This is a genomic window from Vibrio sp. LB10LO1 (assembly GCF_010092875.1).
Classification (GTDB): domain Bacteria; phylum Pseudomonadota; class Gammaproteobacteria; order Enterobacterales; family Vibrionaceae; genus Vibrio; species Vibrio campbellii.
The window spans coordinates 1-52,739 of the sequence record NZ_JAADJW010000038.1; the positions used below are offsets into that span (position 1 = coordinate 1).

Below are 52,739 nucleotides of genomic sequence, written 5' to 3' on the forward strand. Positions count from 1 at the left end.
ATTATCATCAACGAGTGCCCACACAGATTGATAGGTCTATATTGTTAAAGAGCTTGCTTCGTAAGCTTTGCTATCGAAGCGGAGGCGTATTCTAAGGAATTAATTCTTAGTGTCAAACACTTTTTTAAATTAATTTTTAGAAGCTTTTCTTTCGCCTCATTGCCAACCGCTTTTGCGTTTCCGCTTTGCCCTGACAACGGAGGCGCATTATAGGGAGATGATTTTTCTTGGCAACCCTTTTTTAGAAAAAAACTTAAAAAAAAGCGTCGAGTGATGAAATCTCACTCAAACGCTTATTTTTAGCACTTAGTTGTTAACTTCAAGTAGCAAATAGGCAATCAATATGTGTCTATCCAAGACTCTTCAAAGCGCGTGATATCCAGATCCAGTGATTGCGCCGCTTCTATTTGTTCAATTGCCTCTAATTCTTTATTTACACTGCTCATCGTCAATGTGTTGTTATCTAACTCAAACACCTGACTTTGAGTCGTATAGTAGAACTTAAGTATCGTCAGCGCTTTTACATCGTGCTCAGCTGAAGCGGCTTTAATGCTTTTAAGTTTGCGAAAGATCTTGTTGTGAAGCTGCTTGAGTTTCCAGACATACAACACTTCTTCCATATAAGGGCGTGTTTTGAATTGGTTCAACAAAGACAGTGAAGTGGCCAAGGCGAGCACAACACCAATTAAGTTCCAGTGAAAATTCCCCGTCGACTGTTCAGGTACTACATCTGTATTACCGAACAAAACGATCAATAGCGTACTAAAAGCAAGAGAAGAGATAGCAAGCAAGGCAACAAAGCCACCAATCACTAGGTTGACCTTCTTTCTATAGACTTGTTTGTTTATTTTTTTGATTTCCATATACCGCTCCTAACAGGTTGCCTCTATTCTAACCAGCACACTCCGTACGACAATCGAAGCTTTGTAAGCAAGTTCACATTTGCTATTAAACTCGCATCCATTCCCTGCTTGGGTATATACTTCCGCGCATTCACTCTTCCTATATAGAGGCTAAATTCATGCGCTCTTTTGTTTTACGAGCTCGCGCGGCACCAACCACCAGCAAAGCACTGTTAGAAGGTGTTGGTAATGAAGCGCATACAGAAATTCTTGCTCATACCATGATGAACACTATGTTCGTTGCTCAATCGCACCGCGAAGATGTGGTTGTGCACTTGGTTTTAGAAAGCACAAAAGATTTCTCACGTACCATTACCATTCGCTCCAACGACATCACTAACATTGGCGGCTTCCATGAGTCAACCTTGATTGCTGCAGTGGCTCGCGCTTTAGACGCTTCGGTTGGTATGGGTAAAGAGCAGCTTCGTGAGGTCGAACCTGGTATCACCGTTCGTACCGTCAGCTTTGAACGCCTAGTGCAAGAACTGGCAGAAGATCACCAACTATATATGTTGGATAAAAAAGGCGAATTTGTTCGTGATGCTGAAATCGGTGGAAACCCATGTTTCTTGCTAACTGACCATATTCCGATGCCGAAGAAGTCTTATAACAGCTTGAAGCGCCTTGGCACAGAGAAGATCAGCTTAGGTCCTAAGATGCTTTTCGCTTCTCAGTGTGTGGTATTGATCCACAATGAGTTGGACATCCGCGAGTTTTAATTCTCGCGAGTTAATCACTCTATAAAAGAAAGAGGACTCCATTGAGTCCTCTTTTTTGTTTCTATAGGAATGCTGGGGTTATTTACCACCAATGCTCAAACGGGCAAAGCGTACGTCTGGAGCAAAGAAGGTGCGACTATCGCTAATAAGCTGAGTATCACCTACTGCCTCAACTTCTTGCAGCATCTTGTAGAAGTTACCCGCAACCGTAATACCACGTACTGGTTGAATGCGCTCACCATCACGGCACAAGAAGCCACTCGCACCAAATGAGAAATCACCACTCACTGCATCCGCACCAGAATGGACACCTTGGAGTTCGACTAACTCTAGGTACTCACCCGCTTTTACTTCTGACGCACTGCTGTGACCTGTCGCAATCACTTTGTGATTCGCTGATACGTCTAGGCTCGATTTTGCACCGCGAGCAGCACTTGCGGTAGATGCTGCGCCCAAGTAACTCGCCGTCTGGCTGTTGTGTAGCAAAGTTTTCAATTCACCATTAGCAATCATGACGTTGTCTTGAGTAGCAAAACCCTCACTATCAAAGCCCGAAATTGCCATACCATTTGGCATGTAAGCCGCGTCGGTAAAGGTAATCAAATCACTCGCAATACGTTGGCCAAGCTTGTCACCCAATGGTGTAATGCCTTTCATCGCACTTACGCCAGAGAAAGCACTGCCAAAAGCACCGAACAAACTTGCTAGCGCATTGATATGGAAGATTGCTGGGTAGTTACCCGTCGCAACCGGAGCGCCGTCAAGAAGATCGCGAGCAAGGTTGTAGCCACCTTCGATACAGTAAGTGGGGTTCAACTCATCAAAACGACGACCAAGTGACATTTGCCCTGCCATCGACTGTTTACCGTCTTTTTCAAACAAGGTGTACGCGTAACAAGTAAACGAGCGTTCGAAGTGTTGGCACAATGAGCCTTGTGTATTGGCGATGATTAATTGCGTTTCGCCATCACTATAACCATTGTAAGGTGCGCTAGAAGCGTGAGGTAGAGCGACTACGCCTTGCTCAAGAGCGAGAGACATTTCAATCTTTTCATCAACCGAAGTTATGTCTTCTTGAGCAATCTCAGCTACGTCAGTCGTAATTTGGCTGTTCACGCAACTAATGGTCTGGTGTTCGTCTTGCTTGGAAAAACGAGCGCTTTGCAGTGCATTAGTCAGCATCAAATCTAAGCTCGGTTGTTCTAACGATTCAGAGTAGCTCGTTGCGACACGCGCATCTTTCACAACACGAACACCCAGAACTTGGCTTGAGCTTACTTTGTACTCATCCAACTGCCCTTGGTTCGCTTTTAGAGAAAAGCTGCTGTTGCGGTTTACAATGACGTCCGCTTCTGCGCCTTGACGCTTTGCTTCTGATAGGACGTAATCAACCGCATTAAGAAGTTGTTTTTCTTGGCTCATTAGTTACCGCCTCCTACCAGAATGTTATCGACTTTCAGCGTTGGCTGACCGACTGTTGTTGGTACTGAACCACTCACGGAACCACACATGCCCGGCGCTAGCGCCATGTCTTTGCCGACCATACTAATTTCTTTCAGCACTTTTGGACCCGTGCTGATCAGCGTTGCTGTTTTCAGAGGCTTGGTGATTTTGCCATTTTCAATGAGGTAAGCTTCACGAACGGCAAAGTTGAACTCGCCCGTTCCCGGTTGAACCGAGCCGCCGCCCATCTTCTTCGCATAGATGCCGCGTTCAATACCTGCCAGCATGTCATCGAGTGAATGCTCGCCTTCTTCGATAAAGGTGTTACGCATGCGTGAGGTTGGTGCGAATTTGTAGTTTTGACGACGACCAGAACCCGTAGGTTCGTAACCTGTCTTCATGCCACCCATTTTATCGACCATAAAGCTGGTTAGCTTACCGTCTTTGATCAATTGAGTGCGCTGAGTCTTCATGCCTTCGTCATCAACGTGAATCGAGCCCCATTCGTTGGTCATGGTGCCATCATCGACAGCATTCACTGCGGTGTGAGCAATCATTTCGCCCATCTTGTCGTGGAATACGGACGCTTTCTTCGCAACCGAAGTAGTTTCTAGTAAGTGGCCACAAGCTTCGTGGAAGATTACGCCGCCAAAACCATTGCCAATTACCACCGGCATTTCACCCGATGGGCACGCATCCGCACCAAGTTTTACTAACGCTTGCTGCGCGATAGTTTGACCTAGCTCTTTCGCATCAAGTTGTTCACTGAACTCCCAACCAGCAAGAGCGCCTGGACCTTCCATACCAGAAGACTGCTCATTACCTTTTTGCGCGACAGTATTACCAGCAACTCGGATGTAGTGACGAGTATCGTCAACGTGTAGACCTTCAGAGTTGAAGATAGACACTTGTTGTTCGCGCTGAAGCACGCTGCCAATGAACTGGCTGATATGTTCACTCTCTGCGCGTGCGGCTTGGTCTACTTGCAATAGGAAAGCGATTTTAGAATCAAGGTTCGCGTCTTTGCCAAGTGGCATACGACAACCATGTTGAATTGGGTAGCGGTTCAGGTTGAGAGAACCTGCTGAGGCGATTTGCTCACGCTTGTCTTTTGCTGCAAGCAGTGAAGTTACGCGTTTTAGTTCGGCTTCATCTGTGCTGTTGGTGTAACCGTAAAGCACTTTATGACCGAAGAAGAGACGAATACCGATACCAAAATCGATACCCGAGTTAACCTTGTCCACCTCACCAGATGCGATCTGGACAGTGTTAGTTTGATGGTGTTCAACGAATAGCTCAGCGAAATCAGCCCCTAAAAAGAGGGCATGATCGATCACCGCTTTCGCTGTTACAGAATTAAGCATGAAATCTCCTTGCTCGTTGATCGTCCTAGCCTTCCCCATCTTTGAGTTAGACCCTGTTTATTAAAGTCATGTCATAAATTGAATGACCCAAAGACATATTGGCAACGCGTTAAATGTTAACACTTTTTTAACCTTGTTTTGTGCTAATCCTTGCTAAATCAAAGAACGATTCGTTACGTATTATGTCGATATCTGATTACTAGATAGTGTCTTGAACTGCCATTTTCAATGCAGCACGTTATTTACACTAAATTCGGTTCTCTCATTACTGCTCTCAAGTCTCATATTTAACCGATTGCTCTGTCTTGGTCGGAAAAAACACGTGCACCGTAACTGAGTGAACTGCTATTATCATGACGAAATAGTCGGGGGGCCCTTGCAGTTTATGCATCGGCTGAGATCGAAATTCGAGACCCGTTGAACCTGATTCAGTTAGCACTGACGTAGGGAACTATCATCACTTTGCCACTAGCCTGCTTGAGTTTTATTGTCGCAGCTAGCCTCAATGGATCCGATCACCGATCTTCCCTTGCGATGGCCAAGTCAGTTCCTATACGTCTGTAATAGGAGCGACCATGGCGCAGCAGTCAAGCCAAGAAAAACAATTACCCCAACCACACGCTACAACTTCAATAGACACACCGATTGTGTTGACGATTGCAGGTTCTGACAGCGGCGGCGGCGCAGGCATTCAAGCAGATATTAAAGCGATGTCCGCGACTGGCAGCTTTGCCTGTTCGGTGATTACCGCTATCACCTCGCAAAATACCCAAGGCGTTTCTGCGATTTTCCCCATTCCTCTCGACCATGTAGAGAGCCAACTTGATGCGGTATTTACCGACCTCAACATCGTTGCAGTCAAAGTAGGCATGCTGGCCGACTCCAACATCATCAAAGTCGTTGCCAACAAAATTAAACAATACCAACCAAAACACCTCGTGATTGACCCTGTAATGGTGGCCACCAGCGGTGATCTATTACTGGAACAATCGGCAATCAGCACTTTAAAAGAAGAATTGATTCCGCTCGCAGACATCATTACCCCTAACCTACCAGAAGGCGCAGCCTTGACGGGTAAGCCAGTCCCTCAGTCAGAATCTGAAATGAACGATATGATTGCTGATTTACGCGCGCTCGGTGCAAAAGCGGTGCTGTTAAAAGGCGGCCACTTAGAAAAAGACGAAAACAGCAACGATCTGCTGATCATGCAAGACAGCGCCGAGTTAATCAGCGCTAAACGCTTTCCAACCAAAAACACCCATGGCACTGGCTGCACGCTGTCTTCTGCTATCGCGTCTTACCTTGGCCAAGGCAACAACCTGCACAAAGCAGTGCACCTTGGTAAGCAGTACATTAGCCAAGCTATCGCGCACGCAGACGAATTGGATGTCGGTAAAGGTCACGGCCCTGTGAACCACTTTTTTGCAGGTCCTAATTTTGGGAAAAGTAAAGATGTGCGCTAATGCACTCGGCATTCAGCTTACCGAAGCAAGTCTGCAATACAAAGACAGCCAAACACCAACATTATCAGGGTTGAGTATGACCATCCCTGCCAATCAATGGACTGTGTTACTTGGTCGTAGTGGTTGCGGAAAAACGACGATCCTTCGTTATCTAGCGGGTTTGTTAGACGACAAAGTCGAATGGCATGGTGAATTAACCACCACGGATGGCATCGCTCTGCACGAACGTATCGCCTACATGGCACAACAAGACTTGTTGTTGCCGTGGTTAAATGTGTTAGACAACGTCTGCCTAAGTTCTCGATTTTCTCAAGACCAATCACCAGAGCAAAATAAACAACGAGCACTGACTTTACTAAGCCAAGTGGGACTCGCCGATTACGCGGATGCTAAGCCAGCTCAGCTCTCTGGCGGCATGAGACAGCGTGTTGCCCTTGCTCGTACTCTGATGCAAGACAAACCTCTGGTTCTGATGGATGAGCCTTTCTCTGCACTGGACGCGGTTACTCGCCATAAGTTGCAAACCTTGTCTGCCGAATTATTGAAAGATAAGACGGTTGTTCTGATTACCCACGACCCACAAGAAGCGGTGCGATTAGCTCACCAACTCTATGTATTGCAAGGCACGCCTGCTCAAGCTCAGCACTTGGTTGTTCCGGATTCCAAGCCACCACGAGTTCTCGATGGAGAGTGCGCCGCGCTTCAACAAGCGATTTTGGATCAATTGGAGAAAGACTATGAGTGATATGACTCAGTACAACTCCGTTTCGGCACGTATTAATAAAAAAGAACGCGTGACCCATCCGGCTCTGCGCTTGATCATAAGCACTGCGGTGATCTTGGGATTGTGGCAGTTGGTTGTTGTGGTATTCGACATGCCAAGCTTCATCTTACCTTCACCAATTGAAGTACTGGATAGATTGGTCACTCGTTACGATGTCTTGCTCAAACATACTTGGGTTACCGCGCAAGAGATTTTACTTGGCTTGGCGCTTGGATTATCGATGGGTTTGCTGTTCGCATTGCAAATGCTGATGTTCGAGCCGCTGAGGCGTTGGTTACTGCCAATTCTGATTGCTAGCCAAGCGATCCCTGTGTTCGCCATCGCGCCAGTGCTCATGCTTTGGCTGGGTTACGGCATTGCATCGAAAGTCGTCATGGCGGCGATCATCATCTTTTTCCCCGTCACGACATGTTGCTATGACGGCTTACGCAATACACCAACAGGTTACCTCGACCTTGCCAAGACTATGGGCGCGTCTAAATGGCAGTTACTTCGTCATATTCAATTGCCAGCCGCCCTACCAACTTTAGCTTCAGGTATTCGTGTTGCCGTCGTTATTGCGCCAATTGGAGCAGTGGTCGGTGAGTGGGTAGGTTCAAGTGAAGGCTTGGGTTATCTGATGCTCCAAGCCAACGCTCGAATGATCATTGATGAGATGTTTGCAGCGCTGTTTATCCTCGCCGTGCTGTCTATCTCACTCTATTTCATCACCGATAAATTATTGAAAAAAGCCATCCCTTGGGAAAGCAAGTAATTACAGAAAATAACCAAAGAAAATTGGGAAAGAAAAGGAAGAACCCCGTGAATAAAAACAAACTTATGAGCGCTGCTGCTCTACTCGCTTCTGTGGTATCAACCAACGTGCTTGCAGTTGAAAAAGAGATGACACTGATGTTGGATTGGTTCGTCAATCCAAACCATGGTCCTATCGTTATTGCCAAAGAACGTGGTTACTTCAAAGAGCAAGGTTTGAAGGTCAACATTCAAGAGCCTGCAGATCCAAGTACACCACCTAAGTTGGTCGCTGCTGGCAAGGTCGACATGGCGATTTCATACCAACCGAGCCTAACTATCGATGTCGCAGCTGGTTTGCCACTAATCCGCTCTGCGACTTTGATTGCTACGCCACTCAACACTCTGATGGTGTTGGATAACGGTAAGAATGAAAACCTTGGCGACTTGAAAGGCAAGAAGATCGGTATTGCGATCGCAGGCAACGAAGAAGCAACAATCGGCACTATGTTAGCTCAAGAGAACGTGAAGTTTTCTGACGTACAAATCATCAACGTAGGTTGGGCGCTATCTTCGTCTCTTGCGTCTGGCAAGGTGGATGCGATTTGGGGCGGTCTACGTAACTTCGAAACCAACCAACTGGCACTAGAAGGTTATAAAGCTAAAGCCTTCTTCCCTGAAGAACACGGCGTGCCAGCGTATGACGAGTTAGTCTTCGTAGCCAATGCAAAAACCTACGACAAAGAAGCCATCAAGGCATTCAACAAAGCACTGGAGCAAGCAACCACTTACATCGTTAACCATCCAAAAGAGTCGTGGAAAGAGTTCGTGGCTTATTCACCAGACACCCTCAACAACGAGCTTAACCAGCGCGCTTGGAATGACACGCTAACTCGTTTCGCTCTTCGTCCATCTGCAGTAGATCTGAAACGCTACGATGATTATGCCGAATTCATGTATTCACAAAAAATCATCGAAACACTGCCAAAAGCGAAAGATTACGTACCGAGCTTTGACTAATTCTACTGACCTTAGGATCTAAGCCTAGGGTCTTTTGATAACGAGATACCCATAATGAAATACCAAGATTTGATCGACGCTTGCCGCCAAGATTGGCAAGAATACACTGAGCATGCTTTCGTGCAGCAATTGGCGCAAGGCACTCTTGCTCAGCCTTGTTTTCTGCATTACCTAAAGCAGGATTTTCTTTTCCTAAAACAGTACGCACGAGCTTACGCATTAGCGATCTACAAAGCACGTACTTTGGATGACATGCGCCGTGCCCTACCAAGCGTACATGCATTGCTAGATTCTGAAATCGCCCACCACGTGACTTACTGTGAGCAATGGGGACTTACGGAATCCGATCTAGAAAACGAGCCAGAAGATTTCGGCACTGTGGCTTACACCCGCTACGTATTGGATGCTGGCATGACGGGCGATCTTGTTGATCTATACGCGGCACTAGCGCCATGCTCTATCGGTTATGCCGTTATCGGTAAGATGCTGATTGAAGATGAAAAGACAGTAATCGAAGGCAATCCATACGCAAGTTGGATCAATCTCTACGGTGGTGAAGAGTTCCAATCTGGTGTCGCAAAAGGTGCAGAACACTTTAACCAGTTATTGGCGGAAATCGACATCAATAGCCAGCGTGGTCAAAACCTGATTCAGGTATTCAAAACCGCAACACGTATGGAAGTGGCATTCTGGCAACAAGGTCTGAACGCTCAGCAAGATTAATCGGAGAGTCTCATGTTAATTGAACAAATCACCCAAGCATTAACCGCAGTGCGCCAGCAAAAGCCATTAGTCGTCAACATCACTAACTACGTGGTGATGAACAACACGGCAAACGCCCTATTGGCCATCGGCGCTTCTCCAATCATGGCGCACTCCAAGCAGGAAATGGCAGAGATGATGTCGTTCGCTGGCGCATTGGTTATCAACATTGGAACCCTAGACAGCGTTTGGACACCGCGTATGAGCTATGCCGTAGAACAAGCCAATGCCAATGGTAAAATCGTTGTACTCGACCCTGTCGGTTGCGGAGCAAGCTCACTACGTACAGAGACATCACGTGAGATCGCACGCCTTGCAGACAAACTCATCATTCGTGGTAACGCCTCAGAAATCATTGCACTCGCTGGCGAGCAAGCACAAAGCAAAGGCGTCGATGCGTTAGACAGCAGCGACGCAGCACTTGGCGCAGCGAACTTCTTAGTCTCAGAGTATGGCGCGAGCGTTGTGATTTCTGGCGAGACTGATTACATCGTCACGAAAGAGCAAACTGTGCAGCTAAACAATGGTCACGAGATGATGCCATACGTAACCGGAATGGGCTGTACACTCACGGCACTAACAGGCGCTTTCGCTGCTGTTGGTGATGATACCGGCCTTGCTGCAGCGGCGGTACTCGGCGTTGTTGGCGAGATTGCAGCGGAACAAGCTCGCGGCCCAGGTAGCCTGCAAATGAACCTGTTGGATGAGCTTTACCAGTTGGATGAAGAAACGCTGGCCAAACGCCTAAAACTGCAAGTGAACTAAGCTTTTCTCTGTCAAATACCAGCCTCTCATCTAGATGAGAGGCCCAAAGGAAACAAAATGAACGCCTATCGTTTATATTTGGTCACCGATGACCAACAAGATTTAGCCACACTAAAGCGTGTTGTGAGAAAAGCCGTGGAAGGTGGCGTAACCATGGTACAAGTCCGCGAAAAACACGGTGATGTGCGTGCGTTTATCGAACGTGCTCAAGCTGTCAAAGACATCCTTAAAGATACCGATGTGCCTTTGATCGTCAATGACCGCGTAGATGTCGCACTGGCTGTCGATGCTGATGGGGTCCACCTTGGGCAATCAGACATGCCAGCAATCATTGCTCGTGAGTTGATTGGCCCAAACAAAATTCTCGGTTTATCTATCGAAAATGAAGAGCAGCTTGCAGAAGCCGACTCTCTGCCGATTGATTACATCGGTTTGAGCGCGATATTCGCGACGCCAACCAAAACCAACACAAAAAAACACTGGGGTATTGATGGTTTGAAGATGGCGTTAGAGACGACTTCACTGCCGATTGTTGCTATTGGCGGCATCAACGAAAGTAACATTCCTCAACTGAGCGCAACTGGTGTTCATGGCTTGGCTTTGGTTTCTGCAATTTGCCACGCGGAAGATCCCAAAGCAGCATCGGAGTATCTATTGGGGTTAATGAGCTAACCTCACTCACTCCAGAACAAAGCGCTTATGGATGAGCGCGTTCACTTCTCAAAACTTTCAACAGTCCCTCCTTTCACAACGAAGACCTGCAATGTCACTTTCAAGACCGAATTGACAGAGCGTTGATAAGTTTTTCACATCGATTGTCGTAAGATAGCCGCCTATTTTCGACTGCTGTATGACTTTTCATGAAAACTAAAAAATACGGTTTGATGATGCTCGCCTTGTTCATTCTTGGCATCATCCCACTTTCGCTGTTTGCCTCGTATCACGATCTTACTTCTCACGTTTCTGACGGCACAGGCATTCTCTTTACTCTGCTAACCGATTCTGCGGGCAGTAAAGGCTTTTTGATCACTCTAACGCTGTTGGTGTTATCACTTTACCGCTTCAAGCCAAGCCAGTCTGACTGGATGCAAAAACTCTCCATGCTGGGATTGTTACTGGTGATTGGTTTTGCCAGCAAAACAGGCTTAAAGCTGATGACAGAAAGCCCGCGTCCCTACACCGAATTGCTTGCCGCAGAGCAATTGATTGAGCATCCAGAAGCGTTTTATCAACTAGAAACCGCTCAGCAAGCGAATGTTATTGGGCAAATTTCTGAGAAAGTCAGCGAATGGCGTACTCGCCACTGGCAAGGTGAAAAAGATTACTCTTTCCCATCTGGTCATACGATTTTCGTTTCTATCTGTTTAGCCTTCTTTGGTGGGTTATTTTTGCAAAACAAGTGCTATTTCTCTGCCGCTACCTTATGGGTGTGGGCAATGGGCGTGGCGTACAGTCGCTTGTGGCTCGGCATGCACCGGATTGAGGACTTGATTGGTTCAGTGGTGTTTGTCGCTGTGGTATTTACCTTACTGCCTACATTTCAAATCACAAAAAAAGCGCCTTTCGTTGCCTTAGCAACCAAGTAAAAGTCTTAAAAAATAGATAAAAAGAAGCCAGCAACTTGCTGGCTTCGTTCATTTTAAACATTGGGCTCTAAACTAAGACTAAGCATTCTTAGGTGGTGTAAATGCCGTTAGCTCAAGGATTGGTCCTTCGTATTTCTCGATACGAACCAACGCAGAGTTTGCCGCACAACCGTTCGCAAGACGAGAAGTTGGAATATCGAGCGTTAGAACGTTACAACCACCGTTTTTACAGATGCCTGTTTTCGGATCTAGATCTGGCCAGCCACCTTCGTGGATACATACTGAGCCTTGTTTGATGCCATCAGTCACCAATGCACCAACCAGAACTTGACCACGGCCGTTGAAGGCACGAACAAGATCGCCAGCCTTAATACCACGCGCTTTCGCGTCTTCTGGGTGGATAGAAATCGGCTCACGGTCAGCAATCGCGTACTCTTCACGAATCTTCGCGTAGTTGAACTGGCTGTGCAGACGGTGTGCTGCGTGCGCTGTCATTAGCTGAAGTTCACCATCTGTTGCATTACCTGTGTACTCTGTTGGCTCCATCCATGTTGGGTGTGGAGGACAGTCTTCTAGCTGGTAGCCTTCAATCGTCTTAGAGAAGATCTCGAACTTACCACTTGGCGTACCTAGTGGGCTCATGATTGGGTTTTCACGGAATTCAGCGTAACGAACGAACTGCGCGTTCTTCTCGTTCCACTTCATTTCGATCAACTGGTTATCTTCCCAGAACTTGCTGAAGTTTGGCATTGCGATGCGTTGGCCACGACCGCCTTGCTGCGCTGCTTTGTAGAAGCCGTACAACCATTCCATTTCAGTCTTGCCTTCGGTGTAAACGTCACGTCCACCCGGAGCAAGTAGTTCTGCCATGTCCGCGAATACATCGAAGTCGTTACGAGCTTCACCTTGAGGCTCAACCACTTGCTTCATCGGCACTAGGTGTTGGTTACTGTAGTCACCTGTCATGGTCATATCGTTACGCTCGAACGATGTGGTGATAGGTAGAACAATATCCGCGTGCTTCGCTGCAGCTGTCCAGTATGGTTCAGAGATAACGATAAGCTCTGGCTTTTGCCACGCTTTGATCAGACGGTTAGTGTCTTGGTGGTGAGTAAAGTTCGCACCGCCTGCCCACCAAATCATCTTGATTTCAGGGAACGTTAACTCATGACCATTGTGGTGGTAGCTCATGCCTGGGTTTTCTAGTGCTTCAACAATACGTGCCACTGGGAACGCGTTAACCGAACCAGAAACCGCCCAGTCGTTACCTGCAGAAGAACCGCCGCCAAGAGACGCAGAAATAGCAGGAAGTACACCCGCATCACGTGAAGGGTTACCACCGTTTGAGTAGTGGTAAGAGAAACCAAAACCACCACCCGGTAGACCAACTTGACCCAGCATGGTTGCTAGCGTTACCAGCATCCAGTGACGTTGCTCACCGTATTGCTGACGCTGCATACCCCAGCCCGCCATTAGCATCGTGCGGTTTTTGCTGAAGATGTCTGCAAGCAGCTCAAGTTGCTTAACTGGTACGCCACAGATCTTAGATGCCCACTCAGCAGATTTCTCAACGCCGTCTTCTTTACCCATTAGGTAAGCTTCGAATACGTCGTAGCCTGTGGTGTATTTTGCTAGGAATTCTTTGTCGTGCTTACCTTGTTTCACAAGCGTATGCGCAATACCCATCATCATCGCCACGTCCGTCATAGGGTGCGGAGCAATCCACTGTGCGTTGTCACCAAAGAACTCGATGGTTTCTGAACGCATTGGGTCGATAGCGATAACCGTCTTACCTGACTTCTTCAGCTGATGGAAGAACTCTAGGCCCGCACAGTCTGTTGAGCTCCATGCGATTTTTAGGGTGTTGATTGGGTTAAGACCCCAAAGCACCACAACGTCACTGTGCTCAAGAACAACAGGGTAAGTCGTTTGCTGTTCGTAAACTTCAATAGAACCTACCACGTGCGGCATGATCACCTGCGCAGCACCTGTAGAGTAGTCACCAAGGTGACCTGAGTAACCGCCCGCCATGCTCATGTAACGTTGTAGAAGCGTTTGTGCTTTGTGCAACACACCACTTGAACGCCAACCGTAAGAACCAGCAAACACCGATTCAGCACCGTGCTCTTTACGAATACGCATGTGTTGTTCGTGAATCAGTTTGTAAACTTCATCCCAAGACACGCGAACGAATTCATCGCTACCACGCACGCCTTCTGGCGCAGATGGGTTTGCCAAGTAGCCTTTACGTACCATTGGGTACTTAACACGAGCTTTAGTATGAACTTGGTCAGGGCCCGTAGTTTGAAGACTGTTTGGTACCGTTTGTGGCAATGCGTTTGTGGTTGAAACCAGCTTACCGTCTTTTACTTCACACAACATTGGGCCCATACGACCCGCTGTAAGTACACCTGAACCACGCTTATCAGACGCTAGCGCGCTCATTGGTGTCAATGAAGTGAAAGCCAGAGCACCAGCAGTTAGACCAGTGCCTTTTAGAAATCCGCGACGAGTTAAATTAGTCATAATCTTATCCTTCTATTTCTCTATTAGTGACCAACCACATCTTTCGCGTGGTGCTGGAAGAACTTAGTCAAAATTTCTAGGTTTTCTGCTGAAATATCAGTGCGATCACCCATACTCTTCGCTACAGGACCCCATGCGTTCACAGTAAAGTGATTTGAAGGAATTTTCGCGTGACAAGTTGCACAGTAAACATTGTCCAACTCTTCTGCGTATGACCAAACCGGCTCTAGCGTATCAACCACTGGAGAATCGATCGTTGCCGTTAGAGAAACAGGACGCCACTCGTTGCCGTATACGTCTGCTTTGAACTCGCCAGCTTTAACTGCTTGTTGGCCTTGTTCAGATAGTGTTGCAACAATCGCGCGTTGACCTTCACCCATGTAAAGCACTTGCTCAGCACCTTTCATTTGGAATGCATTGATCTTAACGGTGCGGTTGTCACCGTCCGCTTTTACAACGTTCAGTTTGGTTGTTGGATTCACCGTACCAAAGTCACCCATGCTGATAGACGTCACTGGGTAAACCACTTTCGCATCGGTTGCTGTTTTGGTTGTGAAGCTCATCAGTGTTTCAAACGCTTTGCTATCAAGTTCCGCTTCTGGAGCGAAGTGCGCTACACCTTTGTGACAATCGATACACGTTTGGTCATTCGCTTTGCCGTATGCGTGCATCTTCGCCGCATCACGTGATTGCTCGAACTCTTCCATTGCATCGAAGTCATGACAAGAACGACAGGTTGCCGAATCGTTTTCACGGAACTGCTCCCAAACCATCTCAGCAAGTTCAGTACGGTGTGCTTCGTACTTCTCTGGCGTGTCGATCTTACCTGTTACAAACTCATGGTAGATGTCTTTTGAAGCGCGGATCTTAGTGACCAAGTAATCCATTGGCTCTTTCGGAATGTGACAGTCCGAACATTCTGCGCGAATACCTTTGGCGTTACTGAAGTGCACTGAGCCTTGGTACTCTTTGTAAGGGATTTCCATAGAGTGACAAGAGAGACAGAACTCAGTGTCAGATGTGTAATGCATCACTGCTGCGGTGCCACCTAAAGTTAGCCAGCCCACACCAATACCCACTGCCACCATTGCGGCGATATAACGTTTTTTAATTGACATAATTAGAAATAAATACTCACAAATTCACATGCTTTGTCGCATATTTACCTCTTTAGTAGTATCTGGTAATTGATCTGAGTCATACGTACACCCTAGGTGGTGACTTATTTTTCGTTATTGAGAGACTCCTTGGCATATTCCATTTTTTTGAAAAATCCTTCTTGACCGAACCTATTCGCCATAACGATAGATGTTGTTTATCAAAGCACTTTTGATATGTTTGTGTGAGATATGAAAACTCGATCACATGGAGGCGATTCAAACGTGTTATCTCTACCCATTTCTACCCCAAGAACTGAGCTTAAACCGCTAACAAAAAGTGATTGGGATCTGTATCGCCGCTTGAGTAGCGAACCACAAATCATCGCGCTTTGTTTTGACCCACCGACCGATGAGGAAATGCGCCAAAAGTTCGAATCGCGGTTACCTGCATGGACACCGCAAAGCGAGCATTGGTTATGTTTGGTGATTTATGAAAAACAAAGCGCACGACCAATCGGCATCACAGGCTTTGTATTGCAAGATAGCATTGCTGAAGTCGGGTATTTATTGCTGCCAGAATTTTATGGCCAACAGTTTGGTACGGAATCCCTTACCGGTGTGATTGAGTGGGCGTTTGAGCAGCACAAGATTTCTCAGTTTTCCGCCACGGTCACAGAGGGCAATATTGGCTCTGAGCGAGTGCTGGAAAAATGTGGCTTCAAACTCACCGAGACCATCCCCGAAGCCTATGAAATAGGTGGGAGAAAGTACGCAGATAAGCTCTATTCATTACAAAAATAATATTCACGACAAAAATAAGGACGTGTTTTGCAGAAAGTAGTCATCATCACAGGCGCAAGCCGAGGCATTGGAGCCGCAACCGCCAAATTACTCGCCAAACAAGGCTACGCCGTATGCGTTAACTATCGCGCGCAAGTCGAGGCTGCCGCGCAAGTTGTTCGTGAGATTGAGGAGATTGGCGGTAAAGCCATCGCCATCAAAGCGGATGTTTCCGATGAGCAGCAGGTACTCTCATTGTTTGAACAAACCGAACAAGCACTCGGTAAAGTCACTCACCTCGTCAACAACGTGGGCATCTTATTCACTCAATCTCGTCTTGCGGACATGAGCCTTGAGCGATTCCAAACTGTAATGAACGCTAATGTGACGAGCTGTTTTCTTTGTTGTAGAGAAGCAGCAAAACGATTTGAATCTGGCAATGCGATTGTTAATGTTTCTTCTGCCGCATCCCGCTCTGGTGCGCCATTTGAATACGTTGATTACGCTGCCTCTAAAGGCGCAATGGACTCGCTCACCAAAGGGTTATCTTTAGAGTTAGCTGAGCAAAACATCCGTGTAAACGGTGTTCGTCCCGGCTGCATTTATACCGATATCCATGCCGATGGCGGCGAACCGAATCGAGTCGACAGGCTCAGTGAAAAAATCCCTCTTAAGCGAGGAGGCACTGTGGACGAAGTTGCCAATGCCATTGCTTGGTTACTGAGTGACGAAGCCTCGTATGTCACCGGCTCCTTTATCGATCTTGCTGGCGGAAATTAAGGAGTAACAATGAAAATCAGACCAGCGACACCCGACGATCTCAATGCACTTTTTGATTTAAACAAGCAGATCAATGAGCTTCACCACCTTCATGCGCCACAGGCATTTGTTGCTCCATCAGAAGAAGACCGAACATTTTTGATTAATATGTTAGCTGATGAAGAACGATTGTTTCTCGTCGCAGAGGAAGGCCAACAAGTACTTGGTTTTATAACCGCAACCATCACACAAAATGAAACCATTAGCTTTTTAATCAAAGACCCGATTTGCCGCATTGGCACCATCGTTGTCGATGAAAATCAGAAATCAAAAGGCGTAGGCCGCGCCTTAATGGCAACAGTCGAGCAGTGGGCTCGTGAATCTGGTGCGATCCAAGTGCGATTGGAAGTGATGGAGTTTAACCGTGACGCACAGCAGTTTTATGACAGACTGGGCTTTATTCCCAACTCCCGCCTTATGATGAAATGTTTGTAACGATCACGACATTTAAGCGAATTTCAGCATTAAAGCTTACGTGAATCGCATTTATCTTTCACACTTTCCTTCCCTTTTCGAAAAGACGATATGATGTACGGATATACCCAAGTGACTTCAAGATGCAGGATTCAGAGCGTTGTCATTGATTCGAGGTCAAGGAAAACAACGCAGTGTAATAGCTAGCTCTTTCCAAGTTGTTTGAAGCAGAGATCGAGTCAATGACACGCTCCCAAAGGGCGAGTTGTCTTGGCTTGTATACTTTGTTGTCGATTCTTGATTTGGGCCCACCAAACCTTTAAATCGCCGCCGCGTCTACAAACCAAGTCATTCTCGCTGAACCAAGCATCTCGAGGTTACTTGGGTATAAAGGAGATTCGAACATGATTTATCTTTTCGATTGGGGAAACACCTTGATGGTCGATTTTCCTCACGCACAAGGAAAAATGTGCGATTGGGAACACGTTGAAACCGTTCCTCAAGCCAAAGAGACTCTGGCTCAACTCACACAAGATCACCAAGTGTTTATCGCGACCAGCGCATCAGATTCAGTGATGGAAGATGTGCAAAAAGCCTTTCAACGAGTTGGACTCGACCAATACCTCTCTGGCTACTTTTGCTTTGCAAACCTTGGTATTGCCAAGAATCAGCCTGATTTTTATCTTGCGGTCGCAGAGCAATTGAGTGCTGAACCAAGTCAACTCATCATGGTAGGTGACTTGCCTGAAAAAGACATTTACCCAGCAATGGACGCAGGCTTAAACGTCATTTGGTTCAACCCTAAAAACCTCCCTGCGCCAAGCAAACCAATCCCAAATCAAATACGTTGTTTGTCCGAGTTACTACGTACCTGACCAACATATAAACAAATACACTTAAGCCGCTAAACTTTATGCACCAATCAAGGAAGATAAATGCAGATAAGACCGATTACACTCAACGATATCGAACACTTTATTGCGCTTTGGAATAGCGTTTATGAGGAAGGCGAATACTTACGTTCTCCCGCGCCAAAAAAAGCGATGTTAAGCAAGGTAATTACTCGTGTAGAAAAAGAATCCATTCCCCAGTTTGTGGCCTTTGATGAAAAACGCTTAGTCGGCAGCATTGAAATTTTCCCAGCTGAAATGTGTGGCTACGAAGGTGGTGAATTTGTCAAAACTGGCTTCCTCGGCATTCATATAGACCAACAATATCGAAACCAAGGGCTAGGAAAGAAGCTACTTGAGACTGCTATTCAAAGCGGCTGGGAATATGGCTATGACACTATCGCGCTTCACGTTTATAAGAGCAATCGGCGAGCGATTACCTTGTATGAAAAATTTGGCTTCGAGCATTGCGGCGAGCTGGGTGAAGTGCTGCTGCCCAACGGCAAATATCTGATGAGTCAGAAAATGGTCTTAAAGCATCCGTAAGTTGATTCTAGTAGCAAGACCGCATTGCCTTTGCGATATACTGACCTGAACCCAATACTTACCGCGTGCTTGTGATGATTGAATATAAACCCTTATCGCCAAATCAAATCCCGATGGCTTTGCTATTGGAAGCCGATCCAGACCAAGACAATGTTAATCGCTATCTTGCTAATTCATTGAGCTTTGTTGCGGTAGAAGAGAGCCAGATCGTCAGAGCATGCGTGGTGCTGCCGCTTTCAGAAACACAGGCTGAAATCATGAACGTCTCAGTCTCACCTACGCATCAACAACGTGGTATTGGCTCAGATTTATTGCGATTTGCCATTGAACAGTTAAAAGGCCAATCTTTTCAAAAGTTGATATTAGGAACGGGGACGTTTGGTTATCAACTGGCTTACTATCAACGCTTGGGTTTCAGGGTAGAGAGCGTGGATAAAGATCACTTCTTACTCCACTACCCAGAACCAATTTGGGAGAACGGTATTCAGCACAAAGACATGCTGCGTCTGTATCTAGACCTTTAAACATAGAGGCTTAGCTAGCTTTTCATATCCAACTTCTTACCCAAGTATTCAATTTCAAAAGTCGCATAGCCAAGCTGTACCGCCTCAAAAGAGTACATCAGGTTTTGCGCCTGTTGGGCATCTTTCGCCAATACGGCGACGGAGTAAATCGGACGCTCAACGCCATTCTCCAACACTTGGGTATTGATGTAAGACGACGTGACTAAGCCGGAGTTGTTCAAGCTGATCACTCGCTGCAAATCGACTCCTAATACACGGTCCATTTCTAACGCCTCGATGCCCTCTTTCCAACGCAACGTCACACTGTAGTTATCATTTTCTGGCGTGTTGTCTAACCATTTGGCGCCCAGTGGTTGAATGCTCGCGATCTTCACCAAATCTTGCTGGTACATAGGTAAGCCCTGCAATTTAGTAGCAACTTCCGCCTCGTTATCAGCCGACAACACGAAACGCAGAATCTGTACTGGTTTACCATCAATACTGCTTGGTAAAACAAACATGTCTTTCACATCACCTTGTTCGATCAGTTGGCTAAAGGCCGCTTTCTGTTCTGGCAATGTTTTGAGAACCTGTTCGGAGTCATTGGTGTTCCAAGCTAGTTCCACGCCGTAATCAGCAGCAAAGCTAGAGAAAGAAGCCACAGTCAGCGTGCTTAATAGAATGAGTTTTTTCATAAGGTTACCTTTCACTTAACGATTTTCTTTTTTGCTTCGATATAAATTCAATGTTGTGGTTCGATTGATTACCAACGACTGCGGTATGCACGATGACAGCTTCGGCAAGTGCTCTGAGCTTGCTTAAGTCCTGCCTCAGCCGATGAAACTTGTTGGTTCTGCGCAGCTTGATACAACTGTGCAAACCCTTCATCCATTTGAAGCATCAAGCGATTGAAGTTATCTGGTTTGCTCCACACTTCTTTCTTCGCTTTGCTCTCAGCTTGGCTTCCCTCTGGAAACGCTTGTTGCAGTTGTGCGCTGTGGCGAGTGAGCTCAACACCAATCTGCTCTAGCGCGTGCCAATCGGTATTGCTGCCTTTCAATGTTTTATCGGCTTGTTTCGACAGGGACTCTATTTGCTCAAATGCATTCTGACGCGTTTCGATTTGAGCACGGAAGTCTTGGGCAAACACTGTTGTTGATACAAAGATGGTCGGTAAAAGTGCAATCAGTGCCAATGTCTTTTTCATTTCATTCTCCTGGTTTTTCGTTCTTGCTGTGTGGTTGCAAATAAATTTACACAACAATCATTGCGTGCGCAACTATTGTTGTGTAAATTACCGTAAAGAAGATCATCACACCGAGAAAAGATCGAGGTAATTATGAAAATTTGGGATTTAGCAACGCGACTTTATCACTGGGCTCAAGCCCTACTGTTTATAGCCTTGATGGCATCTGGATTGTCTGGCAATGGGCCTCATGTTCAGTTGGGGTTAGCGTTATTCACTTTGTTGTTATGGCGATTGACTTGGGGAGTTATCGGCAGCGAAACTAGTTTGTTTCGACAGTTTCTCCGCTCGCCTAAAGGTGTCATTACTTACTTAAAAGGTAAATCGGCGGCGACTGTGGGTCATAATCCTGCAGGCGGCTGGATGGTGGCGACATTACTGACGACATTGCTGCTTCAATGTATCTCGGGAATGGCGCTTGGCGGCTTATTCGATACGTGGCCGTATTCCGATGTTTGGCTTAACGACAACGTGTTTTCAGGGCTTGAGTGGTTACACCTGACCTTGGCCGATCTTTTGCCTTTACTGATCGCCTTACATGTTGGTGCGATCCTTTTCTATAAACTAAGAGGTAAACCTTTGGTGAAAGCGATGATCACGGGCAAGCAAGCTCAAATGAACAAGCAAGCGCTCATCACCGAACAGAAAATTGTCTATCTCGCGCCGCAAAGCCGTGCTTTAGGGGTGCTAGTTGCGGCAACATTGGTTACCATGGCAATCGTTGCTTTATCATAAGAGTAAGAAAATGAGCGAACAGTTTGACAGACAAGACAGCTTTGGCTGGATGATCAATGTCGTTGCACACGATGCAGCGAAACGATTTGAAGCCGAGCTCAAAAAGCACGGACTTACCGTTGCACTTTGGCCGACCATGATGTGTTTGTGGGAAGAAGAAGGCGTGACGCAGCGCGATATCGCAGCGAAATCTAAGGTAGAAAACTCAACCACGACTCGTACCTTAGACAAGTTGGAGAAGTTAGGTTTGGTAGAGCGCCATCCTGATCCAAACAGCCGCCGCTCGTTCCGTATTTATCTAACGGAAGAAGGACGAAGTCTCAAAGAAAGCTTGGTGCCAATCCCACTGGCTGTTAATAAAGAGCTGATGAGTCCGCTAGAGCCAGCAGAGCAAAAAGAGATGCTTCGCTTGCTAAAAAAGTTGGTCGCAGAGATTTAGCGCTTCGCTAAGTTCTTCCAACCTAAGAATAAACAAAGCCCCAAGTTCTGCACTCGGGGCTTTTTACTTTTCTGCTAGCGCCAGTTTGCTTGATGTCTAGCAACCTTCTGTAACATGCCCTCTAACCACCGAGCGCGTCGACGCTTGATTAACGTAATAGAAATAGCACGCTTCACGTTCCAAGGTGTACCCTTGCGGCCAAATATACACCACACGATCTAAGCCAGAACGATCAGCGAACTGATACTCAGGAATCGCAACAAAATAGGCACTGTTTGGGAATTGATTCCCCATAATGCAGAAGTCACTGCCTTTACATGGCTTATCAATGGGTGAGTTGCCTTTGGCAGGCAGACCAATCTCTAACAACGCTCGTATGCTATTTGCACTGGCTTCTGGCATCCCACTGAGCATGTTCACTTGATGATCAATATACGTCATTTGTCTGCGCTCCTGCGCATCATCAATCATCACTTTGGCGTGGAAGAACTTAAGAGACGTCCCCAAAGAAGACTGCGAACTGTGCAACATTGAAACGTAAGCTTGACGGTGAATATCGAGCAGAATTGGCAAGGCGGCGAGAGCGATGGAACCCAAGGTTGCTAAGACGATGGTGATTTCCATCAACGTAAATCCTTTTGTTTTCAATTTCGGCTCTCAGCGTATAGGCAAATGATAGGATTATCGCTCCCACATCCATGTGAGAACCGAACCAATATATCGCTGAAGTTACGCAGAGAAACGCGCAAATGATAAGAAAAAACGAGGGAATCAAGAACTTGAGAGTGACCGCCAAATTACATTGAAACAAGCAGTAGAAGCGGCGTAAAAATTCGACTGAATTCAAAGCCTTGACGTAGACCAAAGCCCTTTAAGCGACTGTTTCTAAAATAAGAATTGATATTAGTTAGTACTTTCGATGTATTTAAAAATATCGTTTACTTCACTTTTATTCCGATTGGATTAGGCGTTGAGCAGCGGCACGTTATTGCGGATTAAGCCTCGGCGTACGCTAGTGCACATTTTGCCGAATCGACGGATTTCATCAAACTGAGGCGTGATACCACGATCCATTGCAGATTCCCAATAGCTCAGTTCAGAATCTACCATTTCCAACAATTTTTTAGGGCAACCAATGCATTGTCCCTCTGGCCCGCAAACAAAGGTCTCGGGTTCATAAATCGGTAATTCTGCTTTGACTTGTTCAATGATATTGCGCATCGCGCTCATTCGATCTGGCTTGACGGTCATCATCCGACTCCACAAACATGTAAGGAGCCGGATTGTACTCTCTGGCACGCAAATGTCCCTACCTAATTTAGGTATATTTTACGTTTCTGCTTTGCAACCTTTGATTTAAACATTGGTAGCCCAGGCTTTTTCACCACTAAGTAGACCGCTGTCGCCGCTAATACAAAGCCAATAATGCCCATCCAATCAAACGACTCACCGAAGGCAAACCAAGCTTGAAGCGCCGTGGTCGGAGGCACAAGGTAGAACACAGAAGCAACACTCGATGCCGCACCATTCTTCACCATGTAAAGCAACAGCAGAATCGCCACACAGGACAGCACGACCACAAGCCAGATTAAGGTAAGAATGAACTCCGTCGTCCATTGCACCTGCATGGTTTCAAACTGCATCGCGATTGGCAGGAACATGGCCAATGCCGCCAAATACTGCACCGTCGCGCCACCTACCATATCCACTTGTTGGCAATATTTCTTTTGATACAGCGTGCCAACAGTAATACCAAAAAGCGAAGACAAACACACACCAATCGCTAAGGTTTTGTGCAAATCGGATTGCCACTCCATCTTGCCCATGAGCACCATTGCAATACCGACAAAACCCAAGGACAAGCCAATCCACTGTGATGGTTTGAACTGCTCAGAAGCGAACGCCACCAGCAAGACGGCCGTTAAAATAGGTTGTATCCCGACGAGTAACGAACTTAAGCCCGCCGGCATCCCCAAACTGATGGCAAAGTACGTCCCGCCTAGGTAAAAGCCGTGAATCAATATCCCGACAACGCAGCTGTGCCAAAAGTCTTTTCCCGTTGGAATGCGACGGCGCAGAAAAGCCACAATCACCAAAAACAACAGGACATTAAACGCCATGCGAATCGACAACAAGGTCGCAGGTTCGGCATACTGCAAACCAAATCGCGCACCAACAAATCCAGAAGCCCAAAGGATCACGAACACAAAAGGAATGGCTCTGACTAACATGATTTGCCCTCACTCTACTTACTTTTAAATCTTGAATGTTTTTAATCTCGAATGTTGCTAATGTAGTTAGGTACAGTGTTTTCAAAAAGTGACAGATGGAAGTGTTTTTATGGGTACAGATTTAGCAAGTTCACTTGATATCAATAAGTATTTGATCGTCGAGAAGCATCTCAAACAAGCGATCAGCAATGGGGTGTATCAGCCAGACGACAAGTTGCCTTCCATCCGTCAATTGAGCACTGAACTCAAGGTAAGCAAGAACACGGTGATCCGCGCTTATCAGGAACTAGAAGCACAAAGCATGGTTTACTCGGTGCCAAAATCCGGTTATCGAGTAAAGCCAACTGAGCGACATGAAGCCAAGATCGCTAAGCCTACGCGCGTGGATTTGCTCTCGGTGTGCAAACAAATCCTCACCTACCCCGAGTATCAAGAGCTGCTTCCGACTGGCTCAGCACACCCAAACATTGATGCGCCAGCCATCAAAAGCTTGTATGCCGAAATCGGCCGCCAGAGTCGACAACAGAGTCATATTTCCAGCCATTATCAACTGCCACCGGGTGATGACTTATTGGTCAAACAGCTGGCGAAGATCACCCAAGATCTGGGAACGCCGGCAAACGTGGATGATCTTTTGGTCACCCATGGTGCACAGCAAGCGATCAGTCTTGCCCTCAGAGCAACAACACAGACTGGAGATATTGTGGCAGTAGAATCGCCCTGCTATTTCGGCAACTTGTTGATGCTCGAATCTCTCGGTTTACAAGTGGTCGAGATCCCTAGTTGTCCTCGTGATGGTATGGATCCAGATGCGCTAGAAAAAGCCATGGCAACGTGGGAGATCAAAGTCATTATTGTCACACCAAACTTCACCAACCCAACAGGCTCAATGATGCCCCTTGAAAGACGTGAGCAACTGCTTAAGGTTTCTGGAGATATTCCAATCATTGAAGATGACGTGTTTGGTGCGTTGAGTTACGACAAACCCTTGCCAAGCTTACGCAAATTAGACGAGAAGCAACGAGTGATTTACGTCAACTCGTTATCGAAAACGCTCGATTCACGCCTTCGTATTGGTTGGATGCTAGCGGGACGTTATCGCGCTCAAGTCGAGCAATACCTGTTGTGTGAAAACATGGGCAGTTTGAACTTGATGCAATCGGCGGTGGGCACTTTTCTAACCTCAGGCAAATACCGCACTCACACTGCGCGTATGTGCCGCGTTTACCAAGCCAACGTGAGACGATATTTGCAGATGCTCAATCAATGTCTGGATGCACACTTTGAGCTAAAGAACCGTTACCAAATCAATGCAGTACAAGGTTCATTCTTGCTTTGGTTACGCTTGCCACCCAAGACTGACAGCTATGCGCTTTATCAAGCCTGTAACGAACACAAAATCAGTATTCTGCCCGGCTCGGTATTTGGCACTCAGGGACAGTATCAAAACTGCATTCGTCTCAGCGTAGCCAACTTTGGACCGGAGAAAAACTGGCTCCCTGCGATGGAAACGCTAACAACGCTGATTGCTCAACACGCTAAATAGTCGCTCCAGATATTTCGTTCCAAACATTCCGTTCCAAACATTCAGCCCCAGAAACAACAAAGCCTCCGCAATTTGGAGGCTTTGATATGAATTCTCTGAGCTAGCTGATCAACCAAACACGGAGTGTTAGCGAGGTAATTGCCACAATCTGGCTACATTTTCGGCCAAGTTCGTAAGGTTCACCTCCGCCTCTTCCAAAGCTTCTGGCAAGCTCATTGCGCGTGGTACACATACAAATACTGCGTCAATGCCACACTCGTAGACGGCTTGGAAGTTATCACCTGTGCAACCTGCTAAGGCAATGACAGGCAAACCATATTCTTTCGCCACTTTCGCCACACCCATTGGTGTCTTGCCATGCACAGTTTGGTGATCAATACGGCCTTCGCCAGTAAAGACAATATCAGCGTCAGCTACATGCTCTGCAAGCTTTACGGTTTCTAGCACAATCTCGATACCCGGCTTCAGTCGTGCTGGTAGGTAACCAAGCAACGCTGCGCCCATACCACCTGCGGCACCCGCGCCTTTTTGAGTCAGCACATGCTTGCCTGTCACCTGCTCTGTCAGTGCACCGTATTTGCTTAGAGCAGAATCTAACAACTCTACATCCGCCGGCGTCGCACCCTTCTGCGGACCAAAAATCGCTGACGCACCTTTCTCGCCACACAATGGGTTGTCCACATCGCATGCCACCAGCACTTCGCAGTCCGCTAAGCGAGCGTCAAACCCTGAGGCATCAATGCTTGCTAGCTCAACTAAACCGCCACCGTTGGGTGTGATTGGATGACCAGCACTGTCCAGAAACTTAACACCCAACGCCGCCAGCATACCTGTGCCACCATCATTAGTTGCGCTACCACCCAAGCCGATGATCAAGCGTTGAATACCACGATCAAGCGCATTCAAAATTAACTGGCCAGTACCAAAACTGCTGGTATTTTTCGGGTCTCGTTGCTCACTTGGCACAAGGTGCAAACCACTTGCCTCTGCCATCTCGATCACTGCGGTTTCGCCATCACCTAGAATGCCGTAAAACGCCTCAACATCATTGCCAAGTGGGCCTTTTACGGTCACGAACACCTGCTCACCCTCAGTCGCATCAATCAAAGATTGAACTGTCCCTTCACCGCCATCAGCAACAGGTACCGTGACAAATTCTGCATCTTGCCAAACTCGAGACAAACCCGTCTTGATCGCCTCACTCACCTGTTTGGCGGTCAAGCTCTCTTTAAACGAATCTGGGGCAATCACAACTTTCATTTCATTCTCCTGAAAACAGCACGCTGCGAGCGACAAGTCGCAGGTCATCAATGTGGCTATTCTCACTTAAAAACTTGGCATATTCTTTAGTCAAACATCCAAACAATACTAACTATGCTTGAATTATTTTGTGCATTTGCACAAATGGCTAATTTAGCTTTCTTAACTGGCTTGCGATATACAGCTCGGTCAATCCTGTAAAATCTTGCGTCGAGATGCCCGTCACTTCACTGATTCTATCCAGACGATATCTCAAGGTATTTCTATGAATATACAGAGCCTTAACACAATCATTGGCGTTACCATTGGCTTGAAAATACGCCTCTAAGGTTTTTATCAACTGTCCAGATTTGTCTGCCGAAACCAAAGTAGTCATCGCTTGAGCGAGTTGTTCACCTTGCCAAGAGTCGGCTAAAGGAGCGAGTAACACAGGTAAGCGATATTCAGAGAAGCTAAGCATGGTTTGTTCTGGATGAGAGCGACGACCAACAGCAAGCACCTGCTTGGCACTTTGGTAGGAAAGAGGAAGCTGTTGTGCGCCATCAAAACGTTGCCCAATCGCGAGACGGACATCATCAATTTGATTGGCCGTTAAGCGGCGCTGAATACTCTCCAGCACACTTTGGTCGCTATTCGAAGAGGAACGTAAAGGCTTTAGAACGACAATTTCATTCATCGACATGATCGCAACCAACGACTTATCATCAGAGCGATACAGCACGTCAACTAGGCCGCGTATGCTGTTCAAACTAACGGGAGCATTCTCAGCTTTAAGCTCGATCACGACAGCAACTCGGGGTGTTGCTAAATCGATGGAAAGACGCTGCGCCCAATCGTGCAACTCGGAATCGCCAAGCTGTTGGTTCAACCATGCTGAGACAAACTCTTCTTGATGGCGACGATCCCATTGCAATTGCTCCACCAGCGAAGCTTGTTCAATCGTCAGTTCTGCTGTCATCTTCACTAACTGAGCGAACGCTCGGATGTGTTCAGGGTTGCCAGTGACACCCACCACGCCAACCACTTCACCTTTAAAATGCAGCAGCATATTGATGCCCGGTTTCACACCTTGCATTGATTGGCAACTTTGCTCATCCAACTCTAGCGAGTCACCATGATTCAGCGCCAGCACTGCACCATCATGCTTTTGACCAATACGCTCAGCATCGCCGCTACCAATAATGGTGCCTGCAGCGTTCATCACATTGATGTTGTGACCAATGATCGACATGGTGCGATCGACGATTTGCTGCGCGAGTGTGTGGTCGAGAATCACCATTTCCGTTCCTAAAATTCCACGATTGAGGCGTCAATAAATCACACTTTGTCTTCTATCGCCATGATATTGAACTGAAATCAACGCCAAAGTGAAACATCACGCTATTAACCTTAAATTATTTATGGCTATCTGCCCTTAAAGTCGAGCATCACTGCTTATACTTATAGCCGAGCCACCCAAGTTTTTGTACTTGGCGCGACTTGAACCGACAACCAAACAGTGACCGGAGGGAGACTATGGAACTGCGGAACAAGGCGGGCGACATTGCCAAAATTGCTGACAACCTCACCCTGAAAGAAATTACCGAGATGGGCTACACCGTCGATCTATGCGATGAAGCCTTTGCCCCAGGCGAGCATTGGAAAGCAGAAGGGCAAACGCAAGGTATGGGCGAATACCCTGAGGAATAATCTCTAGGATACGCGTCAACAAGACCACAACCTTTTAGCCGAGTGAGCCATCGCTCGGCTTATTCATTACAGACCAGAGGTTTGCGCTTCCTCTACAAACAGATGCACCTCTTCTAGATAATTGCCATTCGCACAGCCCCAGTCACTTACTTCGATAAATTCTCGGGTTAACTGACCATTCCCATCATGAATGACGTTTTGGCGAAACAAGTCCCAGTTTGTCGACTGTTTTCGATTGTTGGCATCCACATAACGCTCGCCATAGCTTTCGATTAACTGGTTGTAAGCATTCTGACGCTGTTCTGAGTTTGCCGATTCACTCAGTATCACAGCGCAGTTTTTTTCTATGATCTGCACTTGGTCATTGGTTGGCGGCGTCGTTGAGCATCCTGCTAATGTTAACCCCATTAAGCCCACTGTTATTCTTGTTTTCATTACTATTTTCCTTACTTTCAGCACCACTGCGAAAGACCGAATTTTATAAACTGCACTCCACGATTTCTAATCAAAAACGGAAAGATTTTGTGACTGACGCCTGCACATGTAAAAAGTGCGGTAAATTCCTGTTTACAAGCCATAAACATAACAAATGGATTTCGCATTCCTTTCTGCTGCTTAGGCGTGTAATAATCGACGACGATAAAAACCTCAATAAAGCAAACATTTGAAGGATCAAAATGACTGCAACGGAATACCTAAACGACCTCAACCAACGTTACCTCGCTATCCATCGCACCAAAGAAGATTTCTTTTGGGAGACGTACATGGGCATCAGCGACGACCACGATGGTTCGACAAAAGCACAAACCGCTTGGACCAATTTCTTAAGCAACGCCGAGCAAATCTCTGCTATCAAAGCACAACTTGAAGCGGCTGAAACGATCGCTGATCCACAAGAGAAGCAGCAAACGCAAATTGGTCTGCAAGGCTGGTTGGCAACGTTTGAATCGCATGCAATTGAAGGCGAACAAGCTCAAGCGCAAAAAAATGATCTGATTGCATTTGAAGCCGAGTTGTTCGAGAAAAAACAAAATCACGTTCTCACGTTTACCAATGAAAACGGTGAACAAACCGAGGGCTCGTTGCCGGTATTGTCTTCGACCATTCGCGCGAATAATCACGAAGAAGTGCGTCAATCTGCGCACCAAACGCTGCTCGACCTTGAGCAATGGTTGCTACAAAACGGCTTTATTGAGCTGATCAAACTGCGTAACCAATTCGCACGCTCTTTGGGCTACGAGACCTTCTTTGACTACTCAGTGAAGAAGACGGAAAAGATGAGCTCAGAGCAACTGTTCAGCATCTTAGATGACTTTGAACAGCGCACGCGCGATGCTCACCTAAGCAGCTTGGCAAACCTTGCTGAACAAAAAGGTCAAAGCGCGCTGACTGGCTACAACTTTGTTTACTCGTTCGCGGGTGATGTCATGCGTGACCTAGACCCTTACGTGCCGTTCTCAAAATCACTACGTCGCTGGGTAGAATCGTTCGGCCGTCTTAACATCGAATACTCAGGCGCAGAACTGACACTAGACCTGCTTGATCGCAAAGGCAAATACCCGAACGGTTTCTGCCATGGCCCTATCCCATCGTTCTACAACCAAGGCGAATGGGTTGCCGCGCAGGTGAACTTCACCAGTAACGCGAAGCCAGACCAAGTTGGCAGCGGCTACGATGGCATCAACACTCTGTTCCACGAAGGTGGTCACGCTGCACACTTCGCTAACGTGAAGATGAACGCGCCGTGTTTCTCTCAAGAGTTCGCACCAACTTCCATGGCATACGCAGAAACACAATCCATGTTCTGTGACAGCCTATTGACCGATGCCGATTGGCTAAAACAATACGCGTTGGACGCAGAAGGTAACCCAGTACCGGATGATATCATCCAAGCGATGATCAACAGCCGTCAGCCATTCAAAGCGTACGAAGAGCGCAGCATTTTGGTTGTGCCGTATTTTGAACGTGCGCTTTACCAATTAAGCGATGAAGAACTGACGCCAGAGCGCATCACTAAACTGGCGCGCGATTGTGAAAAGCAAATTCTTGGTTTGGAATGCAGCCCACGCCCATTGATGGCAATTCCACACCTTCTGTCTGATGAAGCAGCGTGTGCCTACCACGGTTACTTGCTAGCACACATGGCGGTTTACCAGACTCGCGCTTACTTCCTCGACAAGTTTGGCTACCTGACTGACAACCCAGAGATTGGTCCGCTACTGGCGAAACATTACTGGCATGCGGGTAATCACCTATCGCACAACGAGACTATCGTTAGCCTAACGGGTGAAGGCTTTAACGCTAAGTATCTGGCGGACGTATGTAACCTATCGCCAGAACAAGCATGGGAAGTGCAGCAGAAAAAAATTGCCTCGCTGCAAACTCGTGAACGTGCCCCAGTGGCGTCTTTAAATGCCAGCATCAAAGTGGTGGATGGCAGCAAAGAGCTTGCAAGCAACTCAGTCTCAGACGAGCAGATGTGTGAGCAGTTTGAGCACTACATCCAAGAGACTTACGGTCGATAAGCGAAACCAAGGGCTGGGGGGTATTATATACCCCTAGCTCTTTTTCTATCAGGGAAGCAATCATGTACCAAGATATCCTGACTTTCTGGTTTGAAGAACTGGAACCAAAAGATTGGTTTGTGAGTAACGCCGATGTCGATAAACAAATCGAAACACGCTTTCTCACTACCTTAGAACAAGCCGCTCAATCTGAGTTGTTTGGCTGGCGAGACACAGCGCAAGGCCGTCTGGCGGAGATCATCGTGCTCGACCAATTCTCTCGCAACGTTTACCGCAATACGCCAAAAGCTTTTGCTCAAGATGCTCTTGCGCTTGCCTTGGCGCAAGAGGCAATTCGTCTAGGCTTAGACCAAGAATTGACCGACGTTGAACGCAGCTTTTTGTACATGCCATTTATGCACAGTGAATCTAAGCGAATTCATGAAGAGGCAGAGAAGCTGTTCAAAGCTCTTGGGCGAAAATCTAATTACGAGTTCGAGCTAAAGCATAAAGTGATTATCGATCGCTTTGGTCGCTACCCGCACCGCAATGCGATTCTAGGCCGAGATAGCACCGCAGAAGAAGTGGAATTCTTACAGCAACCAGGTTCCAGATTTTAAGCAAGCACACCTGCCAACTAAAACGAACTATTGCACCATGCATAAAGCCTTTTGCTCTCTTAAGGCTTTGTGTATCGTACTTGCCTTACGTAGCTTGTTTAGCTCGAGCTCAACTTCAAATGACTCATTCCAAATATTAAGGTAACGCAATGATCACATGGCCTTGTTTGCTCAAACTCGATGGCGACGACGAACTGGTGTATTTAGCTTCATCAGAGCAGTTAAACGCCGAGTGCCAAGCATTGATTTGGGGTCAGGATGACATTGTGATTGATACGCAAGGCCATTGCTTTGCATTGAGAAATGGTGCTAATAACACGGTGGAATTGGACCTTTTGCCACAAACATTGAGCGTACAGCAAGTGACAGAACTTATTCAAAAACACGAGTTTGCCCAAGCGCAGCGCTGCATCATCAAAATCCATTTTACTTCCGTCCAACAAGCGATTGAGGCCTTAGCTGATTAACAATCGCGCACTTTCCTCTGCACATCGAAGTTGCATTTACGAAAACAAAATGTGGGGCTATTGATTGGTAAAAAGTAGCTGGTCTGCCAATAAAATTTGCTAGTCTGTCACGGTGAATTGTGTGGATGGTGAAGTCGCTTATGAACAAGGTCGTATTAGTATTTGGTGGACTAGGGAACGCTAAATCGTCTGTGGTGGGTTTGTATGAAAGCCTTCTGCACACCCTAAGCTCTCACTTTGATATCGTCGCTATCGATCCTGCAGTTCAACATCCCAAGTCCTTTGTATCTCAGTTCCAATTCCCTTACTCCGCTTGCTACGCCAATCTTAATGCGTTTTTACAGGCTAACTCACATACTGATGTTGCTGCGGCCTTCGTTCTCACGCCAGTTGGCACACATCTCCCCATCATTGAACAAGTGAGTAATGCTCTCGACACTCAAGACCTTCTGTTTGTGGTTGAGAAACCGTCTTTCTCACTGGCTGAAATAGATAGAGGCTTTAACCAAGTCATCCCTGAGCTTAAACGTCGCGGGGCACTATTTTACTTTATCGATACGGCTTTGGTTGCTCCTTCGCTTGAAGCGCTTTTTGCTGACTCACCTATCACACTGCCTGACGGAGTGCCCAATAAGATCATTGCGATTGCTGCCGATAACCCCATCGACAGTCATGAAGCAATCCAAGGCTTCCGTTTTGAAAACCGAATTGAATTACTCAACGCGAGAAAACTACTTAACTTAACCACCAGCGGCGGCGGAGGTTACGGCTTTGATATGGGCATCCACGCAATTGCAGGGCTGGTGCGTTACCTGCATAAATCCAGCATAGGTGACTCGCTGGTTGAACTAAAACAAATCTGTGCCGAACGGATTAGTGAATCGCAATTGGAGTACACACAAGGCGCTGAAACTCATCTCTATGTCGAAGGCGAACTTGCTTCACTGGAGGGCAACATTGAAGTAGTGATTGAGGCAGGAAAAGCGGGGGATATCTGGGACAGACGGTTAGAGCTGCACTATCCGAAGCGCGTCATCGCGATTGGTTTTGGCACACTCAAACATCCCCCGTATCTGTGGGAGAAAAGCCCAGATGGAATCAAGAGCACCACATTTGATGTCTCTGGCTCAGGTTATGCAATGCACTTTAACGACATCCTCTGCGCGCTTGGTTTTGATGCTAAACCACGACTCTCACAGCAAGAGAGCGAAGCTTTGATGTCACAATCGATGAACTTGCTAAGCAGCGTATTTGACGCCACTGGCGATACCCACCAAGTTCGCGAACAAAACATTGCCGTAGTTGATGCACACACACCTAAATACTTATCAGAAGCAGAGTTAGAAATCAGGAAAGAGCTTAGCCAATACCTCGACCTTTTGATTCTTTGATTAAAGACCTTCCCTGTATTTCTGACTTAACTCATTTCAATTAAGTGATATAGTTTCTATTCATAACCTTCAACTCGTAAGTTGACTGATAGGAATATCATGATAAATCTATCCCACTTAATAAAAAATGATATGAACCTGCTGATTTGCTTGTACGTTTTACTGCAAGAACGCAGCGTAAGCAGAACTGCAGAGAAACTATTCTTATCTCAATCGGCCGTCAGTAAACAGCTGACTAAATTGCGCCAAGAGTTTGATGACCCGTTGTTCGAACGTGAGTCCAAAGGTCTACTACCAACACCAAAAGCGCTAGCACTAGAGAGCAAGCTGCAACAGATTCTGATGCAAATTGATCAGCTCCGAGAGCCAGAAGAGTTTGACCCAGAACGCTCAACACGTGTTTTTAGCATCGACCTTATTGAAACCGCCTACTCCACGATTTACCCACGTTTTCTACCTCAAGCCTTATCCAGTGCGCCAAGGATCACGATAAAAAGTGAGGATTGGAGTAACGGCAGCATTACTCGACTACAAAGAAGAGAGATCGATTTTGGTGTGGGTATCTTTGAGTTTGATGCCCGTTCTAAAACCCATGTCGATACCATCCCCGACACACTGAATTATGCCGAACTCATGCGTGACACCTCTGCTTGTATCATGCGAAAAGGACACCCTGCGTTAGAGGAAAAGTGGAACCTCAATACCTTCTTGAAATACCGCCACATTCAAGTCATCACTGGTGGCGTATCTAGTTGGCTATTACATGAAGTTTTGGATACGAAACGACTGCGCATTGATAACGCCGTCAACATGTCCGACATTTCCAGCGCAGTGAAACTGTGTGAGAAGAGCGACTTATTGCTCACCTATCCTTACAAAAGCATCCGCGAGTTCGAAGGCAAATCGGATATTGTGATTAAGCCGCTCCCAATCGAGATGGAACCAGGCGGGTTCTTTCTACTTTGGAACAAACAACTCGACAATGACCCAAGCCATAAATGGCTAAGAGAGCTCATCGTCAGTCAGTCCTATGCTTAACTGAAAATAAAATGAGTGATGCCTAAGAAATAGCGATAACAAAAAATTATTATCTTAAAAATTATTGATAATTTCATGTAATCAAAATTTCTCCATATACTCTCCTCCATCGAAACGAAACACGAATTAATCATCACAGTTTTTGGAGCAGAATTATGAAAATGAATCACGTAGGCATCATGGTTGGCGATATGGACAAAGCAGTAGAGTTCTACACTAAAGCGCTTGGTCTTCGCATCGTAATGAACAACACAAAAGTTATCGAAGAGCGCGAATCAGCAATCGGTCGTATGTGTATCGCTGTATTCGGTGAAGGCTTCAAAGGCTTCAACATCGCTCACCTAGTGACGTCTGACGGTATCGGTGTTGAGTTGTTTGAAATGAAAGAGCGCCAAGAGCGTCACGAAGTCGATTTCTCTCGTCTAGGCATCTTCCACTTCTGTCTACAAGTAGCGAAAGAGCAGTTCCCACAAACTATCAAACGTATTGAAGAGTTTGGTGGTAAAGCTCGCATGGACATCATGCGCTACCACCCAGAAGACGACAGCAAACAAGCTCAAATGATCTACATGGAAGACCCGTTTGGTAACCTATTCGAGCTTTACTCACACACTTACGAAGAAACTTACGCGTCTGATTACGAGTAATTGAATGCTAAAGAATCAGAAAGGGTTGGCCTAGTGCCAACCCTTTTTTGTTTTGATGAAACAACCCCTCCCAACCTCCCCTTGGCTGTAACTTCGGAGACTACAAAGGCCATTTAGGTAAAGGGAAGGAACTGTCCGAGCGGGTTAAAGAGAGATTCCTAATGTCGCCTAGGCTCCTCGGAATGACGACGTTAAGGTGCTGTACTAAAGACTTGCCATTCTCGAGAGCGACGAAGGGGCGAGACAACATATTTTCTCGACTCTTGTTAGTCCAAAAGTAGCAACCCTCCTAACCTCCCCTTTGTCTCAGCTTTGGCGATCAAAATACATCGAGAGTAAAGGGGAGGAACTGTCGGAGCGGGTTAAAGCGAGACTCCTGATGTCAACTAGGCCTGCCGGAATAACTCGAAAAGTTGGAGATAAATTCCCTCATCGCGCCAAAGAAAATCCCTCCCCCTTGGACACTAAATGCAAATGCTGAGCAAACAATGTCAATACAAGGGGGAGTTGGAGGGGGTTGCGAGTGAGAAACACAACCCTAAGCTCGCTATATCAAAAAGATCCCGAGATACGTCATCACAACAATACCGAGCAAGAACTCAGACAACGGCTCTCTGATCATCTTTAATTGAATAAAACGACTGAACCGAGTAGATACGACAAAATCGCCACCTCCCCAATCCAAACTCTTGAGGTTAAAACACAGACTGAGGAATAAAAGATGACTGGCTGTCACGATGCGGGCATGGAAGAAATCCTCCGCGCCAATTGCAATAACAAAGGAGGCAATATGGCAAATCGCAAGCGTCAGTTTTGGTAAAACAGAACGATACTCCACCAACAGCAATTGCATTAACCAAAAGCCATAAATCAGTTTTAATTGCCAAGGCACCGCCTCGCCAAACAACAGAATGCTCCCTTCACCTAACAGAGTGGTTTGCGCACCAATGTGTATCCAATAAGCAATCGCCGCCGCCAACACCATCGATATCAGTGCCGATAGGTAAGCCTGCTTTTTGATTTGCACCATGATAAATCCAGCGGACTGCAAGACAAAAAACACGACCAAGCCTTTGTCGACGTATTCCACGCTTACCCACTGGCTCACAGCGAGGAAACATAACAGATTAAAGCCTGTTTCTAGACAAAGGATACGCTTTATCTCATTGGCATTTTCTACTGGCTTCGTCAGCGGCCAAAACAACACCGGCAACATGAGTGTCAGCACAAATGTCAGCCACACAGAGCTTTGCACAAGCAGATAAAAACCACTGCCATAAACTAAGCAAAGTATCAGAAACAGCCCACATGATAATGGGGAGTAGACCAGTGACTTCATTGACTCTCCTCACTCTCAGAGAGGGCTCGCGCAGCCACATCCATCGCACACAGATTGGCAGTTTCAATGCAGCGTTCCAGCGTAACAGGGACTCGCCAAGTTTGCCTTGGATCAGACAAGTACTCGCCGCTTAAGAAGACGTTAGAGAAGTTTTTCACGGTAGTCGAGAGCGTACTCTGAGCCGTTGGTTGCGTTAATGCATGTTGCAAGACCCAGCAACGAGGCTGGCCACTTTCATTGATAACGATATCACCATGAAAGTGATCGGCATACAAAGCATCCAGCTCTTGCGGCGAGACCATTTTTGCCCCTAACCCCACTCTAAAACCTTGGTAGGCCGAGTGATCCAGTAAATCTAGTTGTCCGAAGAGTTGAAACAATAGCTCATCTTTAACTTGCTGCTCTGTACAAGACAGCATCGGTTTTTGATAAAGAAGGCCAAGCGCATTATCAAGGTCGGTTGCCGTCACCGACAAACACGTCATTTCGCCTCGGGGCGTATTTCGCGTGGTCACGTGATAACTCAATCCCCAAGGAGAATCGAGGACCAAACCAACCGTCCTACTCTTCAATACCGCAGGTACCCGTGAAAAATAGAACTGGAATCCGTGACTCAACACATAGTCATAACTCAGAGCAGGACTTGTCTCAGCGAGTAGGGATTGTGTCACGTGAGCCGGTAGTGCAAACACATAATAATCGGCCAAAACGGTACTATCGGTATGAAGTCGAACGCCTTCAATTCGTGTTCGGGCCTTATTAGGGTATATGGCTTGTGCTTTATAGCCTAAATGAAATTGAACGCCCTGTTTTTGTAGATGGTGAGTCAGCGGGTTAATCAGCGCATCACTAATTGGTTTGTCCATTCCCAAGCTGTAAGCGTCCGGAGCAAATGGATGCAACTCTCCTTCTTTATTGTTGAGTAAATCCAAAATAGCCAGTGCGGGCGTATCATCGGTTGCGCCGATCCATCCGAGCAATACAGATCTTAAGAAGATAGCAAGCTTGGGACGGGTATCGTAGGAGAAGAAATCACGAACAGAAACGCCGAGTAAACCTTCTATCGAGTAAGGAGCTTGTAGCCGTTGCTTAAACCAAAGCGTGTCCTTCACGGGCACTTGAGAATAGAGCATCGAATAAGCTGATTTCGCATCATCCCACAACTTTTCTAGGCGAGTGAAATAGCTACGCTGAAACGGGATCGTTTTATTACTTTGAGCCCAAGAGAATTGAACAACATTTTGAGGATAGAGTGAATCTAAACAACTCCCTGACTCTAAGGGGATTTCTTTAAGAAAGTTAATCAGGTTGTAGTTTTTAGCGAAGAACTGTCGATGTGTAAGCTCATGCACCACGCCGCCATCATCTACCGTACCAATGCACTTGCCTCCGGTGTAGAGCTCCTTGTCGTAAACGGCAACATCAAAGCCTTGCTTTATACAATTATGCGCGACGGCTAAGCCTGAAATTCCCGCGCCAAAAATCGCGACTTTCGGGCGAGAGCGGCCTGCGCTAGCGCAAGCCTCAACCTCCCCTTCACTAATAGAATGGCAAATCATCTTCTCACCTCGAACTATCGGTGAAAGTTCACATGATTCGCGATTTCTACACGATATAGGTCGTGATTCGGAAGTTGCTCAAGCACGCCACTGATGTCCAGTTCAAACGGGCTATTTGCCAGTGAGCGACACATAATCAGATCATCACCTAAAATCATCACTTTTGGTGTCGCCCCTTCCCACACCAGTTGTGCTGATAAGTTTAAATCACTGATGTTAATGCCACAGTCATAAGTGCGAGAGCGTAAAACACCATTTTCTACTTCGTAACCACCAACCAACACAATGGGATGCTGAACAGTAGGAAAGACGATTGGATCGTTTACCTCTGCAGCGGATTGAGTCGGAAAAGTAATCGCATCTTCAGCGTGAACCAGAGAAGCAGCAAGAAGGGTCACGAAGCCAAGAACGTTTTTCATTATAGTTTTCTCCATTTTTATATTTATTGCGGGAATGTTCCCAAACGAGAATGTATATCAATTGCGAACTTATCACTATTGGCTTAACTCGTTTAATTCTGTAAGAGATATGCCATTGAACAAACCTTCACCAAAAAAGAGGACAACTATAAATATCAACAACTTAAAAAAACAAAAGAAACAATAAGGAAAGGAGTTATGGGAAAAGTGAAGGAGTAAACATTTACGGGAATAAGAGATTTTTCAAAAAAGAGAGAAAAAAGTGATAAACGCAGCCAATTACATCAACTTTAAGTGATAGAAGACCTAAATAGGTATTACTACTTTGTTACTAGTAACACATTGAACATTAAGATTTTATAAAATAGGCAGATATCTCACTTCAGCTTACGATAAGTCTGCTTGACTTACCTTTAAACATAGAGCGGAAAACAGGTACAAAATAGAACTGGTGAAGCTCTGTGTAGAGACGCAAGTCCTCAATATTCACTGGAATCACTCACCGAATACAATCCGTTTAGCTTTTGAGTATAAAAAAGGCTCGGTATCAACCAAGCCTTTGAGCGATTAGATTACTTCGTAATGCGACATGTACTCTGCGATATTTCATTGACGATCAAAATCGCTTCGTCACCTTTGGTGTGGAGCACTAACATTTGGTCATCAGATAGATACCTTACACCAGAAGCCGAGCGGACTTGTTTGAGCTCAGCTCTCTTCCACCATCAACGGTAATCCGCGCTTTTTCCTGCTCAAAACGGGCAGCAAACTGATGGCCGTCATCACACTGATATTGGTACTTCGGCACATTGGAAGTACAGCCTCCAAGTACAAGCAAACTACCTAGTGTCAAAGTGATTTTAGCCGGAAGAGAAATCATTCTTCAGGCGCCCAAACGCGAATATTCACGTCCAAATCCGCTGGTGCGTAAACCACAACAGGTAGCTTGCTGTTGTAACGGTAAAGGTCGCGTGTTGGCATTTGAACGAAAGTCTCTACCTTTTCCATGTCTTCAGGACAAGCCATTAGTGTAGAGATGCCGCCTGCTGGTGAAGCGTCAACTTGGTAGTAAGTGTAGCCCCAGCCTTCTAGCGAATGCTCGCTCACACTGCCGCCTAGAGAAACACGGTTACAGTCTGTTTCCATCATTTTGCCTACCACAAGCTCAACGCGCTTATCTGCTTCGTTGCTTGCTGGGTCTACATAGAAAACGTGCTTCGTCATGTTCTCCATCTCAGGGAACATCTCTGCTGATGGGCGAGATACATCATTTGCTGAGTTCATTGCCGAACATCCGCTCAGTGCCAATGCACCTGCGGCCAACCAAACTGCTTTCATCGTTTTTTCCTTTTTCATATGGATGGGCATATTGTAATGGGGAATTCTGATTTAATGTGAGAGGACGGTAGGATTTGAGGCTGGCTCTCACAATTACGACGCTCTTAGCAAAATAAACGCGCGTAGTCATGCTGGCTCTAGCGATCAGCTTGCTGGTTTAGTGCGTATACTTTTCTCAATGCTCGAAAAAGGAACACGTCATGGCAAACCAGCACAACCCCATTGAAATCAAAGCCCTCGACCACGTGGTATTGAGAACGGATAATCTCGATGCGATGCTCCGTTTCTATCGAGATCTATTGGGGTGTCCTATCGAGCGGGAGTTGCCCGACTTAGGCCTGACACAGTTACGTGCTGGCACGGCCATCATTGATTTGGTAACGGTTGAGAGTGAACTTGGCAAGTTAGGCGGTAAATCGCCAAGCCAAGATGGCCGCAACCTCGACCATTTCTGTCTGCAAATTGCGCCTTTTGAAGAGTCTGAGTTGCTTGAGTATCTTCATCAACATAATGTCCATGTCGAAGAGTTTGCTGAACGATATGGTGCACAGGGCTTTGGTCGGTCTGTGTATTTAGAAGATCCAGAAGGCAATGTAGTCGAGCTTAAACCACAGAAATAACTCTTTGCTATTCCTAACTTTATTTCCTCATTTTATCGGTTAAAAGCGGCTTCCAATTAAACCGTTTCGCCATAGATTACGTATGTGTGTTCCTAAGCTTAAATAGGCACCCTGATTAGGAACACACCATGACACCCAGCGACGACGCGCTATCCCGAATCATAGAAATGGCATGGGAAGACCGAACCCCGTTTGAAGCCATTGAGCATCAATTCGGCCTGAACGATATTGGCGTTATCAGCTTGATGCGTCGCCACCTCAAACCCCGCAGTTTCAAGCTTTGGCGACAACGTGTCTCTGGACGCAACACCAAACACTTAAAACTGCGCTCACCAGACGTGAACAGAGGCTATTGTCCAACGCAGTACAAACAACGTTAAGCCTCTCGGCCAAGTTCAAGTGTTCTGTGCTTAAACCATAAAGTAAGGCGCACTGTCTCGCATGAATTCCGCCATAGAGGCAAGGTAATCCCATGTTTCTCGGTAGGTGTGGCTCATACATTGCGTGAAGGCTTGGCACAGTGACGGATCTTCTTCCAACCACTGGCTTACGTGTTGCGCCGTGTAGGAAACCTGCCTCACCTCATCATCTAAAATCTGCTGAATGGTCGGTCGCATCTCTTTCAAATACGGGATATCCGATTGGTCGATAAAACTCAGTTGAGAAACCAATAAACACCAAGAACGAAGTTCGACGGAGTGAGCACGGAAAAGGTGGATTTTAATGTCGTCGTAAAAGTGGCTCACATTGCTGAAATCACTCGACTTCTCTTCTTGATATACCTCGGTTTGGTAACCCGTTAATGGGATCAAACTGGCGTACATGGCTGAGTGGTTTCTGTCGTTTTGGCAGTGATGCATGATTTGCTGCTTCATTTCCCCTTGCGCATAACGATTGGCAATCATTTTGAGTCGCTCTGCGCCCTCTTCTTCATTGATGGCATTGTGCAGCAAGTAATACGCCATGGTTTGTTTGCTCTGGAATATTTCTCCAGTGAGCTTGCCCATCGCTTGAGGTGTGAGTGAGGAATCGGAATGTAGGTAGCTTGCGATAGAGGCTTTGTACTCTTTAGAGGGCACAAAGTTATTGTCTTCTAGCAAGTTATAAAGGCTGGTCTGTAAACAGTTCATGTCACCTTCCTTGATGGTGCTGCATCGCAACACGTCATACTGACGACTAAGAAAGTGAGGTATTTATCAATACACTCCTTTGAATGAGGAAAATTCAGGCGGCAAAGTAGAGTTTGGAATTAATTTCGGCTCGGAGCGGCTGAACAGCGGCGAGGTTAGGGCAACTCTGAATGCTTTCGCATGAATATCTAACGACCTCATTGATTTATGAAGCATATGCTTTGTTACAAAACAGTTAAATGATCATTTTATAAATGTTATGTATTGAAAATAGGCAGAACGAAATGCGGGACAGTTACTGATTGTTTTTTAACGGGAAGTGGCTTTGTAGCTCAGTTTTTCCAGCATACAAATTTTAGGAATTTGCAAAAAAGTAGTGTGATAACTCTATAAAAACCGGACAATTTTCACCGTCCGGTTTGATCTTACTGAGCCTAATTTGAAGGGGATTAAGCGGTTACAGATGCTAGGGGGGGTCATCTGCAACGCTTAATATTTGACGTGTTAGTGACTCACTAACAGGTGTTATTTGCCCACGAAGCCGTTGTACAACATGTAAAGGTGCGCAGCACTCCAAGAGAAGTTGTTTGCGCCCTGCACTGCACCCGTTTCAGGGTTGTAGTTTTCCTGAATTGGCGTTGTTTCTGTTAAGCCTTGTGCGTTCTTGAATAGCTTATCCACCATCTGACGCGCTTCTACACCGTAACCGTAGTTGTCCATACCACGTACACCGAAGTAGAACTGATCCAGCCACACACGACCACGCCAGTAGATGTCTGGGCCGTAAGCCGGGTTATCCATCGACGCCGTGCCAAGTGGGATCATTGGTGAGTTAAACTTGCTGGTATCAAGCATGTTCTTCACTACTTTATCCGCGTGCTCTTGCGTTGCCGCGTTGTTGAATAGTGGAGACCAACCTTCTGGGCCCATGCCGCGTTTCACCAACATTGGACCAGCACATTGGTTGCTCAAGCCACCAGGTACCACTTCGATGTCGTAGTAGAATCCAGTTGATTCATCGAACATACAGCGGTTGATGTACTCTTTGGTGTCTTCCGCTTTCTCTTTAAACTCAGCCGCTTTATCTGCTTTGCCCAGTACTTCTGCAATTTGAGATAGGAACAGGTTATCCGAGTACCAGTAAGAGGCTTGGTCTACCGACTCTTGCATCAGCGAATAGCCAGACAACTTGTTCGCTTCGTCAGTGTTCTCGTTGAACTTCACTTCCCAGTCTTTCTTCGCTAGAGCCAGTTTGTCCATGTTCTCTGGCGAATCATCACGGTAAGTCACCACCGAGCCATCTTCACCCATGACCATATCGTAGGTGTTGTCGAATCCGTTGGTATCATGTGCATAGCGACCCATCTGGTCGATCACTTTAGCTTCGTCTTGTGTCGGCAGTTCAGACATACCTTGTAGGTTGTCAATAGTGTCGATAAAGCCAAATACACCTGCGTTGTCACGGCCAGATTCCCAACCCGCAGCTACTTTCGCTGGGATGCTCATCGCGGTGTAATCACCGGACGTTAGCAACTGGTTGTATTTCTCGATGCCAGTCTCTTTGATCCACTTGTCGCCATTCGCTTCGTCTTTGTACTGGAACTTCATGTCGTCTACTGACGCATCCGATCCCCAAGAACCATCATTCACATCATCTTCAAATACAGTATGAATTGGGTCTTTTGCTGCACCATATTCAGGGATGCCGTTTTTGTTTGTATCGCGAGCACGTAGCCACCAATCGTGGAATGCCACTAACTTCGGATACATCTCTTCTAGCCACTGCTTCGCTTCTTCCGGACGGTTATGCTCGTCTTTCAGTGCGGTGTAAACTTCCCATACTGCCCATGCAGCTAGAGATGGTTTGGTGTTGCGTTCGTTCCAGTTCAAACCGTCTGTCGCCAGTGGGAACACCTTTTTGTATTCCGCAGACATGCCTTCCCAACGTTCAGCTGGCAAGTTGTAAGTCACCACGTCAAGCAAGTAACCTTCATCCCAAGGGCGAACAGGATCATCAGACTGAACTTGGTATTGGAATACAGTACGAATGTTTTCCATCGCCACATCTGGGTTGAAGTGAGCCATTGCGTACGCTTGTTTCCATGTATCCCACGGCCAAGTCATGTTGCCAGAGAAGTAAGGCGCAGTTACTGATGGTGTTACTGTGTCGTGGTCAATGGCACCTGCTGCACCACGCCAGTTTGCGCTCAGTGTTTCCATCGCTTTTACTGCAACGAATTCATGCTCTTTTGAAGCGGCATCGTTGGTTAGACCGTTTTCTAGGTACTCTTCCCAACGCATTGCTGAATCATGCATGTAACCTTTTGGATCGGCCATCACATCGTCAAGCTTGGCAAACTCAGACGCTTGCTCTGCGGTGTTTTGCACGTGCGTGTAAGCCGTGTATAGCGTGATCTCTTCGCCATTACCCAGCTCTGCCGTTTGGACAAAGCCTTTCTTATCATCATCGATAGTCGACGTTTCTGGCTTGATAGAGCGTGTTACTTCAAACTTAGAGTCGCCTGAAGTCAGCAGAGACCAAGAGTCGCGAACCGCGCCAAAAGACACTTCTACGCCGTTTTCTGTCGCGGCGATTTCACGTGAGTAAGTAGGGTATGCATCTTCAACACTGCGCACTGTGCTGTCGCTGTTTTTGTATAGCTCACCATCGTCAGCACGGTAATCTTGCATCAACTCGCCGTCCCATTCGCCTTGAATAGCCAGCTTGTTCGGGTTCTTGATGGTGGTTTTAACAAGAGACGTACGGTCGGTCACAAAGCGCATTTCAAGTTCGGCAGTGATGCCGTTATCGCCTGTGTACTCTTGAATCAGTGCGCCTGGTTGCGAGTAAGCGTCTGTTAGCTCAAGCGGCATCGCTTCACCGTCAACCATCAGTGTTAGACGGTCGAAACGTGCAGCCATGAATGACACGTATTCTTCCGTTAGCAACGCCGTACCACCTAGCGCAATTTCACCACCTTTGGTATCTAACGTGTGACCATGCCAAGAACCGTTATCGAACATAGGAATGTAGCGAAGGTGACCACCATGTAGATCACGCAGTGCCACTGGCACACCTGCACGGTCAATGGTGTTGTGGAATTCAGCCGCTTTCAGTGGCGCTTCCACATTCGAGTCATTATCACTACTGTTGCATCCACTAAGTGTTAGAGCAACCCCGACAGCAATCGCACATAAAGAAGTCTTAAAGTGCATGTTATATCCCTCATTTATTGGCTTTTGGTCCTGATCAGGCGAAAAAAGGTCGAGACGTGCCCTGCCGAGTTTCGATGATGAAGATTCAGCCTTATTTATTTCACTTTTGGATTTGAGAAGAGATCGGTTAATTTGTCTCTTCTTCGTTTGACCTATTTAAATAACAGGTCATTAATTTTGGATAATAGTGGGTCTTTGATGCATTCATGATCAAACACACCCACTTAATATAAACTCTTTATTTTGTGATTAAATAGTCACTATTTTTCATTCGCCATCGAGATGGCTTTTAATAATTCACCGTCAATATTCGGAATCGTATCCGAAAGGAATATCTGGTTGCCCGGCGTGTAAGTCATCAAGACGTTTCTCAGTCGCTTACTACCTTCCCCGCTCTTGTTTTGCACATCAAACTCTATCAGTTTGTTGTACACCTCATTCGCCAGTTTCTCTTCCTGCTCTTCAGTGATAGCGATACGTCCCATGCAAATCGGTGGTCGCACATCATGGCTAAACACTTCATCTCGAAAGCGCTTAGCAAACAAAGTATCGAGCTTAGAACCTTCTTCGAAAATAAAGCGACCTTGGTCTTTAAAGCGGTATTGGTCATCACCTTTTAGCTCGATGTAATCCATCATTTCCAATGCCCGGAAATAAAGGGTGATCGAGGTATGGGTCAATTGGTATTTGCTCGCAATATCTTGCGGAGACCATTCCTTTCGACGTAATAAATACAAGAAATCAAACAGGTACGGATACTGGTGAAATATTTCACTGTTAATGTCGGTGATAAATTGCTCGTTTTCTTGTTGCAGCTGTTTACCACGCATGGACAATTCGACTAAGTCAGTATCTAAATGAGTGGCATACGAGAGTATTTTGTCCAACCCTAAAGACGTGTTGTGTAACTGTCTCTTAATGGTTGATAGAGGAATCCCCATTCCAGCAGAGAGATCGGAATAACAAATCCCTTTCTCTTTAATTTTTTCTCGTAAAGCAGCAAGTAAATACGTTGCAGAATTATTCATCTAACAATGCCTGTTTTAATTTCTTCAGCATCCCTGATGATATATTCAAGAGAATCCTACTCTTGTGATGCTGGTTCCAATTATTCCCAGCGCTCTTTATCAATTAAATCGGTTTCAATGATGAGACTTTTACTTGTTGTTAACTGATTAAGTTTTACTCATTGCGTTCACACTTTGACCAGCTATTTTAAGCCTTATCAGTATGGCGACGAGTATAATTGTTTTGATGCGTAAAATTAAGTTCACAAAGATTTTTAGTAAAAGTTTTCTCTCAGAAGGTTATTTTATTAGGTGAGAAGTATCAAAAAGTTGTACTCAGAGATTTATTATCGTGAGGGATCACAGAAAAATAGTGACTCACTGGTAATTTATCGATTCGATGACCAGTAAAAATCTTGTTATAAGGAGCAAGAAAGTTGGTTAAATTAACCAAGGTATTATTGAAGCGCCGTCATATTATACCCGTATTTTTCTAGCTTGCTCACATAATTTATTGGCTTGCCACCAAGGCTTATTTTTATATTCTTTTGCCACGTAAAAACTCTCTCCCGCCATTGGGGTAATCAGCTCAATATGATCAGCTTGGCAATGTTCAATCAAGTCCTCAATGGGCTCATCCCATTTGTGTGTAAACAACTCATACGTTGCCCAGTGCACAGGTAGCAACTTCTTCGCTTGCAGATCTTTGAATGCGCGTACGGTGTGATGCGCTTGCATGTGCCCCCAGTTCTCAACCGGATAACCTTGGTTGCCTTTCACATCTGCCGCGACTTCCAAACAGGCGATATCAATCGGGCCACAGCGCTGAGCAATTTGTGCAAAGTGGCTATCGTATGCACTGTCGCCGCTGAAATAGAGGGTCTCTTGCTGCCCTTTTACCACCCAAGATGCCCATAAGGTCGAATTCTTATCCAGATAAGTGCGCCCAGAGTTGTGATTGGCTGGCGTGCATATCAACTCAACGTTGGCGTAATGAACGCTCTCCCACCAATCAAACTCCACCACGTTATCAGGTTTAACGCCCCAACGAATCAGATGCTTACCGACACCGAGTGGCACGTAAAATGTTACGGATTTATCAGAATAGTAACGTATGGTCGAAGCTTCGAGGTGATCGTAATGATCATGAGAGATCACGATGACATCCGGAATCGGCAAGCTATCCCGTACAGCTGTATTGGGGATATTGCGCTCAAACCATGCCTTAGCAATCAACGGCGACGCGTAGTCGAATACGGGGTCAGTCAGAATGCGCACGCCATCGGTCTCAATCATCAAAGTGGAATGCCCGAGCCAAGTGACTCGCATCGCTTGTTGTCGCTGTTTAAACCGCGTTGGCTCTATCGATGAATAAGGCAACTGGTTATCGGGACTGAGCGGCGAACGTCCGCCCATGTAGGCCCAACACACCTGCCAAAAAGACTGAGGGCTTGGCACATTTGGCATCTTGTCTTTGACGCGTCCATGTTCAAATTGAGGTGAGTGGTTAATGCGATGCGCCAACTGCGCGTAGTAAGTGTGAGGAGTAATCAGTGATTGCGTTGCGCGCTCACGAGCCAAGTACGTGTTTTTAAGTGTCGTTTCAGACATGTCCTATCTACGTCTTGTTCACTAAACTATGGTTTTAGTTAAGCCTGCTTGTATGTCTTTTTCATGACCAAAATAGGGCGTAAGATGAAGATTAGGTTTCAGAGAAGTATTTCTGTCCTTTATCGGTCTTGATAAGGAAGAGAAGGAGAAAAGTTATGGTGACCTGCAGCCAATACGATTTTATTGAAATCGCTTGTATGTTTAATCTGCCCGTGGAGATCACCCTCAAAAACGGTGAGAAACATCAAGGCAGCGCATTTGATACGGGCTACGATATTGAACGACAAGAGTGCTTGTTTTTGGATATCGATGGCGAGCACATTTCGTTCCCAACCGAACAATTGATTGCGATGAGAGCACTCAAAGACAACCCGCATTTCAGTGAAGTGACCTTCGGTTAATTACTCGAAAACCGATATAAGAGTCAGAGACAAAAAAGCGCCCTTAACTGGCTGAGTTAAGGGCGCTTTTGTTTGGCTTTCGAGGTTTACCTTGAGCGGATAAAGATCAGCATCGGCATCATGATAACAAACATCACCCCGACCAACTGGAAGGTGTGCACAAAGGCCACCATTTGCGATTGCTGATGGAGCATGTTCTGGTATTGCTCCAATGCCGCAGGATCGGTAATCGATAATCCCTGTTTCGCAGCCCAGTCATGCAGCACTGGGTTATAAGGGTTAAAGCCTTCTCCCAAAGCGTGCCATTGCTGTTGGCTGTCACGATATTGGTATGTAGTCGCAATCGAGATACCAAACGAACTACCAATGGTGCGGAACAGGTTAAAAATACTCGCCCCTGCCACTGACTGCTCTTTCGGCAATGTCATGTACGCCAGTGTCGACAGAGTCGAGAAGGTCAAACCTAAGCCCATGCCCTGAATCATACTCGGCATCACGATCCAGAAGGTATCGATTTCCATGGAGTACAAGGTCATGAGGTAACTACCAATACCGATACAGGTTAGGCCAAAGACAATCTTCAACCTTGGATCGAATTGTGGGTTAATCACAATCACCAATATCAGCATACAGGCAGACGCCAGCCCCCGAGGTGCCATTAACATACCCGTGGTGGATACTGGGTAGTTCAATAAGCTTTCAAGCAACATCGGTTGTTGAGTGGTCAAGCCGAACATGGCCATCGACACCACCGCCATCATCAAGGACGAGACCATGAGGTTTTTGTCCTTGAGGAGCCACAGAGGCGCAATGGGGCTCTTGGTCTTCCAACTGCGGTAGATCCACATGATTAAGCCCATGATCGCCAGCAGCACTGTGGTTTGGATAATACGAGAGTTAAACCAGTCTTCGTCGTTACCTTTGTCGAGCACGAACTGCAACGCACCGACCCCGAGGGCCATATAACCAATGATCCACCAGTCGAAGTTCGGTTTGGATTTGTTGCTGATGTGGATGTAGCGATAAATCAGCGCAGTACACACCAAGCCAAATGGCAAGTTGACGTAGAAGATCCAACGCCAGTTGATGTTGTCAGTAATCACACCGCCCACTACTGGGCCTAAAATCGGACCAAGCAAGATACCGATGGAGAAGATCGCCATCGCCTTACCTTTTTGCTCAGAAGGGTAAATCTGAACCAATGTAGATTGTGCCAGTGGAATAACCGAGGCACCAAACGCACCTTGGATAATACGGAACACCACCATCTCTTCGAGTGAACCCGCTTGTCCACAGAAAGCACTGGCAATCACAAAGCCGATGACCGCCACCAGCATGACTTTGCGCTCACCAAATCGCGATACCCAGAAACTGGTCATCGGAATGAAGATCGCCTCAGCCATGCTGTAGCCAGTTAGCACCCAAGTGATTTGGTCTGCCGTTGCGCCCAACGCGCCCATCATGTGTGAAAGCGACACGTTGGCAACGGTCATGTCTATCAGCACCATGATGGCCGAAAGCATCACGGCGACGGTGGCTATTCCCCGTTTGTCGGCCGTAATCTCGTTACTCATTGTGCGTTACTTTTCAGATCAACAGTCACTTCAGAACTTGCACCCACACGTAATTGTGGCGCACCTTCAGGCACTTCAAGCGTCAAACGAACAGGGAAACGTTGTTTGATTTTTACCCAGTTACCGGTTGCGTTTTCTGGTGGCATCAAAGAGAAAGAAGTACCACTTGCTGGCGACAACTCTTCCACTTTCGCATCCCAAACCACATCTGGGTACATGTCGATCACGACTTCAGCGTGCATACCTGCTTTGATGTGCGTTAGGTCAGTTTCTTTAAAGTTTGCGCGTACCCAGTAGCTGTCTTTCACAATCACAGGGAACAGTGTTTGGCCAATGCCGACAACAGAACCAGTATGTGTGTTGATTTCACCCGCAATGCCATCGACAGGAGAAGTGATGTCGGTGTAGCTCAGGTTCAATTCAGCTTGTGCAAGTTGCGCCGCCGCTTGTTGAACAACCGCCGCCTCTGCGCCTTCTTCACCGCGGTTTGCGATTGCTTTTTCTACCGTTGCACGTGCTTGTTCTAAGCTTGCTTGAGCGTTAGCGAGTTTGTTCTTCGCAGTATCCAAATCCTGGTCAGACGCTAATCTGCGTTTCACTAGCGAATTAGTACGTTTGTACTCCAACTGCGCTTCGGTCAGGTTAGAACGCGCCGCATCCAATCCCGCCACCGCCTCAGTCACTTGTTTGTCGGCCACATCGTGCTGTTGAACCGCCAATTGGTAAGCCGCTTTCGCTTGTTTAACCGCAAGCAGATAAGGGCGAGAATCAATCTTTAATAACAGATCGCCTTTGTTCACCACTTGGAAGTCTCTAGCTTCTACTGAGATGACTTGGCCTTGAACCTGAGGAGCGACTGACAGGATTTTAGCTCTTACATAGGCATCTTCCGTACTCGGGTGACTGTCGGAATATTGCCAAGACCAGTACATCGCACCGAAGCCGATAGCACAAACGAGAAGGAAAAGGATTTTGGTCAGTTTGGATTTCGAAGAGGATTTCTTCGCGATATCGTCGCTCATTTATATTGTCCAGGTGTTCAATTATGTGATCAGTGTAGGATTTTTCAGCTTCTGAACAACAAGATGATCTGAAAGGTTAAGTTCCGATTTTGAGCGTTGATCATTTGTTCAAATGATGCGCAAAGACATTCACTCTCCAATCGTGCATAAAGTATAGAAGAGGGAAATCCAATGGGGTGTGATAGACAGAGTAAGAATGGTTCAGCAATAACAGACAAAAAAAGAGGGGCAATCCCCGCAACTGCCCCTAAAAGTCATGCCAATAATCTTATTGTTCTTTTACTACTGCTTTTACTTAGAACTTGTAACCGCCGCTGATCATGAATACCCAAGGGTTGATCTCAACGTCAGTTTTTTGTTTCGCGCCACCCGCTTTGTAGGTCGCTTCTGTTTCAATGTTTGCGTACCATGCCGATGCGTTTAGGAACCATTTATCGTTGATCATGTAGTCCACACCCACGTTGGCAGCTAGACCGAATGAATCATCCAATTTCAGATCAGAAAGACCTGCACCTTTACCTGTACTGTTAAAGCCTTCATCGAAGAAGATGGTGTAGTTCAGACCAGCACCCACGTACGGGCGGAATTTGCTTTGTGAGTCACCAAAGTAGTACTGAACCATCACTGTTGGCGGCAGGTGTTTGGTGCTACCGATATCCTTGCCAACCAAATCAGTAGAGATATCGTGGCTAAATGGTGTTGCAGCTAGAACCTCTAAGCTGATGTTGTCGGTAAACATGTAACCAAACGTCAAACCCAGCTGGGTGTCTGAATTAACTTCTAACTCATATTGAGAACCCAAGATCTTGTCACTGCTGTCGTTTGGTACAACCGATGCCGCACCAACACGTAGAATAAAGTCACCTTCACTGTGAGCGAAAACACTTGGAGACACTAACGCGGCAACCACTGCTAAACTGCTGATTGTTTTTTTCATTGTTATTTCCTTTGTAGGGCTTAATAGTTCTTATATTCTTGAGCTGCGCGCAATCTAGCACATAGAAACCCTACTATTTTGATGGAAATCAATTTGTGAAAAATATAGCTTTTTCGTATATAAAAACGCCATTTTGATCAACAAATTATGCAAATAGGACACAATCCTGTAATGCAAACTGTGCGTGTGAGAAGCATGCGTCGCAGTTCTCATTCCGCTTCCTCTGTACGCCTCTGCATTCAACAAAACTTTTTTCTCGATATGCTCGGATTATTTTCAAAAAATACCCACTTTAAATCGCCAATTTGACCGCTTAAATTGGCGATTTTCGGCCTTTGTAAGCCACTGAAATACAACAAGTTATATTTCTGGAAAATCAGTCATTTAGGGTGTTAGTCTGCTTCCAACCGAACAAAGAAAAGATAAAAAGCCATGATTAAGACCGATCTCACTTTCGAACAGGAAGACTTTTCTCACCAAGATTTGCAAAACACCACCTTTGAAAACTGCCGCTTTTATCAGTGCAATTTCGACCATGCCGATCTGAGTGATGCAAAGTTTATTGATTGCCGCTTTATCCAATCGAGCGACATAGAAGGCTGCAGTTTCCGTTATGCAAAACTCAAAGACGCCAGCTTTAATAACTGCATGTTGGCCATGTCTCAGTTCAATGGTGCAGACTGCGTCGGCATCGAACTGCGCAAGTGTGATTTGAAAGGCGCAAACTTTCAAAGTGCCAACTTTGCTAATCGCGTCAGCAATACGGTTTTCTTTTGTATCGCCTACATCACTGGCTGCAACTTGGCTTACACCAACTTTGAGCGTGCATTAATCGAGAAATGCGACCTGTTTGAGAACCGATGGAGCGGCGCCAATCTGATGGGCTCAAGCTTTAAAGGCTCAGACTTATCCAGAGGTGAATTCAGCAAAGAACAGTGGGGCAGCTTTAATATAGAAGAGAGCGACCTTACCCACGTCGACTTAGAAGGCTTGGACATTCGCCGCGTCTCTTTATACGGTGTTAAGATCTGCGACTGGCAGCAAGAACAACTGCTCGCACCATTTGGATTGATCGTTATTTAGGAAGCATTATGAATCTGTTTAAAGACCTACCCAGTGATCTGAGTGAAGAAGTGTTCGAAGATTTACTCACGCATAAACAGCTGCGTATCGAGCGCATCGTCTCGAAGGGGCAAACCACGCCAGAGGATGAATGGTACGATCAAGAAGAACATGAATGGGTATTGGTTCTACAAGGCACAGGCGAACTGACTTATGAAGATGGTTCTGTAAAACGTTTAGAGACGGGCGATCACGTCAACATTCCTGCCCATACCAAGCACCGTGTGAGCTGGACTGATCCCGAGCAAGAAACAATTTGGCTGGCGGTTTTTTATCAGTAAACCTCCGGTCAAAAAAAGGGGAAGGTATGCTCACCCTTCCCCAAAAGATACAAGCGGAATCGCTCTAGACTTGTATCAAAGCAGCCCCCGATAAGAGCCTTCCTAGCCATTTTTATCTTTCGTTGTTGTTTCCTTTTCATGCTTGTACCCCATGGTTCACGGCTAGAGCAATTTAATTCCAGTCTTTAAAAGGACTGAGCGATATTCGTCATCAATAGCCGCTATCTTCTTT

At 46.3% G+C, this 52,739-nt stretch carries 54 protein-coding genes, 1 pseudogene and 1 riboswitch; of the genes and pseudogenes, 30 read left to right on the top strand and 25 right to left on the bottom strand.

Translation table 11 applies throughout. The features are described from left to right. Positions 1-338 precede the first annotated feature (338 nt). The gene (locus GXP65_RS20805) at positions 339-863 is read right to left on the bottom strand and encodes a DUF3087 domain-containing protein (RefSeq protein ID WP_045370963.1); all 525 of its coding nucleotides are present in this window, start codon (positions 861-863) and stop codon (positions 339-341) included. Positions 864-1,021: 158 nt separating this feature from the next. On the opposite strand from GXP65_RS20805, the gene trmY reads away from it, so the two are divergent. Next, positions 1,022-1,621, top strand: a complete 600-nt coding sequence (gene trmY, locus GXP65_RS20810) for a tRNA (pseudouridine(54)-N(1))-methyltransferase TrmY (RefSeq protein WP_038890998.1) — start codon at positions 1,022-1,024, stop codon at positions 1,619-1,621. Positions 1,622-1,699: 78 nt separating this feature from the next. On the opposite strand, the gene GXP65_RS20815 is transcribed toward trmY, so the two are convergent. Together GXP65_RS20815 and GXP65_RS20820 are read right to left on the bottom strand one after the other, a co-directional pair. Then, positions 1,700-3,043, bottom strand: a complete 1,344-nt coding sequence (locus GXP65_RS20815; protein ID WP_162093622.1) for a TldD/PmbA family protein — start codon at positions 3,041-3,043, stop codon at positions 1,700-1,702. Then, on the bottom strand, positions 3,043-4,428 hold the full coding sequence (locus tag GXP65_RS20820; protein ID WP_005534803.1) for a TldD/PmbA family protein: 1,386 nt from the start codon (positions 4,426-4,428) through the stop codon (positions 3,043-3,045). The genes GXP65_RS20815 and GXP65_RS20820 overlap by 1 nt, the downstream gene beginning before the upstream one ends. Positions 4,429-4,784: 356 nt before the next feature. Next, a riboswitch (TPP riboswitch) is annotated at positions 4,785-4,895 on the top strand. A gap of 108 nt (positions 4,896-5,003) precedes the next feature. On the opposite strand from GXP65_RS20820, the gene thiD reads away from it, so the two are divergent. The 8 genes from thiD to GXP65_RS20860 all read left to right on the top strand — a co-directional run bounded on the left by thiD (position 5,004) and on the right by GXP65_RS20860 (position 11,540). Further along, positions 5,004-5,891, top strand: a complete 888-nt coding sequence (gene thiD / locus GXP65_RS20825) for a bifunctional hydroxymethylpyrimidine kinase/phosphomethylpyrimidine kinase (protein WP_162093623.1) — start codon at positions 5,004-5,006, stop codon at positions 5,889-5,891. Beyond that, positions 5,881-6,636, top strand: coding sequence for an ABC transporter ATP-binding protein (locus tag GXP65_RS20830; RefSeq protein WP_162093624.1), 756 nt, complete (start codon positions 5,881-5,883; stop codon positions 6,634-6,636). The genes thiD and GXP65_RS20830 overlap by 11 nt, the downstream gene beginning before the upstream one ends. Beyond that, entirely contained in the window at positions 6,629-7,429 is an 801-nt protein-coding gene (locus GXP65_RS20835) for an ABC transporter permease (protein WP_162093625.1), read from the top strand. Before GXP65_RS20830 ends, GXP65_RS20835 begins: the two co-directional genes overlap by 8 nt. Before the next feature lie 47 nt (positions 7,430-7,476). Next, on the top strand, positions 7,477-8,427 hold the full coding sequence (locus GXP65_RS20840; protein WP_143685190.1) for an ABC transporter substrate-binding protein: 951 nt from the start codon (positions 7,477-7,479) through the stop codon (positions 8,425-8,427). A 54-nt stretch (positions 8,428-8,481) separates the two neighbouring features. Continuing rightward, complete coding sequence (tenA, locus tag GXP65_RS20845) at positions 8,482-9,150, top strand: thiaminase II (RefSeq protein WP_020195160.1); 669 nt, start codon at positions 8,482-8,484, stop codon at positions 9,148-9,150. Between the two features lie 12 nt (positions 9,151-9,162). After that, positions 9,163-9,954, top strand: a complete 792-nt coding sequence (gene thiM, locus GXP65_RS20850) for a hydroxyethylthiazole kinase (protein WP_162093626.1) — start codon at positions 9,163-9,165, stop codon at positions 9,952-9,954. Positions 9,955-10,011: 57 nt separating this feature from the next. Beyond that, positions 10,012-10,626: a thiamine phosphate synthase gene (gene thiE / locus GXP65_RS20855; RefSeq protein WP_081233107.1), complete on the top strand. Its 615-nt coding sequence runs from the start codon at positions 10,012-10,014 to the stop codon at positions 10,624-10,626. Positions 10,627-10,814: 188 nt separating this feature from the next. After that, positions 10,815-11,540, top strand: coding sequence for a phosphatase PAP2 family protein (locus GXP65_RS20860; protein ID WP_162093627.1), 726 nt, complete (start codon positions 10,815-10,817; stop codon positions 11,538-11,540). 78 nt (positions 11,541-11,618) lie between these two features. On the opposite strand, the gene GXP65_RS20865 is transcribed toward GXP65_RS20860, so the two are convergent. Together GXP65_RS20865 and GXP65_RS20870 are read right to left on the bottom strand one after the other, a co-directional pair. Continuing rightward, positions 11,619-14,066 carry a molybdopterin guanine dinucleotide-containing S/N-oxide reductase gene (locus GXP65_RS20865; RefSeq protein ID WP_162093628.1) on the bottom strand — a complete coding sequence of 816 codons (2,448 nt, stop codon included), beginning with the start codon at positions 14,064-14,066 and terminating at the stop codon, positions 11,619-11,621. Positions 14,067-14,089: 23 nt separating this feature from the next. Then, positions 14,090-15,184 carry a NapC/NirT family cytochrome c gene (locus GXP65_RS20870; RefSeq protein WP_162093629.1) on the bottom strand — a complete coding sequence of 365 codons (1,095 nt, stop codon included), beginning with the start codon at positions 15,182-15,184 and terminating at the stop codon, positions 14,090-14,092. A gap of 231 nt (positions 15,185-15,415) precedes the next feature. Here GXP65_RS20870 and GXP65_RS20875 point away from each other — a divergent pair, with 231 nt between their 5' ends. The 6 genes from GXP65_RS20875 to GXP65_RS20900 all read left to right on the top strand — a co-directional run bounded on the left by GXP65_RS20875 (position 15,416) and on the right by GXP65_RS20900 (position 19,139). After that, positions 15,416-15,967, top strand: a complete 552-nt coding sequence (locus GXP65_RS20875) for a GNAT family N-acetyltransferase (protein ID WP_045416636.1) — start codon at positions 15,416-15,418, stop codon at positions 15,965-15,967. Between the two features lie 27 nt (positions 15,968-15,994). Continuing rightward, the gene (locus GXP65_RS20880; protein ID WP_162093630.1) at positions 15,995-16,726 is read left to right on the top strand and encodes an SDR family oxidoreductase; all 732 of its coding nucleotides are present in this window, start codon (positions 15,995-15,997) and stop codon (positions 16,724-16,726) included. A gap of 9 nt (positions 16,727-16,735) precedes the next feature. Then, a complete protein-coding gene (locus GXP65_RS20885) occupies positions 16,736-17,200 on the top strand; it encodes a GNAT family N-acetyltransferase (RefSeq protein ID WP_071235855.1) in 465 nt (154 codons plus the stop codon). A gap of 383 nt (positions 17,201-17,583) precedes the next feature. Further along, entirely contained in the window at positions 17,584-18,054 is a 471-nt protein-coding gene (locus GXP65_RS20890) for an HAD family hydrolase (protein WP_038891021.1), read from the top strand. Positions 18,055-18,114: 60 nt separating this feature from the next. Beyond that, positions 18,115-18,615: a GNAT family N-acetyltransferase gene (locus GXP65_RS20895; protein ID WP_162093631.1), complete on the top strand. Its 501-nt coding sequence runs from the start codon at positions 18,115-18,117 to the stop codon at positions 18,613-18,615. 74 nt (positions 18,616-18,689) lie between these two features. Beyond that, positions 18,690-19,139, top strand: a complete 450-nt coding sequence (locus tag GXP65_RS20900; RefSeq protein ID WP_162860267.1) for a GNAT family N-acetyltransferase — start codon at positions 18,690-18,692, stop codon at positions 19,137-19,139. A 14-nt stretch (positions 19,140-19,153) separates the two neighbouring features. On the opposite strand, the gene GXP65_RS20905 is transcribed toward GXP65_RS20900, so the two are convergent. Continuing rightward, positions 19,154-19,813 (bottom strand): hypothetical protein, encoded by a 660-nt coding sequence (locus GXP65_RS20905; RefSeq protein WP_162093632.1) that lies wholly within the window; start codon positions 19,811-19,813, stop codon positions 19,154-19,156. A 68-nt stretch (positions 19,814-19,881) separates the two neighbouring features. After that, positions 19,882-20,325: a cytochrome c gene (locus GXP65_RS20910; RefSeq protein WP_050913718.1), complete on the bottom strand. Its 444-nt coding sequence runs from the start codon at positions 20,323-20,325 to the stop codon at positions 19,882-19,884. Between the two features lie 132 nt (positions 20,326-20,457). On the opposite strand from GXP65_RS20910, the gene GXP65_RS20915 reads away from it, so the two are divergent. Then, positions 20,458-21,099 (top strand): cytochrome b/b6 domain-containing protein, encoded by a 642-nt coding sequence (locus GXP65_RS20915; protein ID WP_050913719.1) that lies wholly within the window; start codon positions 20,458-20,460, stop codon positions 21,097-21,099. 10 nt (positions 21,100-21,109) lie between these two features. Further along, positions 21,110-21,538: a MarR family transcriptional regulator gene (locus GXP65_RS20920; protein ID WP_162093633.1), complete on the top strand. Its 429-nt coding sequence runs from the start codon at positions 21,110-21,112 to the stop codon at positions 21,536-21,538. A 96-nt stretch (positions 21,539-21,634) separates the two neighbouring features. Here GXP65_RS20920 and GXP65_RS20925 read toward each other — a convergent pair whose 3' ends face one another. From GXP65_RS20925 to GXP65_RS20935, 3 genes are all read right to left on the bottom strand, one after another. Beyond that, a complete protein-coding gene (locus tag GXP65_RS20925) occupies positions 21,635-22,162 on the bottom strand; it encodes a hypothetical protein (protein WP_162093634.1) in 528 nt (175 codons plus the stop codon). A 339-nt stretch (positions 22,163-22,501) separates the two neighbouring features. Continuing rightward, complete coding sequence (locus tag GXP65_RS20930) at positions 22,502-22,789, bottom strand: hypothetical protein (protein WP_005428383.1); 288 nt, start codon at positions 22,787-22,789, stop codon at positions 22,502-22,504. Positions 22,790-22,851: 62 nt separating this feature from the next. Beyond that, positions 22,852-23,769, bottom strand: coding sequence for a DMT family transporter (locus tag GXP65_RS20935; RefSeq protein ID WP_162093635.1), 918 nt, complete (start codon positions 23,767-23,769; stop codon positions 22,852-22,854). Positions 23,770-23,878: 109 nt separating this feature from the next. Here GXP65_RS20935 and GXP65_RS20940 point away from each other — a divergent pair, with 109 nt between their 5' ends. Next, positions 23,879-25,315, top strand: coding sequence for a PLP-dependent aminotransferase family protein (locus GXP65_RS20940; RefSeq protein ID WP_162093636.1), 1,437 nt, complete (start codon positions 23,879-23,881; stop codon positions 25,313-25,315). Between the two features lie 126 nt (positions 25,316-25,441). Here GXP65_RS20940 and GXP65_RS20945 read toward each other — a convergent pair whose 3' ends face one another. Both GXP65_RS20945 and GXP65_RS20950 read right to left on the bottom strand, forming a co-directional pair. Continuing rightward, on the bottom strand, positions 25,442-26,575 hold the full coding sequence (locus GXP65_RS20945) for a glycerate kinase (protein ID WP_134977250.1): 1,134 nt from the start codon (positions 26,573-26,575) through the stop codon (positions 25,442-25,444). 148 nt (positions 26,576-26,723) lie between these two features. Next, positions 26,724-27,854 (bottom strand): sugar diacid recognition domain-containing protein, encoded by a 1,131-nt coding sequence (locus tag GXP65_RS20950; RefSeq protein ID WP_162093637.1) that lies wholly within the window; start codon positions 27,852-27,854, stop codon positions 26,724-26,726. A gap of 236 nt (positions 27,855-28,090) precedes the next feature. Here GXP65_RS20950 and GXP65_RS25100 point away from each other — a divergent pair, with 236 nt between their 5' ends. Then, positions 28,091-28,264, top strand: coding sequence for a hypothetical protein (locus GXP65_RS25100; protein WP_162860268.1), 174 nt, complete (start codon positions 28,091-28,093; stop codon positions 28,262-28,264). 66 nt (positions 28,265-28,330) lie between these two features. On the opposite strand, the gene GXP65_RS20955 is transcribed toward GXP65_RS25100, so the two are convergent. Next, positions 28,331-28,699 (bottom strand): hypothetical protein, encoded by a 369-nt coding sequence (locus GXP65_RS20955; RefSeq protein WP_162093638.1) that lies wholly within the window; start codon positions 28,697-28,699, stop codon positions 28,331-28,333. A gap of 242 nt (positions 28,700-28,941) precedes the next feature. Here GXP65_RS20955 and GXP65_RS20960 point away from each other — a divergent pair, with 242 nt between their 5' ends. The 6 genes from GXP65_RS20960 to GXP65_RS20985 all read left to right on the top strand — a co-directional run bounded on the left by GXP65_RS20960 (position 28,942) and on the right by GXP65_RS20985 (position 34,931). Further along, the gene (locus GXP65_RS20960; RefSeq protein WP_162093639.1) at positions 28,942-30,789 is read left to right on the top strand and encodes a M3 family metallopeptidase; all 1,848 of its coding nucleotides are present in this window, start codon (positions 28,942-28,944) and stop codon (positions 30,787-30,789) included. Positions 30,790-30,851: 62 nt separating this feature from the next. Then, entirely contained in the window at positions 30,852-31,388 is a 537-nt protein-coding gene (locus GXP65_RS20965; RefSeq protein WP_162093640.1) for a DUF924 family protein, read from the top strand. Positions 31,389-31,537: 149 nt separating this feature from the next. Further along, positions 31,538-31,855, top strand: coding sequence for a DUF4144 family protein (locus tag GXP65_RS20970; protein WP_010645482.1), 318 nt, complete (start codon positions 31,538-31,540; stop codon positions 31,853-31,855). A gap of 140 nt (positions 31,856-31,995) precedes the next feature. Continuing rightward, complete coding sequence (locus GXP65_RS20975) at positions 31,996-33,246, top strand: hypothetical protein (RefSeq protein ID WP_162860269.1); 1,251 nt, start codon at positions 31,996-31,998, stop codon at positions 33,244-33,246. A 99-nt stretch (positions 33,247-33,345) separates the two neighbouring features. Then, positions 33,346-34,284, top strand: coding sequence for a LysR family transcriptional regulator (locus tag GXP65_RS20980; protein WP_005428457.1), 939 nt, complete (start codon positions 33,346-33,348; stop codon positions 34,282-34,284). 155 nt (positions 34,285-34,439) lie between these two features. Beyond that, positions 34,440-34,931 (top strand): VOC family protein, encoded by a 492-nt coding sequence (locus GXP65_RS20985; protein ID WP_005428296.1) that lies wholly within the window; start codon positions 34,440-34,442, stop codon positions 34,929-34,931. Positions 34,932-35,478: 547 nt separating this feature from the next. Here the strand turns inward: GXP65_RS20985 and GXP65_RS20990 are convergent. The 5 genes and pseudogenes from GXP65_RS20990 to GXP65_RS21010 all read right to left on the bottom strand — a co-directional run bounded on the left by GXP65_RS20990 (position 35,479) and on the right by GXP65_RS21010 (position 39,586). Continuing rightward, the gene (locus tag GXP65_RS20990) at positions 35,479-36,270 is read right to left on the bottom strand and encodes a hypothetical protein (RefSeq protein ID WP_103412028.1); all 792 of its coding nucleotides are present in this window, start codon (positions 36,268-36,270) and stop codon (positions 35,479-35,481) included. After that, positions 36,267-37,829, bottom strand: a complete 1,563-nt coding sequence (locus GXP65_RS20995; protein WP_162093642.1) for an NAD(P)-binding protein — start codon at positions 37,827-37,829, stop codon at positions 36,267-36,269. The genes GXP65_RS20990 and GXP65_RS20995 overlap by 4 nt, the downstream gene beginning before the upstream one ends. Positions 37,830-37,843: 14 nt before the next feature. Beyond that, positions 37,844-38,248, bottom strand: coding sequence for a hypothetical protein (locus GXP65_RS21000; RefSeq protein ID WP_038891043.1), 405 nt, complete (start codon positions 38,246-38,248; stop codon positions 37,844-37,846). A gap of 572 nt (positions 38,249-38,820) precedes the next feature. Further along, positions 38,821-39,128: pseudogene (locus tag GXP65_RS21005) on the bottom strand (MliC family protein). Continuing rightward, entirely contained in the window at positions 39,125-39,586 is a 462-nt protein-coding gene (locus GXP65_RS21010) for an ecotin family protein (protein WP_038891045.1), read from the bottom strand. The pseudogene GXP65_RS21005 and the gene GXP65_RS21010 overlap by 4 nt, the downstream one beginning before the upstream one ends. A 200-nt stretch (positions 39,587-39,786) precedes the next feature. On the opposite strand from GXP65_RS21010, the gene GXP65_RS21015 reads away from it, so the two are divergent. Both GXP65_RS21015 and GXP65_RS21020 read left to right on the top strand, forming a co-directional pair. Beyond that, on the top strand, positions 39,787-40,206 hold the full coding sequence (locus tag GXP65_RS21015) for a VOC family protein (protein ID WP_162093643.1): 420 nt from the start codon (positions 39,787-39,789) through the stop codon (positions 40,204-40,206). Between the two features lie 128 nt (positions 40,207-40,334). Further along, positions 40,335-40,586 (top strand): TIGR03643 family protein, encoded by a 252-nt coding sequence (locus tag GXP65_RS21020; RefSeq protein ID WP_162093644.1) that lies wholly within the window; start codon positions 40,335-40,337, stop codon positions 40,584-40,586. 30 nt (positions 40,587-40,616) lie between these two features. Here the strand turns inward: GXP65_RS21020 and GXP65_RS21025 are convergent, their stop codons facing one another. The 4 genes from GXP65_RS21025 to GXP65_RS21040 form a co-directional block, all read right to left on the bottom strand. Then, entirely contained in the window at positions 40,617-41,336 is a 720-nt protein-coding gene (locus tag GXP65_RS21025; protein ID WP_039988881.1) for a hypothetical protein, read from the bottom strand. 525 nt (positions 41,337-41,861) lie between these two features. Then, the gene (gene ygjK / locus GXP65_RS21030) at positions 41,862-44,552 is read right to left on the bottom strand and encodes an alpha-glucosidase (RefSeq protein ID WP_162093645.1); all 2,691 of its coding nucleotides are present in this window, start codon (positions 44,550-44,552) and stop codon (positions 41,862-41,864) included. A 260-nt stretch (positions 44,553-44,812) separates the two neighbouring features. Continuing rightward, positions 44,813-45,580, bottom strand: a complete 768-nt coding sequence (locus tag GXP65_RS21035; RefSeq protein WP_032802841.1) for a transcriptional regulator — start codon at positions 45,578-45,580, stop codon at positions 44,813-44,815. A gap of 456 nt (positions 45,581-46,036) precedes the next feature. Beyond that, the gene (locus tag GXP65_RS21040) at positions 46,037-47,170 is read right to left on the bottom strand and encodes an MBL fold metallo-hydrolase (protein ID WP_162093646.1); all 1,134 of its coding nucleotides are present in this window, start codon (positions 47,168-47,170) and stop codon (positions 46,037-46,039) included. Positions 47,171-47,325: 155 nt separating this feature from the next. Here GXP65_RS21040 and GXP65_RS21045 point away from each other — a divergent pair, with 155 nt between their 5' ends. After that, the gene (locus GXP65_RS21045) at positions 47,326-47,571 is read left to right on the top strand and encodes a Rho-binding antiterminator (RefSeq protein ID WP_005434844.1); all 246 of its coding nucleotides are present in this window, start codon (positions 47,326-47,328) and stop codon (positions 47,569-47,571) included. 86 nt (positions 47,572-47,657) lie between these two features. On the opposite strand, the gene GXP65_RS21050 is transcribed toward GXP65_RS21045, so the two are convergent. The 3 genes from GXP65_RS21050 to ompW form a co-directional block, all read right to left on the bottom strand. Next, positions 47,658-49,145, bottom strand: coding sequence for an MDR family MFS transporter (locus tag GXP65_RS21050; RefSeq protein WP_162093647.1), 1,488 nt, complete (start codon positions 49,143-49,145; stop codon positions 47,658-47,660). After that, positions 49,142-50,167 (bottom strand): HlyD family secretion protein, encoded by a 1,026-nt coding sequence (locus GXP65_RS21055; protein ID WP_162093648.1) that lies wholly within the window; start codon positions 50,165-50,167, stop codon positions 49,142-49,144. The genes GXP65_RS21050 and GXP65_RS21055 overlap by 4 nt, the downstream gene beginning before the upstream one ends. A gap of 295 nt (positions 50,168-50,462) precedes the next feature. Beyond that, positions 50,463-51,104 carry an outer membrane protein OmpW gene (gene ompW / locus GXP65_RS21060; protein WP_162093649.1) on the bottom strand — a complete coding sequence of 214 codons (642 nt, stop codon included), beginning with the start codon at positions 51,102-51,104 and terminating at the stop codon, positions 50,463-50,465. A 432-nt stretch (positions 51,105-51,536) separates the two neighbouring features. On the opposite strand from ompW, the gene GXP65_RS21065 reads away from it, so the two are divergent. Together GXP65_RS21065 and GXP65_RS21070 are read left to right on the top strand one after the other, a co-directional pair. Next, positions 51,537-52,187 carry a Qnr family pentapeptide repeat protein gene (locus GXP65_RS21065; RefSeq protein ID WP_162093650.1) on the top strand — a complete coding sequence of 217 codons (651 nt, stop codon included), beginning with the start codon at positions 51,537-51,539 and terminating at the stop codon, positions 52,185-52,187. 8 nt (positions 52,188-52,195) lie between these two features. Next, positions 52,196-52,507 carry a cupin domain-containing protein gene (locus tag GXP65_RS21070; protein ID WP_162093651.1) on the top strand — a complete coding sequence of 104 codons (312 nt, stop codon included), beginning with the start codon at positions 52,196-52,198 and terminating at the stop codon, positions 52,505-52,507. Positions 52,508-52,739 lie beyond the last annotated feature (232 nt).

What these genes read in the sequence shown, in the direction of transcription:
- GXP65_RS20980 (WP_005428457.1), top strand. Translation starts at nt 33,346, where the DNA reads ATGATAAATCTATCCCACTTAATAAAAAATGATATGAACCTGCTGATT.
- GXP65_RS20820 (WP_005534803.1), bottom strand. Translation starts at nt 4,428, where the DNA reads ATGCTTAATTCTGTAACAGCGAAAGCGGTGATCGATCATGCCCTCTTT.
- tenA (WP_020195160.1), top strand. Translation starts at nt 8,482, where the DNA reads ATGAAATACCAAGATTTGATCGACGCTTGCCGCCAAGATTGGCAAGAA.
- GXP65_RS20990 (WP_103412028.1), bottom strand. Translation starts at nt 36,270, where the DNA reads ATGAAGTCACTGGTCTACTCCCCATTATCATGTGGGCTGTTTCTGATA.
- GXP65_RS20885 (WP_071235855.1), top strand. Translation starts at nt 16,736, where the DNA reads ATGAAAATCAGACCAGCGACACCCGACGATCTCAATGCACTTTTTGAT.
- thiD (WP_162093623.1), top strand. Translation starts at nt 5,004, where the DNA reads ATGGCGCAGCAGTCAAGCCAAGAAAAACAATTACCCCAACCACACGCT.
- GXP65_RS20940 (WP_162093636.1), top strand. Translation starts at nt 23,879, where the DNA reads ATGGGTACAGATTTAGCAAGTTCACTTGATATCAATAAGTATTTGATC.
- GXP65_RS20975 (WP_162860269.1), top strand. Translation starts at nt 31,996, where the DNA reads ATGAACAAGGTCGTATTAGTATTTGGTGGACTAGGGAACGCTAAATCG.
- GXP65_RS20870 (WP_162093629.1), bottom strand. Translation starts at nt 15,184, where the DNA reads ATGTCAATTAAAAAACGTTATATCGCCGCAATGGTGGCAGTGGGTATT.
- GXP65_RS20915 (WP_050913719.1), top strand. Translation starts at nt 20,458, where the DNA reads ATGAAAATTTGGGATTTAGCAACGCGACTTTATCACTGGGCTCAAGCC.
- GXP65_RS21055 (WP_162093648.1), bottom strand. Translation starts at nt 50,167, where the DNA reads ATGAGCGACGATATCGCGAAGAAATCCTCTTCGAAATCCAAACTGACC.
- GXP65_RS20995 (WP_162093642.1), bottom strand. Translation starts at nt 37,829, where the DNA reads ATGATTTGCCATTCTATTAGTGAAGGGGAGGTTGAGGCTTGCGCTAGC.
- GXP65_RS20960 (WP_162093639.1), top strand. Translation starts at nt 28,942, where the DNA reads ATGACTGCAACGGAATACCTAAACGACCTCAACCAACGTTACCTCGCT.
- GXP65_RS21070 (WP_162093651.1), top strand. Translation starts at nt 52,196, where the DNA reads ATGAATCTGTTTAAAGACCTACCCAGTGATCTGAGTGAAGAAGTGTTC.
- GXP65_RS20900 (WP_162860267.1), top strand. Translation starts at nt 18,690, where the DNA reads ATGATTGAATATAAACCCTTATCGCCAAATCAAATCCCGATGGCTTTG.
- GXP65_RS20905 (WP_162093632.1), bottom strand. Translation starts at nt 19,813, where the DNA reads ATGAAAAAACTCATTCTATTAAGCACGCTGACTGTGGCTTCTTTCTCT.
- GXP65_RS21050 (WP_162093647.1), bottom strand. Translation starts at nt 49,145, where the DNA reads ATGAGTAACGAGATTACGGCCGACAAACGGGGAATAGCCACCGTCGCC.
- GXP65_RS20835 (WP_162093625.1), top strand. Translation starts at nt 6,629, where the DNA reads ATGAGTGATATGACTCAGTACAACTCCGTTTCGGCACGTATTAATAAA.
- GXP65_RS21000 (WP_038891043.1), bottom strand. Translation starts at nt 38,248, where the DNA reads ATGAAAAACGTTCTTGGCTTCGTGACCCTTCTTGCTGCTTCTCTGGTT.
- GXP65_RS20865 (WP_162093628.1), bottom strand. Translation starts at nt 14,066, where the DNA reads ATGACTAATTTAACTCGTCGCGGATTTCTAAAAGGCACTGGTCTAACT.
- GXP65_RS20920 (WP_162093633.1), top strand. Translation starts at nt 21,110, where the DNA reads ATGAGCGAACAGTTTGACAGACAAGACAGCTTTGGCTGGATGATCAAT.
- ompW (WP_162093649.1), bottom strand. Translation starts at nt 51,104, where the DNA reads ATGAAAAAAACAATCAGCAGTTTAGCAGTGGTTGCCGCGTTAGTGTCT.
- GXP65_RS20965 (WP_162093640.1), top strand. Translation starts at nt 30,852, where the DNA reads ATGTACCAAGATATCCTGACTTTCTGGTTTGAAGAACTGGAACCAAAA.
- GXP65_RS21045 (WP_005434844.1), top strand. Translation starts at nt 47,326, where the DNA reads ATGGTGACCTGCAGCCAATACGATTTTATTGAAATCGCTTGTATGTTT.
- GXP65_RS21020 (WP_162093644.1), top strand. Translation starts at nt 40,335, where the DNA reads ATGACACCCAGCGACGACGCGCTATCCCGAATCATAGAAATGGCATGG.
- ygjK (WP_162093645.1), bottom strand. Translation starts at nt 44,552, where the DNA reads ATGCACTTTAAGACTTCTTTATGTGCGATTGCTGTCGGGGTTGCTCTA.
- GXP65_RS20815 (WP_162093622.1), bottom strand. Translation starts at nt 3,043, where the DNA reads ATGAGCCAAGAAAAACAACTTCTTAATGCGGTTGATTACGTCCTATCA.
- GXP65_RS20890 (WP_038891021.1), top strand. Translation starts at nt 17,584, where the DNA reads ATGATTTATCTTTTCGATTGGGGAAACACCTTGATGGTCGATTTTCCT.
- GXP65_RS20985 (WP_005428296.1), top strand. Translation starts at nt 34,440, where the DNA reads ATGAAAATGAATCACGTAGGCATCATGGTTGGCGATATGGACAAAGCA.
- thiM (WP_162093626.1), top strand. Translation starts at nt 9,163, where the DNA reads ATGTTAATTGAACAAATCACCCAAGCATTAACCGCAGTGCGCCAGCAA.
- GXP65_RS20925 (WP_162093634.1), bottom strand. Translation starts at nt 22,162, where the DNA reads ATGGAAATCACCATCGTCTTAGCAACCTTGGGTTCCATCGCTCTCGCC.
- GXP65_RS20930 (WP_005428383.1), bottom strand. Translation starts at nt 22,789, where the DNA reads ATGACCGTCAAGCCAGATCGAATGAGCGCGATGCGCAATATCATTGAA.
- GXP65_RS21035 (WP_032802841.1), bottom strand. Translation starts at nt 45,580, where the DNA reads ATGAATAATTCTGCAACGTATTTACTTGCTGCTTTACGAGAAAAAATT.
- GXP65_RS20805 (WP_045370963.1), bottom strand. Translation starts at nt 863, where the DNA reads ATGGAAATCAAAAAAATAAACAAACAAGTCTATAGAAAGAAGGTCAAC.
- GXP65_RS20860 (WP_162093627.1), top strand. Translation starts at nt 10,815, where the DNA reads ATGAAAACTAAAAAATACGGTTTGATGATGCTCGCCTTGTTCATTCTT.
- GXP65_RS20895 (WP_162093631.1), top strand. Translation starts at nt 18,115, where the DNA reads ATGCAGATAAGACCGATTACACTCAACGATATCGAACACTTTATTGCG.
- GXP65_RS25100 (WP_162860268.1), top strand. Translation starts at nt 28,091, where the DNA reads ATGGAACTGCGGAACAAGGCGGGCGACATTGCCAAAATTGCTGACAAC.
- GXP65_RS20955 (WP_162093638.1), bottom strand. Translation starts at nt 28,699, where the DNA reads ATGAAAACAAGAATAACAGTGGGCTTAATGGGGTTAACATTAGCAGGA.
- GXP65_RS20875 (WP_045416636.1), top strand. Translation starts at nt 15,416, where the DNA reads ATGAAAACTCGATCACATGGAGGCGATTCAAACGTGTTATCTCTACCC.
- GXP65_RS21010 (WP_038891045.1), bottom strand. Translation starts at nt 39,586, where the DNA reads ATGAAAGCAGTTTGGTTGGCCGCAGGTGCATTGGCACTGAGCGGATGT.
- trmY (WP_038890998.1), top strand. Translation starts at nt 1,022, where the DNA reads ATGCGCTCTTTTGTTTTACGAGCTCGCGCGGCACCAACCACCAGCAAA.
- GXP65_RS20970 (WP_010645482.1), top strand. Translation starts at nt 31,538, where the DNA reads ATGATCACATGGCCTTGTTTGCTCAAACTCGATGGCGACGACGAACTG.
- GXP65_RS20910 (WP_050913718.1), bottom strand. Translation starts at nt 20,325, where the DNA reads ATGAAAAAGACATTGGCACTGATTGCACTTTTACCGACCATCTTTGTA.
- GXP65_RS20945 (WP_134977250.1), bottom strand. Translation starts at nt 26,575, where the DNA reads ATGAAAGTTGTGATTGCCCCAGATTCGTTTAAAGAGAGCTTGACCGCC.
- GXP65_RS21025 (WP_039988881.1), bottom strand. Translation starts at nt 41,336, where the DNA reads ATGAACTGTTTACAGACCAGCCTTTATAACTTGCTAGAAGACAATAAC.
- GXP65_RS20830 (WP_162093624.1), top strand. Translation starts at nt 5,881, where the DNA reads ATGTGCGCTAATGCACTCGGCATTCAGCTTACCGAAGCAAGTCTGCAA.
- thiE (WP_081233107.1), top strand. Translation starts at nt 10,012, where the DNA reads ATGAACGCCTATCGTTTATATTTGGTCACCGATGACCAACAAGATTTA.
- GXP65_RS20935 (WP_162093635.1), bottom strand. Translation starts at nt 23,769, where the DNA reads ATGTTAGTCAGAGCCATTCCTTTTGTGTTCGTGATCCTTTGGGCTTCT.
- GXP65_RS21065 (WP_162093650.1), top strand. Translation starts at nt 51,537, where the DNA reads ATGATTAAGACCGATCTCACTTTCGAACAGGAAGACTTTTCTCACCAA.
- GXP65_RS20950 (WP_162093637.1), bottom strand. Translation starts at nt 27,854, where the DNA reads ATGGTGATTCTCGACCACACACTCGCGCAGCAAATCGTCGATCGCACC.
- GXP65_RS21015 (WP_162093643.1), top strand. Translation starts at nt 39,787, where the DNA reads ATGGCAAACCAGCACAACCCCATTGAAATCAAAGCCCTCGACCACGTG.
- GXP65_RS21040 (WP_162093646.1), bottom strand. Translation starts at nt 47,170, where the DNA reads ATGTCTGAAACGACACTTAAAAACACGTACTTGGCTCGTGAGCGCGCA.